The following is a 57052-nucleotide window of genomic DNA, read 5'->3' as shown; positions in this document are numbered from 1 at the left end:
CGGGTCGAGACAGGCTTCCTGGACTTCAACGTGCCGTCCGTGAACGGCGTGCTGGAGTCCCTCGACGCGGAGGGCGTGCGGGACGTGGTCGCCCTGCCGCTGCTGCTGACCCGGGCGTTCCACGCCAAGGCGGACATCCCCGCGGTGCTGGCCGAGGCCCCGCCGCGGCTGCGGATCCGCCAGGCCGAGGTGCTGGGACCGTCCCCGCTGCTGCTGGCGGCGCTGGAGCGGCGGCTGTACGAGGCGGGCCTGACGCCCGCCGACAAGTCCTCGACCGGGGTCGTGCTGGCCTCGGCGGGGTCCTCCGACCCGGAGGCGATCGCAGTGATCGCAGACGTCGCGCGGGAGTGGCGGCACACCGGTTGGTGCGCCGTGCGGCCTGCGTTCGCCTCCGCTTCCCTTCCGCGCACCGAGCAGGCGGTGCGGGAGCTGCGGGAGCTCGGCTGCGCCCGCGTCGCCGTGGCGCCGTACGTGCTGGCTCCCGGCCGGCTGCCGGACCGGATCGCCCGGGGCGCGGCCGGGGCGGACGTCCTCGCGGACGTGCTGGGCCCGGCACCGGAGGTGGCCCAGGTGCTCCTGGCGCGCTACGACGCGGCGCGCACGCCGGTGCTGACGGCGCTGGGGGCCTGAGCCGGCCGCTCAGGCCTCGGTCATCTCCACCAGCTTGACCACGGTGTTCCAGTTGCGGCTCGTGGCGACGACGCCCTTGTTGACGCGGGGCCTGGACAGGAACTCGGCGAGCTTGGAGCGGCCGAGTCCGTCGGGGACGTACAGGTAGAGGGCACGGTCGCCGAGGCGGAACTCCTCCGGAAGGTACGCCCCGCGGTCGATCTCCGCGAACCGCTCGTCGGTGACGGGCGCGGAGAAGTAGGTGACGTGGAGCTGCTTGGGCTGCAGGTCGGCGGCCGGGAAGGGGCACGCCTCGACGATGCCCTCGAGGTAGGTGTGGTCGCGCACGATCACGTCCACGTCGAAGCCGAAGTGCCGGGCCAGCGCTCCGGACATCCCGGCGGCCAGCGACTCCTCGTCGCCGTGGTCGGCCGTGAAGGCGGCCTGGCCGCTCTGCAGGTGGGTGCGTACGTCCTCGTGGCCGAGGCTCTCCAGGAGTCCGCGCAGTTCGGCCATCGGGACTTTTCTGCCGCCGCCCACGTTGATGCCGCGCAGCAGTGCCGCGTATCTCTTCGCCATGCCCCGACTGTAGAGCGGCCGTCGTGCCCCGTGGGGGTGGGCACGACGGCCGGGCCACGCGCGCGGCGGGCCCCGCAACTCTGTCCGACCGGGCGGGCCCGGAGCAACCTGAACACGCTGCTGTGACTTGTTCAACAAAGTTGCGGAAAGGCGCAGGGGACGCCCGGGTCGCGGTGCGGGCGGCCCCGGACCCTGATCCGCGGGCCCGACGTCCCGGACATGTGTAGGGGGCCACGGTCCTCCCCAGTGGGGAGGAGGGCCGAGCCGGGGGGATGAGGGCGGGCCCCGCGGCTTCACCGGACAGCACGACGAGACGCGCCGGCCCGGCCCATACCTTCGAAACGTCAGGTGGCGGCAGGGGGTCGCTGCCGCATACGAGGGAGCGAACCCGTCATGGGGAACGGAGACGCGCGGGTACGGGGCCTCGCCGCCCGGGCCGGCGGCTGGAGCGCCCGGCACCGCTGGGCGGCCGTCGGGATCTGGGTGCTGTTCGTGGTGCTGGCGATGGGGCTCGGGTCGGCGGCGGGCCGGGTCGACGTGAACGAGAGCGAGCAGCTCAAGGGGGAGACCGCCACCGCGGCCCGTATCGTCGAGGACGCCGGCATCGAGGAGCCGGCCGGGGAGAGCGTGCTCGTCCAGGCGAAGGGCGACGGACCGAAGGCCACCGACCCGGCGTTCCGGTCGGCGGTCGCCGCGGTCGTCACGGCCGTGGAGAAGACCGGCCAGGTCACGGACGTCACCTCGCCGTACGAGAGCGACACCATCTCGAAGGACGGGCGCAGCGCCCTGATCCAGTTCGACATGCGCGGGGACCCGCAGACGGCGGGTGAGCGGGTCGAGCCGGTGCTGGAGGCGGTGGCGGACGTCCAGAAGGAGAACGGGTCGCTGCGGATCGAGGAGATCGGCGGCGCCAGCATGATGAAGACGTTCGACGACGCGTTCGGCGACGACTTCAAGAAGGCGGAGTACTCCGCGGTGCCGGTGGCGCTGGGCATCCTGCTGATCGCGTTCGGCGCGCTGGTGGCGGCGCTGCTTCCGGTGGCGCTGGCGATCACCGCGATCGTGGCGACCATGGGTCTGATGGGACTGGTGAGCCACCTCCAGCCGATGAGCGACACCGCCAACTCGGTGATGCTTCTCGTGGGTCTGGCCGTGGGTGTCGACTACTGCCTGTTCTACCTGCGCCGTGAGCGGGAGGAGCGGGCGGCCGGCCGGGACGCGCAGACGGCGCTGCGGATCGCCGCCGCGACCAGCGGCCGGGCGATCGTCGTCTCGGGTGTCACGGTGTGCGTGGCCATGGCGGGCATGCTGTTCACCGGGATCGCCGAGTTCGAGGCGATGGGTCTGGCCTCGCTGATGGTGGTCGCGGTCGCCATGGTCGGCTCCGTCACCGTGCTGCCCGCGCTGCTGTCGCTCCTGGGCGAGCGGGTCGAGAAGGGCAGGCTGCCGTTCCTGCGCCGGCGTCGCAGCGGGGCCGGCAACGACAGCAGGTTCTGGTCGGCCGTGCTGAAGCGGGTGCTGGCCCGTCCGGTGCTGTCGGTGGTCGTGGCGGCCGGCGCGCTGCTCGCGGTGGCCGCGCCCGCGCTCGGCATGAAGACGGAGAACCTCACGCTGGACCAGGAGTTCGGCGACTCGCTGCCGATCGTGCAGACGTACAACCGGGTCAACGAGGCGTTCCCGGGCGGTTCCGAGCCGGCCGAGGTGGTCGTCAAGGCCGACGACATCAACGCGCCCGAGGTGAAGGCGGCGCTCGCCGACTTCCGTGCGCAGGCGGTCGCTTCGGGCGCCTCGCGCGGCCCGGTGGAGATCAAGCTGCACGACCAGCAGAACCTGGCCTTCGTGTACGTGCCGCTGGTCGGCGGCTCCGACCAGGACGCGGCGGGCGCGAGCCTGGAGAAGCTTCGCGACGAGGTGCGTCCGGCGACGCTGGGCAAGGTCGACGGGATCGAGGCGCCGATCACCGGTCAGGTGGCGGGCAACAAGGACTTCAACGACCAGCTGGTCGGCTCGGTGGTCCCGGTGTTCGCGTTCGTGGTGGTGTTCGCCTTCGTGCTGATGCTGCTGTCGTTCCGCTCGCTGACGGTCGCGGTCACCTCGATCGTGCTGAACCTGCTGTCGGTGGGCGCCGCGTACGGCATCCTTGTCGCGGTCTTCCAGCACGGCTGGGGCGCGTCCCTGGTGGGCGCGGAGGGCGTCGGCGCCATCATCACCTGGCTGCCGCTGTTCCTCTTCGTGATCCTGTTCGGCCTGTCGATGGACTACCACGTGTTCGTGGTCTCCCGGATCCGGGAGGCGCGGGCGCGGGGGCTGGAGACGCGGGACGCGATCCGGCACGGGGTGGTCACCACGGCCGGTGTGGTCACCAGCGCCGCCGTCATCATGGTCGCCGTGTTCGCGATCTTCGGCACCCTGTCCATGCAGTCCATGAAGCAGATGGGCGTGGGCCTGGCGGCGGCGGTGCTGATCGACGCGACGGTCATCCGGGGCGTGCTGCTCCCGGCGGTGATGTCGCTGCTCGGCGAGCGCAACTGGTACTTCCCGACGTGGCTGCGCCGGCTGCCCGACCTGACGCACGACGAGGCGCCGGAGGCGCTCGCGCCGACGCCGCGGGCGAAGGACGACGAGGGCGAGAAGGTGCCGGTCTGACCGGCACGGACAGGGGGAAGGGCCCGGCGGCTGCCACCGCCGGGCCCTTCGCCGTGTCGTTCGGAGCCGTTCGGTGCGTTCGGTGCCGTTCGCGTGGCCCGGCACCGCCGTCGCGCGGCGGCCCTCGCCCCGCGCCTCAGCTCCGTCCGGGCAGTTCCGCCTCGATCAGGTCGGCGGCCCTGCGGGTGCCGCCCTCCTGTGCCATCTCCGCCTGGACGCTCTTCAGGCGGCGGGCGACCTCCGGGTCGTCGACGAGGGCGAGGGCGGCGGTGCGCAGCGCCTCGGCGGTCGCCTCCTCGGTGGGCAGGTGCCGGGCCACTCCGAGCGCCTGGAGCATGTCGGCGTTGCCGAACTGGTCCACCGCCTGCGGTACGGCGATCATCGGGGTGGCCGTGGCCAGGCCCTCCTGGCTGCCGCCCGCCCCGGCGTGGGTGACGAACAGGTCGGCCTGCTTGAGGATCGCGAGCTGCGGCACCCAGGAGCGCACCTCGACGTTCGGCGGCAGGTCGCCGAGCTCGGCGGGGTCGACGTGCCTGCCGATCTGCAGCACCAGGTGCCAGCCGGGCAGTCCGCCGAACGCCTCGACGCACCGCCGGTAGAAGGCCGGCTGCTTGGTGAAGGACGACCCGAGCGACACCAGGACGACCCTCTCCGCCCCGGCGGGCCGCTGCCAGTCCCCCTCGGCGTCGCGATCGCCCTGGCAGGCGCCCACGAAGGAGTACACCGTCTCGTCGACGCGGTCGGCGTTCGGCTGGAGCGCCTTCGGGATGAGCACGATGGAGCGGTCCGGGCGGCCCCCGAAGTCCTCCGGGCTCAGGGTGATCCCGTTCTCCTCCAGCCACGCCCGGAAACGGGCCTGGTAGGCCTTGCCGCGTTCGGTCCTGTTCGGCTCCTCCCACATCGGCTCGGCGACCTCCTTCTCGTAGCCGTCCCAGGCGACGAGGTTCGGTGAGAGGGAGACGGCGGGCACGCTCCAGCGGTGGGCGAGCACGCGGGCCGGGTAGGAGGTGATGTCGTGCAGCACGAGGTCGGGGTGTCGCCCTCGTACGCCTCGATGAGCTGCGGGAGCGCCTGGATGGCGTCCGCGAGAAAGGGCTCGACGTTGTCGAGGAGGGTGGTGCCCCAGTCCTCGGGGTCGTCGTCGGGGCCGGGCAGGGTGGAGTTCCACAGCCTGGGTTCGGCGCCCGTCCCGGCGACCTTCTCCGCGAAGAGCGGCGGGATCGCGTAGGTCACCCGGTGGCCGCGCGCCACGAGCTCGCGGATCACCTCGAGGCTGGGGTTCACGTGCCCGTGGGCGGCGATGGAGAACATGGCGATGTGCGCGGGTGCGGTCATACGAGGACCGTAGGCGAGACGATACGTCTCGTGCAACTGGTTAACCGGTGGCGGGTGGGGGGAGCCGTCTCCCCTTGCGGGACCGGGCGGGTGCCCGCACGCCCGCGCCGAGCGCCAGCGCCGTCGGGGCGGCCGGGAGGCGGACCGCGTGCTCCGACGGTCGGCCGCGGAGCGCTCCGCGGCCGACCGTGCGCGCCGGAGCCCCGTTCCCCCGCGCCCGGCCGGGCTCCTCGGCCGGGCATCGCGGCCGGGCGGCCGTGCCCGCGTGCGCCGCCCGGTGACGGCGGCCCCGCCGAAGGGCTCACCTCTGGTAGCGGGCGAGTACCAGGTTGCCGTCGTCCTCCAGGCGGGCGCGCAGCTCGCCGAGGCCGATCGCGCCGCTGTAGTACTCCTGGAGCGCCGGGTGGCGACCTTGTCCTTCCACTCCGGGTAGCCCCGTACGGACTGGGCGGGGGCCGGGCGGAGGTGGGCGGCGAGGGCGGTGCCGGTGGCCCAGCCGTGCTCGGGGGTGCGCAGCGCGGGGTCGGCGAGGGCCTGGCGGCCGGTGGGCAGCATCCAGTCGCCGAGCGCGAGGCGGACCATGTTCCTCGGCTGGAGCAGGAAGTCAAGGAAGGCGACGGCCTCCTTCTTGTGCGGGCAGTCCTCGGCGACGGAGAGCGTCTGCGGGCTGACGCCCTGGGCGAGCCCGCCCGCCCCGGCAGGTGCGGGCAGCACCTGCCAGTCGAAGCCCTTGGGTGCCTGCTGGACGATCTGCTGGCGGTAGGAGAAGCCGAGCGGCACCATCGCGTACTTCCCCGCGAACAGGCCGGGCAGGGTGTCGGAGCCGCCGCTGCCGAGGGTGGTGGGTGAGGCGCTGCGGTCGCTGTTCACCTGTTCGTGGATCGTGCGCGGGACGACCTCGTCGCCGTCCTCGAACCGCACGGTGACCTTGCCGTCGGCGTCCCGGTGGAAGAGGCGGCCGCCCGCGGAGAGGGACAGGTTGAGCGTGGCGGACACCGGCTCCTTGAGCGGCCAGGCCACGCCGTATCTGCCGTCGCCCGACAGCTTCTCCGTCACCTGCTGGAACTCCGCCCAGCTCCACGGGTGTGCGGGTGTCGGGACGCGGACCCCGGACTCCCTCAGCCGGGCGGTGCCGGCGATGAGCACGCGCGGCTCCTGGAGGAAGGGGACGCCGTAGACGCCGTCGCCGAAGGTGACGGACCGCCAGGCGAGCGGCGGGATGTCGGACCTGAGCCGTTCGGGCAGCAGGTCCGTGAGGTCGGCCAGGTGGCCCCCGTAGGCGAAGTCGGCGAGGTCGTCGGAGGCGTCGTGGACGATGTCCGGGGCCGCACCGCCCTCGAAGGAGGTGAGGAGCTGGTCGTGGACGCTGTCCCAGCTGCCCTGGACGTACTCCACCCGGACGTCGGGGTGGGCGGCGTTCCACTCCGCGACCAGTTCCTTGGTGGCCTCGACCGACTCCTGCTGCCAGGCCAGGGACTGGAAGCGCAGGGTGATCCGGCCGTCGTCGCGGGTGCCGCCGGAGGAGCAGCCGGCCAGCAGCAGGGCGAGTGCGAGGGCCGCGACGAGCATCCTGGTGCGGGTGGTCATCAGCCCTTCACCGCCCCGGCGAGCACGCCGCCCGTGATGCGGCGCTGGATGAGGGCGAAGACGAGCAGGGACGGCAGCGTCGCGAGGAACGCGGCGGCCGCCAGCGGGCCCAGGTCGGCGACCCCCTCGGCCCCGATGAAGCGGGTGAGGAGCACCGGCAGGGTCTGCTGCTCCGGCGTCTTCAGCAGGACGAGGGCGAAGAAGAACTCGTTCCACGCGGTGACGAAGGCGAACAGCGCGGTCGCCGCGATCCCCGGCGCGAGCAGCGGCGCCGTCACCGACACCAGGACGCGCAGCCGCCCGGCGCCGTCGACGGCCGCGGCCTCCTCCAGCTCGGCCGGCACGGCGCGGACGTACCCGGTGAGCATCCACAGGGCGAAGGGCAGCGCCCAGACGACGTAGACCAGCACCAGGCCGGGCAGGGAGTCGATGAGCCGCAGGTTCTTCAGCACCAGGAACAGCGGGATGATCAGCAGCACGAACGGGAACGCCTGGCTGACCACCACCCAGCCGGTCGTCGCACGGCCCAGGGCGGTGCGGTGCCGGGCCGTCACGTACGCCATCGGGGTGGCCACGGTGACCGCGACGACCGCCGCCGCGGAGGCGGTGAGCAGGGAGTTGAGGGCGGCCCGCAGCAGCGGCTGCTCGTCGAAGGCCTGCCGGAAGTTGGCGAGGGTGGGGTCCTTCGGGACCCAGGTGGGGTGCAGCCCGGCCAGCTCGGCCGGGGGCTTGAACGCGGTGGACGCCAGCCAGACGAGCGGGAAGGCCAGGAAGACCAGGTAGGCGAGCAGCGCGGCGTACTGGCCGGCGCGGGCGGCGGTGCGGGTCCTCATGTCTCGTCGGCTCCCCTCAGCCGGCCGGCGAGGAAGACGGCCAGCATGACCGAGATCGCGGCGACCATGACGCAGCCCATGGCGGCCGAGTAGCCGAACTGCCCGTACCGGAAGGCCTCTTCGTAGGCGAACAGCATGGGCAGCCGGGTGCGTCCGCCGGGGCCGCCGTTGGTCAGCACGTAGACCAGTGCGAAGGAGTTGAAGTTCCAGATCAGGTTGAGCGCCGTGATGGCGAGGGCGACGGGCCGCAGGGCGGGCCAGGTGACCGTGCGGAAGCGGCGCCACGGTCCGGCGCCGTCCACGGCGGCGGCCTCGTGCAGCTCGCGCGGGGTGTTCTGGAGCCCGGCGAGCAGCGCCACCGTGGTCTGCGGCATGCCCGCCCACACACCGACGACGATCACCGCGGGCAGGGCGGTGGCGAGCCCGCTCAGCCAGTCCCGGTCGCCGCCGAACCCGAGGTCGCGCAGGGTTTCGTTGAGGATGCCGGCGTCCGGGTTGTAGGTGATCCGCCACATGATGCCGACGACCACCTCCGGCATCGCCCAAGGGACGATGGCGAGGGCGCGGGCCGCCCAGCGCAGCCTCAGGTCCTGGTTGAGCAGCAGGGCGAGGCCGAGCGCCAGCAAGAACTGCGGCACCGTCACGCCGACCGCCCACACCAGGCCGATGCGGAACGACTCCCAGAAAAGGGTGTCCTGGAGCAGGTCCTGGAAGTTCAGGGTGCCGATCCAGCGGGTCGGCTCGGTGCGGCCCGACTGGGCGTCGGTGAAGGCCAGCAGGATGCCGTAGAGCAGCGGGCCGACGCTGAGCACCAGGATCGGGATCAGCGCGGGCAGCACCAGGAACCACGGGCCGTGACCGGCGGCGCGCCGCACGGGGCTGCCCGGGTCGGGCGCGCGGGGCTCGGATCTCCTCGCCTCGGTCACCGACGTCACGGCATCAGCCCCTTTGAACGGTGAGGGTGGGCCCGGTCATGGTCGTGAACCTGCCATCCCCCGTCAAGGGCCCGCGCACACCACCCGACCTGTACGAATGCGAGACTGACCGGCGAAGGGCCGTCGCAGGGCGGCGGCCGACGGCGCGGCGGGCTCAGGGCGGACACGGAGGCGGGACGATGGACGAGGCACGGGCGCGGGAGGTTCTGGACGCCGCGGGTGTGCTTCCCGGGGGCGCCAGGGACGCGCGGCTGCTGGCGCTCGGGGAGAACGCCGTGTTCGCGGCCGGCGACCTGGCCGTCAAGGTGGGCCGGGACGCCGAGCTGCTGGAGCGGGCCCGCCGGGAGCTGGCCGTCGCGGGGTGGCTGGCCGAGCAGGGCGTGCCCGCGGTGCGGCCGGCCGTGCCGGAGGCGCTGCTGGTCGAGGGGCACCCGGTGACCGTGTGGCACCGGCTGGCGGAGCCGGTGCGGCCGGCGGGTCCCGCGGATCTGGCCGCGCTGCTGCGGCAGGTCCACGCGCTGCCCGCTCCCCCGTTCGCCCTGCCGCCCCGCTCGCTGCTGGACGGCGTCGAGCGCTGGCTGCGGCTCGCGGGCGACGCCGTCGACCCGGCGGACGCGGCCTATCTGCGTGAACGCCGCGACGGGTTCGCGGAGGCCGCCGACGCGCTGACGCCCCGGCTGCCGCGCGGGCCCGTCCACGGCGACGCGCTGACCCGCAATGTGCACGTCGGCCCGGACGGGCCGGTCCTGATCGACCTGGAGACCTTCTCCTCGGACCTGCGCGAGCACGACCTGGTGGTGATGGCCCTCTCGCACGACCGCTACGGGCTGCCGGACGAGGCGTACGCGTCGTTCACCGAGACCTACGGCTGGGACGTGCGGGAGTGGGACGGCTGCTCGGTGCTGCGCGGGGCGCGTGAGACGGCCAGCTGCGCCTGGGTCGCCCAGCACGCTCCGGGGAACCCCAAGGCGCTGGCCGAGTTCCGCCGCCGGGTGGCGTCCCTGCGGGACGGCGACGAGACGGTGCGCTGGTATCCGTTCTGAGCGGACCGGGTCAGGAGGCGGTGGGCCGCAGGGGCTCGCCCGCCGGCTCGCGCAGCGGCCAGGTGCTGTCGACGACGGCGGCCGGGTCGCCCTTGCGGCGCAGGAAGTCCTGGAAGTCCGCCGCCCAGGCCGCGTACCACTCGATCTGACGGCGGTGCAGCTCCGCCGGGCCGAGGGCCGCGACCTTCGGGTGGCGGACGGCTATCGCGCAGGCCAGCCGGGCGGCGGCGAGGGCGTCGGCCGTCGCGTCGTGCGCCGCGTCGAGGACGACGCCGTACTCGGCGCAGACCGCTTCGAGGGTGCGCTTGCCGCGGCGGTAGCGGTCGACCGCGCGGTCGATGGTGTAGGGGTCGATGACCGGGGCCGGGTCGGCGCCGCCCAGACGGTCGCGCAGGGACGGCAGTCCGTGGCGCCGCAGTTCGGCGGAGAGCAGGCTCAGGTCGAAGGAGGCGTTGTAGGCGACGACCGGGACGCCGGTCTGCCAGTAGGCGGCGAGGACACCGGCGATGGCGTCGGCGACCTGGTCGGCGGGGCGGCCCTCGGCGGCCGCCCGCTCGTTGCTGATGCCGTGGACCGCGACCGCGTCCTCCGGGATCGGCACGCCCGGGTCGGCCAGCCACTCCCGGCGACCCAGCGGCTCGCCCGCCCGGAGCTCGATCACGGCTCCTGTGACGATCCGCGCCTCGCGCGGGTCCGTCCCCGTGGTCTCCAGGTCGAAGCCGATCAGCAGCTCCCGGTGCCAGCCCATGGGCTGCCCCCCTTCTGTGTGGTGCGTTCCCCCAGTGGCTTTCACCCTGACACGCGCCACTGACAATCAGAGGATCGCATTCCGCTTGCCGGGAGGGACGCGCCGGCCCGGCCCCGCGCCGTACGGCCCGCACGAAGCCCGGACAGTCACCCGCTTTCAGGACACCGGCCGCGAATCCGCCCACATCAGCTCGAACTCCTCGCGGTAGGTGGGGAAGAGGCCCCCCTCCTCGATCTCGCCCGGCTTGACCACCTTGGTCCCGTTGCGCAGGACCAGCACCGGCGCCTCCATGCCCCGGACGCGCCGCAGGTGGTTCTGCACCACGGCGATGCCGTCCGAGCCGTCGCCGTCCACCAGGTAGGCCGTGCAGCGCGGCGTCTCGTCGTACACCTGGATCTCGAAGGCGCCCGGGTCCCGCAGCCGCGACCGCACGCGGCGCATGTGCAGGATGTTCATCTCGACGGAACGGCCCAGCTCGCCGCGCTTGATGCCCAGTTCACGCTCGCGGCGCTTGACCGCGCTGGAGGCCGGGTTGAGGAACAGCAGCCGCACCCGGCAGCCGGACTCGGCCAGCCGCACCAGCCGGCGCCCGGAGAAGTTCTGCACGAGCAGGTTCAGGCCGATGCCGATCGCGTCGAGCCGGCGGGCCCCGCCGAATATGTCCTCGGCGGGGAACTGGCGCAACAGCCGCACCCGGTCCGGGTGGACGGCGACCACGTCCGCGTACCGGTCGCCGACCAGGTCCTCGACCGCGTCCACCGGCAGCCGGCGCGCCGAGGGCACGTCGCCGCCCGCGCCCAGCATCTCCAGCAGCCGCGCGGAGGCCCGCTCGGCCTGGTTCAGCACCGCCTCGGACAGCGCCCGGTTGCGGGAGACCACGTTGCGGGTGACCTCCAGCTCGTCCAGAGCCAGCTCGACGTCCCGGCGGTCGTCGAAGTACGGCTCGAAGCACGGCCAGTGCTGCACCATCAGCTCACGCAGCTGCGGCAGGGTGAGGAAGGACAGCACGTTGTCGTCGGCCGGATCGAGCAGGTAGCCCTTGCGGCGGCTGACCTCGCGCACGGCGACCGCGCGCTGCACCCACTCCTGCCCGGCGGGTCCGGCGGCGGCCACCACCCAGTCGTCGCCGTGCACGGGCTCGTAGATCGGCCGCAGGACGGCGGCCACGACCGCGCGCAGCCGCTGCTCGACCAGGTTCAGCCAGATGTAGGCCCGGCCGGCCCGCTGCGCGCGGGTGCGCACCTCGCGCCAGGCGTCCGCGCCCCAGTCCAGCTCCGGCCCGATCGAACCCGCGTCCATCGGCCGTGCCAGGGACACCGCACCGGGCGGGACGTCCGTGGAGCCGCTCCCCTCGTGACCCTCGTCACCAGGGGGCAGTTCCAGCCCTCCCGACCCCACCCGCGCACCGCCTTCCGCTCCCCCGAGCACTCCCCGTCCTGACGATCAAGGAGAGTACTCCGCCTGCGGTGCGCGGTGCAGCCCGATGGACAGGGTCGTTTCCCAACTTCCCCCGTTCAAACGACCGTTCCGCCCCGCGCGAGACGGCGAGTGAGCGGTTTCATAGCGGATTCGCGGGATGTGCGGTCGTCGGCGGCGAGGGCGTGGGTAGAAGGTTCTTCCCGCCCTTTCGGGGAGACACGGGGACACTCGGACCCAAGGCGTCCCCACCGGCGCCGTACACCTGAAAGAGTCGTGTCCATGCAGGTCTGGCCTGGCGAGGCATATCCGCTCGGTGCCACGTACGACGGCGCCGGAACGAATTTCGCGGTCTTCACGGAGGCCGCGGACCGAGTAGAGCTGTGTCTGCTGCACGACGACGGCTCCGAGACCGCGGTCGAACTGCGGGAGAGCGACGCGTTCGTGCGGCACGCGTACCTGCCCGGGGTCATGCCCGGGCAGCGGTACGGCTTCCGTGCGCACGGCCCGTACGCCCCCGAGAGAGGAATGCGCTGCAACTCCGCGAAACTGCTGCTCGATCCGTACGCGCGTGCGATCAGTGGCTCGGTCCAGTGGGGCGAGGAGGTCTACGGCTACCACTTCGACGACCCCGAACGGCGCAACGACCTGGACTCGGCGCCGCACACGATGACGTCGGTCGTGGTCAACCCGTACTTCGACTGGGGGGACGACCGGCGCCCCCGGACGGAGTACCACCACACGGTCATCTACGAGGCGCACGTCAAGGGCCTCACCATGCGCCACCCGGGGCTCCCCGAGGAGCTGCGCGGCACCTACGCGGGTCTGGCGCACCCCGCGATCATCGAGCACCTGACCGAGCTCGGCGTGACCGCGCTCGAGCTGATGCCGGTGCACCAGTTCGTGAACGACCACCGGCTGGTCGACATGGGCCTGAACAACTACTGGGGCTACAACACCATCGGCTTCTTCGCGCCGCACAACGCCTACGCGTCCTGGGGCGACCGGGGCCAGCAGGTGCTGGAGTTCAAGTCGGCGGTGAAGGCGCTGCACGAGGCCGGGATCGAGGTGATCCTCGACGTGGTCTACAACCACACCGCCGAGGGCAACCACCTGGGTCCGACGCTGTCCCTCAAGGGCCTCGACAATCCCTCCTACTACCGGCTGACCGAAGACCCCCGGTACTACATGGACACCACGGGCACCGGGAACTCGCTGCTGATGCGGTCCCCGCACGTGCTCCAGATGATCATGGACTCGCTGCGTTACTGGGTCACCGAGATGCATGTCGACGGGTTCCGCTTCGACCTCGCGGCGACCCTGGCGCGGCAGTTCCACGAGGTGGACCGGCTGTCGTCGTTCTTCGACCTGGTGCAGCAGGACCCGGTGGTCTCCCAGGTGAAGCTGATCGCGGAGCCCTGGGACGTGGGTGAGGGCGGCTACCAGGTGGGCAACTTCCCGCCGCTGTGGACCGAGTGGAACGGAAAGTACCGCGACACCGTGCGGGACCTGTGGCGGGGCGAGCCGCGCACGCTCGCGGAGTTCGCCTCCCGGCTGACCGGCTCCTCCGACCTCTACCAGGACGACGGGCGGCGCCCGCTGGCCTCGATCAACTTCGTCACCTGTCACGACGGCTTCACCCTGCACGACCTGGTGGCCTACAACGACAAGCACAACGAGGCCAACGGCGAGGACAACCGCGACGGCGAGAGCCACAACAGGTCCTGGAACTGCGGCGCCGAGGGCGACACCGACGACCCCGGCGTGCTGGCGCTGCGGGCCCGGCAGATGCGCAACTTCATCGCCACCCTGATGCTGTCCCAGGGCGTGCCGATGATCAGCCACGGCGACGAGCTGGCCCGCACCCAGCGCGGCAACAACAACGCCTACTGCCAGGACAACGAGCTGGCCTGGCTGGACTGGCCGGACGAGGAGGAGGGTGAAGAAGGGGACGCGGGGGGCGCGGGGGACGTCCGCAGGCAGCTGCTGGAGTTCACCCGGGCGATGGTGTGGCTGCGCAAGGACCACCCGGTCTTCCGCCGGCGCCGCTTCTTCCACGGCCGGCCGGTGGAGGGCACCCACGACGACCTCTCCGACATCTCCTGGTTCACCCCCGAGGGCGCGGAGATGACCCAGCGGGACTGGGACTCCGCGCGGGCGTCGGCGCTGACGGTGTTCCTCAACGGCAACGCCATCTCCGAGCCCGGGCAGCGCGGGGAGCGGATCGCCGACGACTCGTTCCTGCTGATGTTCAACGCCTCCCCCAAGCCGCTGGACTTCGTGGTGCCGGTGGACCACGGCGCCCAGTGGCAGGTGGTGGTCGACACCGCGCGCGCGGACGGTGTGCCCCCGGGCACGGGTCCGAAGGTGTCGGCCGGCACCCGGCTGACGCTGGCCGACCGCAGCCTGACGGTGCTGCAACGGCCGGCGTGACCGCACACCCCGGGTTCACCCGTCCGGGCGACGGGTGACCCGGTGGGGCGAGCGGGCGCACGAAAGGCGGCCAGAGGGGTACGTAGGTTCCCATGACCCCTGAGCGACGTGACCCGGCGGTGCCCACGGCGACCTACCGGCTGCAGCTGCAGCCCGGCTTCCCGTTCGCGGCGGCGGCCGAGGCCGTGCCGTACCTGGCCTCGCTCGGCGTGTCCCATCTGCATCTGTCGCCCGTCCTGGAGGCGGTGCCCGGCTCCCAGCACGGCTACGACGTGGTGGACCACGCGCGCGTACGGGAGGAGCTGGGCGGTGAGGAGGGGCTGCGGGAGCTGTCCCGCACCGCGCGGCGGCACGGGCTGGGTCTCGTGGTGGACATCGTCCCGAACCACATGGCGATGTCCCCCCGCCACAACGCGGCGCTGTGGGACGTGCTGCGCGACGGCCCGTCCTCGCGCCGCGCCCGCTGGTTCGACATCGACTGGGAGGCCCAGGGCGGACAGGTGCTGCTGCCGGTACTCGGCGGCCCGCTCGGCGAGGAGGCGGACCGGCTGAAGGTCGACGGCGACGTGCTGCGTTACTACGACCACACCTTCCCGCTGCGCGAGGGGACGGCGGGGCTGCCGCTGCCGCAGCTGCTGGACGCGCAGTGGTACCGGCCGGTGTGGTGGCGGCTGGCCCGCACCGAGCTCAACTACCGCCGGTTCTTCAGCATCTCCGAGCTGATCGGCGTGCGGGTGGAGGACCCCGAGGTGTTCGAGGTGACGCACGGAAAGATCCTGGAACTGCTGCACGGGGGCGTGATCGACGGGCTGCGCGTGGATCACCCGGACGGGCTCGCCGACCCCGACGGCTATCTGCGGCGGCTGCACGAGGCGACGGGTGGCCGCTGGACGGTGGTGGAGAAGATCCTCGCCGACGGCGAGCCGCTGCCGCCCTCCTGGCCGGTCGCCGGCACCACCGGCTACGACGCCCTGCGCCATGTCGACGGGGTGTTCACCGACCCGGCCGGGTTCGGGGAGCTGCTGGGCCGCTACCGGGCCTTCGCGGCCCCGCAGACGGACCGGGGCGGCGACTGGGACGCCACGGTGCGGCGGGCCGCGTACAAGGTGCTGACGCACGAGCTGGCCACCGAGATGGACCGGCTGACCCGGACGGCGGTCCGGCTGTGCGCGACCGCGCCGGAGACCGCGCTGCGGGACCGCGCGCCCTGGGCACTGCGCACCGCGCTGCTGGAGCTGCTGGTACGCCTGGACGTGTACCGCCCGTACGCCTCCGTGGACGCGGCCTCGGTGGTGACCGAGGAGGCCGCGGACGGGGCCCGGCGCGCGTTCGCCGTCCCGGAGGAGGCCGGCGCGGTGGACGTCGTACGCGACCTGGTGCTCGGGCGGTACGGGGACGGACCCGCGCACGTGGAGTTCCGTACGCGGTTCGCGCAGACGGCGTCGGCGCTGCGGGCCAAGTCCGTGGAGGACACGGCGTTCTACCGCTATGTGCCGCTGCTGTCGGCGACGGAGGTGGGCGGTGAACCGGGCGACCCGGCGGTGGACCCGGACCGGTTCCACGCGTACTGCGCGCGCGTGCAGCGCGACTGGCCGGTCACGGGCACGGTGCTGTCGACGCACGACGCCAAGCGCAGCGCGGACGTGCGGGCGGCGCTGCACGTGCTCACCGAGTGCCCGGAGCGCTGGGCGGACCTCCTCGCCGGGGTGTCCCGCACCGGGGACGGGGTGCCCGACGCCCAGCTGGCGTGGGCGGCCTGGCAGACGGTGTTCGGGCTGGGGCCGGCCGAGGAGGAGCGGGTGCAGGCGGCGCTGCTGAAGCATGTCCGCGAGGCGGGCCTGTTCACCAGCTGGACCGAGCAGGAGCCGCCGTACGAGGAGGCGGTGGCGCGGTTCGTGTCGGCGGGCCCGTGCGGAGTGCCGGGCCGGAAGGTGGCCGAGTTCCGCGCGTCGCTGGAGCCGCACATCCGGGCGAACGTGCTGGGCGCGGCGCTGGTGCACCTGACGATGCCGGGCGTGCCCGACCTCTACCAGGGTACCGAGCACGAGTACCGGGCCCTGGTCGACCCGGACAACCGGCGGCCGGTGCGGTTCGGGGAGGACGGCGGCGACAAGGAGGCGGTCACGCGGGCGGCGCTGGCCCTGCGGGCACGGCGGCCGGAGCTCTTCGGCGAGACGGCCTCGTACGAGCCGCTGACGGCCGAGGGACCGGCGGCGGCGCACTGCCTGGCGTTCGCCCGCTCCGGCGAGGTGATCACCGCGGTGACCCGCCTGTCCCTCCGCCTCGCCGATTCGGGCGGCTGGCATGACACCCGCCTCCCGCTCCCACCGGGCCGGTGGGCCGATGTACACGACGCGGGACGGGAGTTCAGCGGCGAGGTGCCGGCGGCGGAACTGTTCGCGGCGTTGCCGGTGGCTTTGCTGGAGAGGGTGCCGGAGTGAGATCCGCGGAGGCCCTCGTGGGCGCGCGCACGCAGGGGTGATGCGGGCAGCGCGCGGGGCCGGTGCGGGGCTCGTGGATGTGCGGCGGGCCGGGGTGGCGGGTGTGCGGGCGCGAGGCCGGGGAGTGCCTCCGGGCGCCCCCTGGCGGCTCCCCCTCGGTGCCCTTGACACCACCTCGTGACCGTGGGGTACTGCGCAGTGCGGATGCCGGCGGTGACGGGGGGTGGGTCCGCTGCGGGAGTCGCGCTATCCGACGGTGGCCGAGCTGGTCTTCTCCGCCCGGGCGCTGGCCGTCCAGTGGCCGGGGCTGTGTGTGCTGCGACAGGTGGGCGTCTCCCGTGCGGGGCGGCCCCTGCACCTGCTGTCCGTCGGACGCGCCCGTAGCGCCGTCCTCGTGGTGGCGGGCGCGCACGCCAACGAACCCGCGGGCAACGGCACGCTGCTGGCGCTGGCCCGGCGGACCCTGCAGGACCGGGAGCTGCGGGACGGCATGTCGTGGCACTTCCTGCTGTGCGCCGACCCCGACGGGGCGAGCCTGCACGTCACACCGGCCCCGCGCAGCCTGTACGACTACCACCTCGGCTTCTTCCGTCCCGCCGGGCCGGAGCAGCCCGAGTGGGCCCCCTCGGTGCTGCCCGCCGACCGGCTGCCCCCGGAGACCCGGGCGCTGACCGGGGTGATCGACGAGCTGCGGCCCTTCCTCCAGGTCTCCCTGCACGGCACCGATCTGGGCGGCAGCTGGGTGCAGTTGACCAGGGACGTGCCGGGGCTGGCGGAACCGTTCGCCAAGTCCGCGGCCGAGCTGCACATCCCGGTGGAGACGGGCGCCTCGGACGCGGCGGGATGGCCCGCTTCGGGGCCCGGGGTGCACGTGATGCCCGCGCCGGAGGCCGCGCCGGCCTATCCCAGCCTGTCCGACGACGCCCGGCACAGCACCTGGTACCACGCGCACCGCTACGGCGGGCTGACCGCGGTGATAGAGGTGCCGATGTGGGCGAGCGACCTGGTGGACGACCCCGCCCCGCATCCGGCGCCGGACACCGCGATGCACGCGCTCGCGGAGCGGCTGCTGCGGGACACCGGGGAGGTGCGGCACGTGCTGGAGGGCGCGCGGCCGCTGCCCGGCGACACCGACGGTCCGCTGCTGCGGGCGGCCACCTGGGTGCTGGAGCTGGTCCCGGGTCTGGCCGCCGACCTCGCCCACACGCCGCCCGCCGACGGCACCCGCGCCTACGTCGGCAGCGTGGACGCCTTCGCCCGGCGGGTGCCGCTCCGGGCGGCGGCGATGCTGCGCCGCGCGCTGCGGCACACCGACGCGCAGGCGGCTGCTCGGCTCGACCAGTTGGTCGCCCAGTGGAGCGACGCCTTCGCCACCCGTTTCCGGGCCCGTTGGGTGCCGGTGCGGCACCAGGTCGAGCACCAGTCCCGCACGGTGATGGCGGCCGCACGGCAGGCGCGGGGCGGGCTGTGACCTTCGGGACCGGGCGACGACGGGCGTCGGGCGGGACGAGTGGTGCTCCGCCTGGCGGTCCACCGGTGTGCACCGGGCGGCGAGCGCGTCACGGAAGTCGGCGCAACGCGCGTCGATCCGCCGGTCCAGCCGGGGCAGCGAAGTCTCAACGACGGCTGGCAGGGCGTCAGTTGGCGGCGAGCCGGTAGCTGATCCGGCCGAAGCCGATCTGGTCGCCCTCACGTACGACGGCCGCGCCGACCACCCGACGGCCGTTCACCGTCGTGCCGTTGGTGGAGCCGAGGTCCCGGAGCACCCACAGGCCGCCCTGGTGGCGGAGTTCGGCGTGCACCCGGGAGACCGTCTCGTGCGTCAGCCGCAGCCCGTTGGCGGGGTCGCGCCCTATCCGCAGCGGATGGCCGTGCGCCGGGTGCGGCAGCAGCAGCTTCGGCAGCTTCTCGGCCTGCCAGGCCCGGCGCAGCCGGACGGTGAACCCGGACACGGCCTCGACCGAGCCGAACACCGCGCGCGCGAGGCGGTTCTCGCGCGGGAGGTCGGCGGTGAGCGCGGCGAGTTCGTCGGCGCGCCGCGCGGTGAGCGCCAGTTCCATGCGCCGGATGAACGTGTCGTGGGACAGACGGCCCTTGGCGACGCCGTCCCGCAGCACGCTCAGCGCCTTGTCCCGCTCCGCGTCGGACAACCGCGCGGGGTACGTGGAGAACTCGAAGGACGACGTCACGCTGTCGATTGTCGGTCAGTCACGGCCGGGCTGTCCAGGAACCGCGGAAACGGACGCCCTCCGCACCCACACCTCGAACGACACCCGCCGCAAAACGGCGGATCCCCCGGCGAATTGATCTCTCATGCCGCACGATGGAGGCGCTACATCACGGTGAGCAGACGAAGGGGAACCGTCCGTGCAGTTCGAGGTGTGGGCACCACAGGCCGGCCGAGTGACGCTCCGGTGCGACGGCGTCACGCGCGCGTTGGAGCGCGATCCGGAGCGGGAGGGGTGGTGGCGGGGGGAGGCCGAGGCGCACGACGGCTCCCGGTACGGCTTCGCGCTGGACGACGGACCGGTGCTGCCGGACCCGCGCTCGCGCCGCCAGCCCGACGGACCGGACGGACTCAGCGCCGTCGTCGACCACGACGGCTTCACCTGGCGGACCGGGTGGACCGGGCGTCCGCTGCCCGGCGCGGTGCTGTACGAACTGCACGTCGGCACCTACACCCGTGAGGGCACCTTCGACGCCGCCGCCGAGCGGCTCGGCCACCTCGCCGACCTCGGCGTGACGCACGTCGAGTTGATGCCGGTGTGCCCGTTCCCGGGACGGCACGGCTGGGGGTACGAGGGCGTCTCGCTGTGGGCGGTGCACGAGCCGTACGGCGGGCCCGAGGGGCTGAAACGGTTCGTCGAGCGGGCGCACGCGCTGGGGCTCGGCGTGGTCCTGGACGTGGTGCACAACCACCTGGGACCGTCCGGGAATTACCTGCCCCAGTTCGGGCCGTACTTCACCGACACGCACCACACGCCGTGGGGCGCGGCGGTCAACCTGGACGCGCCCGGCTCGGACGAGGTGCGCGCGTATCTCGTGGACAGCGCGCTGGCCTGGTTGCGGGACTACCGGATCGACGGGCTGCGCCTGGACGCGGTGCACGCGCTGGTGGACACCCGCGCGCGCCACTTCCTGGAGGAGCTGTCGCAGGCCGTGGACACCCTGGCCGGGGACACCGGCCGGCCGCTGTTCCTGATCGCCGAGTCGGACCTCAACGACCCGCGGGTGATCACCCCGCGCGAGAACGGCGGCTTCGGGCTGCACGCGCAGTGGAACGACGACTTCCATCACGCCCTGCACACCGCGCTGACGGGTGAGGCGCAGGGCTACTACGCGGACTTCGCGCGGGCCCCGCTCGCGGCCGTGGCCAAGACGCTCACCGGAGGCTTCTTCCACGACGGCACGTACTCCAGCTTCCGGGGCCGGCACCACGGGCGGCCGCTGGACCGCACCCGGGTGGCCGCGCACCGGCTGCTGGGCTACAGCCAGACGCACGACCAGATCGGCAACCGTGCCCAGGGCGACCGTCTCGCCGCGCTGGTCTCCCCCGGGCTGCTGGCCTGCGCGGCGGCGCTGACGCTGACCGCGCCGTTCACGCCGATGCTGTTCATGGGCGAGGAGTGGGCGGCGGGCACGCCGTGGCAGTTCTTCACCGACCACACCGACCCGGCGCTGGCGAAGGCGGTGAGCGAGGGCCGGCGCCGGGAGTTCGCGGCGCACGGGTGGGCGGAGCAGGACGTGCCCGACCCGCAGGACCCCGCCACCCGGGACCGCTCCTGCCTGGACTGGTCGGAACCGGAACGTGAGCCGCACGCACGGGTGCTGGACTGGTACCGGCGGCTGCTGGAGCTGCGCCGCGAGCAGCCGGACCTCACCGACCCCGACCTGGCCGACACCAAGGTGGCGTACGACGAGGAGCAGCGCTGGCTCGCCTTCCGGCGCGGTGACGTCCGGGTCGCCGTGAACCTCGGCGACCGGCCGGCCGACATCCCGCTGGGCATCCGCGGCGCCCGCGTCCTGGCCGCCTGGGAGCCGGTCGGCCCCCCGGGTCCGAACGGCGTCCTGCGCCTCCCGTCGGAGTCGGCGGTGGTACTCCTCCAGGAGTGAGGCGGGCACCCCGGAGTACGGGGCCGCCCCCAGGGTCTCCGGGCCGGTGCGGCCCGGCACGCCGTTAGGGGACTCACGCGTGTCCCGGGACCCGTGGACCAGCTCGTGGTCCGGAGCCTCGGCCGCGGGGCCCGAGCACGCCGTACGCGGCGCCACCGGCCTTGCGGCTGACCGCAGGCGCCCGAGCACGCCGTACGCGGCGCCACCGGCCTTGCGGCTGACCGCAGGGAGTGCCGCGCCGCGTGACGACCCCTGCCCCCGGGTGGCCGTCACCGGTCCCGGGTTCGAGTCGAGGTGACCGGCCACGAGCAGGCGCTCGGGCCCCGCCGGCGGAGACCGGATTCGCGCCGCGTGGCCCGACGGCCCCCGAGTCCGAAGGCGGGTCACGGCGCTCGGCCCCGGACAGAGCGGTCGGCCGCGGGACGGGTAGGGTGGTTCGGACTCGGTGGTCGGGCACGGTCACATCGCGCGACACCGACGCCTGGTCTGAAGGCCGGTCACCGGGCGCGGGTGCGGGGGGCCGCGTCGGGCCGGGCGGGGCCGGTTACGGGGCCGCGTCGCTGTCTCTCAGGTCCGTGACGCGTTCCAGCATGATGGGTTCCCAGGCGCGGCGCAGGCGGGTGCGAAGCAGGGGCAGGGACGCCTTGGCGTCGTGGGACAGTGCCTCCGCGAGCTGGACGACGCAGTCGCAGCGGGCCAGCCACAGGCCGCGCAGGCAGGGCCGGGCGCCGTATCCCGCGAGGGTGGCGGCGCGGACGGCGGCCGGGGCCCCGAGCGCGCGGGCCAGTCCCGCGATGTCCTCGGCCGGGTCGCCGATCACCGCCGCGTCCCAGCCGAGAACGCCGCGCACCCGGCCGTCCGCGCCGACCACGAGGTTCCCGCCGGTGAGGGCGTGGTGGACGAGGACCGCCGAGCTGGGCTGGGCGGCGAGCTGGACCGTCGCGGCCGGGGTGAACTGGCGCAGTCGCCCGGCGTCGAACTCGTCGGCCTCGGCGAGCCGTTCGGCGGCCTCCGCGGCGGCCCGGCGCAGCTCCTCCAGGGACCGCGGCGGCACCCGGGGCACGCCCAGCGCCTCGGCCTGCCGGGCCGGCACCTGGTGCAGCCCGGTGAGCAGTCCCGCCAGGTCGGTCTCACCGACGGCGGACACCGTGTTCTCCTCCGCCGTCCCGCCGGGCAGCCGGGTGTCCAGGGTGCACAGCAGACCGGGGGCCCACTCGGTCTGCGCCACCCCGACGGGCAACGCCACCGGGACGTGCGGGCGGACCAGTTCACGCAGCCGCAGCTCGCGGCGGCGGCGGGTACTCGTCGCACGGTCCGGGGCGAGGCGCAGCACGTGCCGGGTGCCGACCCACCACGTGGTGGGCCCGGCCTCCTCGGCGACGGGCCGGAGGTCCGGCTCGGCGGAGGTCGCGTCGCCGGTCTGCCCGGCGTCCTTGAGCAGGGTTCGGGCCAGTCTGCGGACGGTGTCCGCGGTGGGTGTCGGTGCCTGGGTCATGGTCGCGCCATTGCCGTTCGGAGAGGCAGGGTGGGACGGGAGGGGCCGCTCAGTCCACTATGACCATCTCCCGCGTGGTGTCGTTCAGCCGCCGCCCGCCGTCCTCGGTGACCGTCACGATGTCCTCGATGCGCACTCCGAACCGGCCCGGCAGGTAGACGCCGGGTTCGACGGAGAAGCACATGCCGGGGACGAGCGGCTGCTCCTCGCCCTCGATCATGTACGGGGGTTCGTGGGTGGTGACGCCGATGCCGTGCCCGGTGCGGTGGATGAAGTACTCGCCGTACCCGGCGTCGGCGATGACCGCGCGGGCCGCCCGGTCGACGTCCTGGCAGGCCGCCCCGGGCCGCACCGCGCGGAAGCCCGCCTCCTGCGCCGCGCGCACCACGTCGTGCACCCGGCGCTCCTCCTCGGTGGGTTCGCCGACGTGCACCGTGCGGGAGGTGTCGGAGCCGTAGCCGTCCTTCAGCCCGCCGAAGTCGAGGACGACCATGTCGCCGCGCCCGATGCGGCGGTTACCGGCCTCGTGGTGCGGGTTGGCGCCGTTCGGTCCGGAGGCGACGATGGTGAAGTCGACCTGGGAGTGGCCGAAGCGGCGCAGCAGAGCGGCGAGGTCGGCGGCCACCTCGGACTCGAGGCGGCCGGCGAAGGCGACGTTCCTGATCTCCTCGAACGTGGCGTCGGCGGCGGCACCGGCCGCGGCGAGCCGGTCCAGTTCCGCCGGGTCCTTCACGGCGCGGAGCATCGGCAGCGCCTCGGTGAGGGAGACGTACGCGGTGCGGGGCAGCACCTGCTGAAGCCCCAGCAGGTGCAGGGCCCAGGCGTTGTCGCTGACGCCGAACCGTCCCTCGGCGTCCAGCAGCGCGGCGGTGGCGGCGTAGGGGTCCTTGCCGTCGGTCCAGTCGCGCAGGGCGAGGGCGGAGGCGCCGGCGGCGCGTTCGGCGTCGGGTGCCTCCAACGTCGGCACGACGAGCACGGGTTCCCGCCCGGCGGCCAGGACCAGCAGGGTGAGCCGTTCGGTGACGGCGGGGGGCGTGTACCCGGTGAGCCACACCATGTCCGGGCCCGGCGCGACCAGCAGTCCGGCGAGTCCCGCGTCGGCGGCCTGCCGCGCCGCCCGTTCCATGCGGGCCTTGTAGTCGTCAGCGGTGAAGGACGCGGGCGCGGTGCCGGTCATCCGGGGTGCCTCCCAGGGCGGACGTCGGGGCTACGGGCAGCATCCTGCCCGCCGGACGGGTGCGGCGGGCAGCCGGTTCGCGGTGTTCGCCCCGTCGATCCACGCCCGGTCGACGGCACCCCGTTGCCTCACCCCTCGGTCTAATGCTTGGATCATGACCAACCATTAACGGTTCGGCCGAGGAGGCGTACGACCGTGCTCGTACTCGCACACATCAGCGACCTGCACCTGGACGGCAGCGCACGGGCGACGGAGCGGGCCCGCAGGGTGCGCGACAACCTGTGGGGGCTGCCGGTCCCGCCGGACGCGCTGCTGGTGACCGGCGACATCGCGGACCACGGCACCGAGCCCGAGTACGAGGAGGCCGCCGCCCTGCTCGGCCTGCGCGACGGGGACGCACCGTTCCCCGTGCTGACCTGTCCGGGCAACCACGACAGCCGGGGGCCGTACCGCGAGGCGCTGCTGGGCCTGCCGTCGGCCGACGGGCCGGTCAACGAGGTGCGGGTGCTGGACGGCGCCGCCGTGCTGATGTGCGACTCGAGCATTCCGGGCGAGGACGAGGGCGCCCTGGACGAGGCGACCCTCACCTGGATCGAGACCACCCTGGACGGGCTCGACGCGGGGCTTGGTGCGCTGCTCGCCTTCCACCACCCGCCGGTGCCGCTGCACCACCCTCTGCCGGACGCGTATCCGCTGCGCGAACCGGAGCGGCTGGCCGGGCTGCTGGCGCGCCACCCCGAGGTCGTGGCGCTGATCACCGGTCACGCCCACACCCCGGCCGCCACCACGTTCGCCGGCCGGCCGGTGCTGGTGGGGCCGGGCGTCACCTGGACGCTGCGGCTGCCCTGGGAGGGCGAGCAGCCGGCCGACCGGGACGCCCCGGTCGGGCTCGCCTTCCATGTGCTGGACGACGAGGGGCGGCTGACCAGCCACTTCCGGGTGGTCACGTGAGGAGGCCGGGGACGGCCGTCAGCTGCCGGTAGCCGCCGCCCGGGTGGCGCACGGTCAGTGTCACCTCGTCGCCGGGGCGGGCCCGGGCCACGGCACGGGCCAGGTCGGCGGCCGAGTCGACCCGGGTGGACCCGAAGGCCAGCAGCAGGTCGCCCTGTTCCAGACCGGCGGCGGAGCCGGGCCCGGGGACGTGCACGCCGACCACCAGGGCGCCCGGCCCGCTGCCGTCGGCCACCTCCACGCCGAGCCGGGCGGCGACGGGCGCGGCAGGTGCCTGCCGTGGTGCCGGTGCGGAGGGAGCGGGCGCCCCGGCGGCCGGGGACAGGCCCGCCTGCCGCGTCAGCCCGGCGAGTCCGCCCCCGCCGGCCAGGGTGACCCCGAGCACGCCCAGGCCGACGCCGGACAACAGCAGCACCAGGCCCGCCGCCGTGCCCAGCAGCGCGGGCAGCAGCCGCCTCGGCCGCTTCGGGGTGTCGTCCCCGGGAAGGGCCCGCCCGGGAGGGTGCTGCGGCCCGACCCGGTCCCCCGGCATCGGCCGGGGCCGCAGTACAGGTTGTTCCATGGTGTCGCCTCCGCCGGACGTGCCGGCCGTCAGGGGGACCGCCCGAGGTCGGGGCCGGCCGTCAGACGAGAACGGGGGGTGCCGGTGAGCGGTGGGCCACGAACCCGTGCACCCGGCCGGAGAGGTACTCGTCCTTGTACCGGTCGACGTTGCGGTGCCAGTTGAGGATGCCCGCCATCCAGTTCTGGAGGTCGGTCACATAACCGCGCATGACCGTCCGCGCCTCCTCCGACAGCTGGAAGTCGTCGTAGACCACGGGCAGTTCATGCTCCACGACGTGCTCGAACTGGCGCATGCGCTGGTTCATCAGGTCCGCGACCACGGACAGCGCGGTCGGGTAGTCGATGCCGAAGAAGTTCTGCACGACGAGGACCGCGTTGTGCATCTCGCCCTCGAACTCGATCTCCTTCTGGTACGAGAAGACGTCGTTGAGCAGGCAGGCGTAGTCGATGGCCGCGTTCTCCAGGGAGCGGACCGGTCCGGTGCGGTAGACCTCGGGCGGGACCGCCGGTCCGTGTCCGGCGCGGCACAGCCCCAGAGTGAGGTCGGAGCCGAAGGTGGCGCGGCGCATCTCCAGGTAGTCGACCGGGTCCGGGACGCGGTTCTGGATCTGGTTGGACAGCTCCCACACCCATGACTCGGTCATCGTGTCGACGGCCGCCCTCAGGGGCCGCCGCTGCTCGGGGGTCATGCCGGCCGTGGTGCGGGCCCACAGGTCGGTCAGGGACCGCTCCATGGCGTTGGCGGGGGGCGGGACCTCCTCGCCGTCCAGCGGCATGCAGGCCGACAGGCGGGCGGTGGTCAGCCGGGCGGCGGCCAGGTCCCGGCGGTGGCCGTAGACCAGCGGGTAGTAGTCGTCGCCGTAGGTGCCGAAGGCCAGCCAGCCGGAGGCGAGGTCGAGCTGCTCCTGGGTGGCGTCCGGGTCCAGGCCCGCCGCGCACAGGGGCAGGTCGCAGCTGGCGAGCTTGTCCTCGTCCCAGACGCCCTCGCCGAGGATGCCCATGCGGTGCGACCACTCCAGCAGGTGCCGCCGTGATCCGTCGAGGGCGGGGCTGAGGGTCAGCGGGAACGGCATCCGGATGTCCGGGATGACCGACGGCCCGACCTTCTGGTACGGCACGTGCCGGTACGGGCGCAGCCGCTCGGCGCCGGCCCTGGCCAGCAGCGCGCCGACGTCGGCGGCGGACGTGCCGGGGCCGGTGAGGGACTGCCAGGAGGCGCCGTGCCGGGCGTTCTCGTTCATGTAGCGGCTGGAGCGCTTGTGCCATTCGTGGCCGCCGGACTGCCAGTCCTGCAGGCCCTTCGCGTACGCGGCGACGGCCGCGGTCTCGGGCGGGGTGAGCCCGTTCTCCAGGGCGACGGCGGGGACCTCGGTGAAGGCCGTGTGCTCGAACTGGTGCAGCCGCGAGGTGAGGACGTCGTTGACCAGGTCGGCGGCCTCCTGGGTGGTGCAGCCGAAGAAGGTCTCCAGGACGAGGACGCCGTTGCTCAGCTCGCCCTCGTCCTCGACCTCCCGCTGGTAGGAGAACAGGTCGTTGCGCAGGTGCACGGCGTCGGAGAACGTCTCCATGAGCACCCGCAGCGGGCGGGTACCGGCGACGGCGGCCGGTACCTCGGCGGTGGCGTACTCCACGAGTCCGGCCGACCAGGGGGCGCCGCCCACCTTGCGGCGCATCTCGATGTACTCGACGGGGTTGGCGATCCGCCCCTCGTTGATGTTGGACAGCTCCCACAGGGACTCGTTGAGGAGGTGCTCGGTGGCGACGGCGAAACGGCGGCGCCAGTCCGCGGACATGGCCGGCACGGTGCGCGCCCACAGGTCGGCCAGGCCCGCCTCGACGGGGTTCTCCGGCGCCGGGACGGGAGTCCCGGGCTCCAGGGGCATGAACAGCGGCAGCCGGTCCAGATGGGCCTTGCCGCCGACGCGGTCCTGGGTGCGCTTGTACTTCTCCAGGAAGTGGTCGTCGAAGAAGAACACCCACACGTACCAGTCGGTGATCAGGGACAGCGCGGGGCCGTCGCAGTCGGGGTGCGTGTAGGCGCAGAGCAGGCCGTAGTCGTGCGCGTCGAGATCGGCCTGCTCCCAGACCCCGCTGCCTTCCAGCATGCCCATCTCGCGCGCCCAGGCCGTGGAGTGGGCCCGGGCCTGGTCCACGTGCGGATTGAGGCGCGCGGGGTGCGGCATGTAGAAGTGCGGGAGTTCGAAGGGCTGCGTCATGGCCGGGGGCTACCCGCGCCGCTCCGGCCGCATCCGCCGGCCGTCTCGTGATCACACCTTCGCGTGAACCGTGCCCGGAAACGGGAGTTGAGGGCTCAGGTCCGTACCTGGACCAGCGCGTGGGTGCCACCGGTGCGCCAGCGCTGCCCCTCCTCCGCGACCAGCGCCGCCTCCGTCCCGGGTTCCAGTCCGGTGATCACGTCGGACTTCAGGGTGCGCAGAGCGGCGACCGGTCCCGGGAAGTAGGCGGTGACGCCGGCGAACGAGGTGGTCGGGGGCCAGTACCGGTCGCCCACCAGGCGGCGGTAGTTGAGGTCGCCCTTGAGGACGGTGACGGTCGCGGCGGCGAAGTCGGCGCGCAGGTCGTCCGGCATGTCGGAGTACGGCAGGGGAGCGCAGGAGAAGGGGTGGGCGCGCAGGACGAGCCGGCCGTCGGTGAGGGCGGCGCGCAGGCCCTGTCCGTACACCCTGGCGGCCCCCTTGGCGCCGGTGAGCCGGTGCACGGCGTCGAGGACGTCGGCCGTGGTGGCGTCGGAGACGTAGTACGGGTGCGGCTTGACGTGCAGCACCGCGCGGGCGACGCGGCCGTGGGCCAGCAGGTGGGCGATCAGCAGCAGGTCCGGGACGAGTTCGCGGCCCGCGTTGTCGGCGACCAGGCACAGGGTGCCGGCGGGGGAGCCGTCGAGCAGCGCCCACAGGAGCTCGCTGTCGTCGGCCACCAACGCGGGGACGGCGGTGGTCTCCTCGGCGCCCTCGGCGGACAGGCGGAAGCCGAGGTCGGCGCGGTTGCCCCAGAGGGAGCCGTGCAGCAGGGCGCGGGCCCGCTCGTCCTCGGGGCGGCCCTCCAGGTCGTCGAGCGCGGCCAGTTCCTCGTCCGTGGCGGGCGCGTCGAGCTCGGCGAGCTTGGCGGGGCGGAAGGGGTCGATGCCCTGCCAGGGGCCGGGCGCGAAGTAGCCCACCGCGTGCAGCAGCTGACGGTAGAACCAGCTCTCTGACCACAGCCAGGGCACGTCGTACCAGGAGCGGCCGGCGTGGGCGTCCATGCCCCAGGCGGCCCAGCGGTCGCGGTCGTGGGCGTCGGCGGGCAGGGGGGTGATGGTGCCCTCGGTGCAGTTCGCCAGCAGGGCGTCGAGCGCGCGTCGCTGACCGGGCCCGTACGGGAGGGCCTCGGCGATCTGCCGGAGGATCGCGGGATGCCGCTCGGCCAGCACGCCGTGCGGGAAGGTGCCGGGCTCGTCGGCGACGATCACGGGGGCGGCGGGGATCTCGGACATGGGGCTCACCGTAACCCGGGGGCGCACGGCGCGCCGGGCGTCACAGGGGTGCGATCTCCCGTTCCAGCCGTGCGGCCAGGGAGAGGTAACGGGCGCGGCGGGTCACGGGGACCAGGGCGCGGACCAGGAGTTGCCACATCTCGGCCGTGCGGCGGGGCTGGCGGGTGACGTCCTCCCGGGTCCGGCCGACCACCCGGGTGCCGACGAAGAAGCAGACGAGGGAGTGGGCGACGACGTCGATGTCGACGTCCGGCTGGACGTCGGACTCCTCGACGGCACCCTCCAGCCGGGCCGTGACGATGTCGAGCCATTCGGTGAAGGGATGGCTGAGCGGCGGGCGTGGCCGGGTGCCGCCGGTGGCCAGGCGCAGTCCGGCCCGCAGCACGGGGTCCTCGGCGGACATCCTGGCCACGCAGAAGGTCAGGCGCATCAGCGCCTCCAGGGAGGTACGGCCGCGGGTCGCGGTGTCCCGGGCCAGCCGGCGGCAGGTCGCGGACTGGAGCTCGAGGACGGCGTGGGCGAGGTCCTCCTTGGCGGCGAAGTGGAAGTACAACGCCCCTTTGGTGACCCGGGCGTGCTCGACGACGTCGCTGAGACTGGTCGACTCGTAGCCCTGCCGGTCGAACAGGTCGGCGGCGGCCGTGATGATCGTCGCGCGCGTCTTCTCGGCGCGTACCTGCCTTGCCATCGACTGCGCTCCTGTGGCCGGAAAGCAACGGTCCATGCCGTTTGTTTTAACGCCCTGTACACGATAACTCACTGTGCGCGGGCAATCATCACCCCGTCTGACGGGAGCAGTTGAACAAGAGGAGCAAAAGCGGCGTACGTCGCGGAGTGAAACAGCGCGCCGGGTCCGCGCACGCCGTGCCGGGCCTTTCGGACCGGAGCCCCGCCGACCCGCACCGCCGCTGCTCACGGTTCATCACAATGCGGCAGCGGCGCCTCACTTCGCGTGGCTGTTCACTTGACGACCAGTGGTTCCACGCGGTTGGCTCCGGCCAGCGAGAGTCACCCGGTCGGCCGCACCCCGCGGTGGTCCGGATCCGTCCGTGCTCTCCCCTGCACTTGCTCTGCCGCACAGCGAGGTCCGCGCTCCTCATGAACACTCGTCCCCCCTCCCGCCGCATCCCGAGACGCCGTACGGCGGTCGTGGCGGTCACCATCGGCCTGCTGACGGCCGGCTGTTCCGCCTCCGGGGCGGACGAGGGGCCCTCGGAGGCGGCGGGCGGCACCGGGGGGATGCGGGTCGCCCTGGTCACCCACGGCAGCGAGGGTGACGTCTTCTGGGACCGGGTACGCAAGGGCGCCGAGGCGGCGGCCGCCCGGGACGGCATCGAGCTGACCTACCTCAGCGACCCGGACGGGGCGGGCCAGGCGGACCTGGTGCGCCAGGCGGTCCGGGACGGCGTCGACGGCATCGCGCTGACCCTGGCCAAGCCGCAGGCGATGAAGGGCCCGGTCAACGAGGCGCGGGCCGCCGACATCCCCGTGGTCGGACTCAACTCGGGCCTCGACTCGTGGGAGAAGGCCGGACTGCTGGCCTTCTTCGGCCAGGACGAGAGCCTGGCGGGCCGGGCCGTCGGCGAGAAGCTGAACGACCTGAAGGCCAAGCACACCCTGTGCGTCGTCCACGAGCGCGGCAACGTCGGCCTGGAGGCCCGCTGCGCCGGGGTGAAGAAGACGTTCCGCGGCACGACCGAGAACCTCTACGTGGACGGCACGGACGAGCGGGCCGTCTCCGGCATCGTCACGGCCCGGCTGCGCCAGGACCCGACCATCGACCAGGTCGTCACCAACGGGGCCGACTTCGCGCTCACCGCGGTCGAGGCGGCGGCGGAGGCGGAGAGCGACGCCGCCGTCGCCACGTTCGACCTCAACGAGGACCTGGTGGACGCCGTGCGCGGCGGCACCGTGCGGTTCGCCGTCGACCAGCAGCCCTACCTGCAGGGCTACCTCGCCGTGGACGCGCTGCACCTGTACCGGACCAACGGCAACGTCAGCGGCGGCGGGGTCGCGCCCGTCCTGACCGGGCCGGCGTTCGTCACCAAGACGGAGGCGGACTCGGTCGCCCGGTTCGCCGCCGCCGGAACCCGCTGACGGGCCTCCCGTGCGTACCGTCCCCACCACCCGACCGCTCTAGGACCACGATGTCTCCTCGGACAGGTGCCCGGCGCCGTCTCGGCTCCATACGCCTCTCGTTGATCCTGCTCGCCCTGGTGCCCTGCGTCACCCTCGCGGCCCTGTGGGGCCTGACGACGATCCGCATGTTCTCCGAGGGTCTGGAGTTGCGCTCGCAGACCCGGTTGAGCCGCGACACCGGCGCGATGGGCACCCACGCCACGCTCGCCCTGCAGCGGGAACGGCGCCTGACCGCGGCCTGGCTGGCCGGGCCGGGAGGGTCGCGGTCCGCGCTGGACGCCCAGCGCCGGACCACCGACGGGTCGGTGGCGCGGCTGATGGGGCAGGCCGACGCGATCGCCGAGGCCCCGGCGCGCGTCTCGGACCGGCTGTACTCGGTGCTCGGCTCGGTGGGCAGCCTGGAGTACTACCGGGACCAGATCGACGGCCCCCGCGACATCACCGCGGAGGAGGCGCTGGAGCAGTACACCTCGATCATCGACGACCAGATCCACGCCTTCCAGGAGCTGTCCCAGGTCGACGACGGCGACCTGACCTCCCAGGCGCAGCCGCTGGTGGCGCTGGAGCACGCGGCGGAGCTGGTCTCCCGGGAGGACGCGCTGCTCACGCTGGCGTGGCCGTCGGGCCGTCTCGACGCCGAGCGCCGGCAGGAGTTCGCCGCGCTGGTGCACACCCGGCGCTGGCTGGTCGGGGACCAGATCGTGCCGTCGCTCAGCGGCGGCCTCAAGACGCAGGCCGAGGAGATCCTGCAGAGCCCCGCGTGGCGGGCGCTGGAGGCGGTGGAGGACCAGGTGCTGGCCACCCCGGCCGAGGGGGAGGCGGGCGAGACCGAGCTGCCGGACCTGAAGGACCGCTGGGACGAGGCCATGGACACGGTCACCCCGCGCTACAGCACCATGATCCGGCAGCAGACCGACGCGCTGCTCAGCCGCAGCGCGGACGAGGCCCGCAGCCTGCTGGTGACGGCCGCGTCGCTGAGCGCCGCCGGGCTGCTCGCGCTGCTGCTGTGCGTGGGGCTGTCCTGGCGCATCACCCGCTCGCTGTCCCGCCGGCTGCGCGGGCTGCGGCTCGCGACCCTGGGCCTGGCGCAGGAGCGGCTGCCCGACGTGGTGGCGCGGCTGGAGCGGGGCGAGAAGGTCGACGCCGAGTCGGCGACCACCCCCCTGGACTACGGTCACGACGAACTCGGGCAGGTGGCGCAGGCGTTCAACACCGCGCAGCGCACCGCCGTGCACACCGCCGTCGAACTCGCCGACACCCGGCGCGGCTTCCAGAAGATCATCCTGGGAATCGCGCGGCAGAGCCAGAATCTGGTCAACCTCCAGCTCAGCAAGCTCGACGCGCTGGAACGCCGGCACACCGACCCCGAGGTTCTCAAGGGCCTGTACGAACTGGACTCCGCGGCCAGCCAGTTGCGCCGGTACGAGGAGAACCTGGTCATCGTCAGCGGTGAGCGTCCCGGACGCACCTGGAGCGAACCGGTCGCGCTGATCGACATCCTGCGCAGTGCCGTCGGCGAAGTGGCCGAGTACCAGCGGGTGGAGGTGTTCACCGACGAGGAGGTGGCACTCGCGCCGCCGGCGGTCGCCGACGTGATCCACCTGCTGGCCGAACTGATCGACAACGCCACCGTGTACTCGCCGGCGCCCGGCCCCGTCACGGTGCGCGCGGCGATGGTGGCCAAGGGCCTCGCCGTGGAGGTCGAGGACCGGGGCCTCGGCATGTCGGAGGAGGACTACGACTCCCTCAACGGCCAGTTGGCCCGGCCCCCGCAGTTCGACGTGGTGGCGCTCGCCGACGACCTGCGCCTCGGCATGTTCGTGATCTCCCAGCTCGCGCACCGGCACGGCATCACCGTCACCCTGCGCCCGTCGCCGTACGGCGGGACGACCGCGATCGTGCTGGTCCCGCACGACGTCGTGGTCCGCGACGCCGGGGCCGCCGACGGCACGGCGGGCGCCGGGAAGCCCGACGACGCGGACGGTGCGCCCGAGACGCGCGCCGCCCGCCGGGCGGCGGACGCCGTCGCCCCGGCCGCCGCGCCCCGGATCCCCGCCCCGCAGCGGCCCGTTCCCGCGCGGGAGAACGACGCGGCCGTCCCGGGCTCCGGCGGGCTCGCCCCGCTCCCCCGCCGGGTGCCGCAGACCAGCCTGGCCGCCGAACTGCTCGAGGAGCCGGCGCCCGGGCAGGAGCCCGAGGACGCGTCCGACGAGGAGTTCACCGCGGAACGCGCCGCCTCCTCCCTCGGGGGCTTCCAGCGCGGCACGTCCAAGGCCCGGGGAGCCGTCGACGGCGCTCCCGAGGGCGACGACCGCGCCGCACCGGACGAGAAGCCGGACCACGAGGACACCCCACAGGACCCGACGCGCGTGCCCGCCTCCTCCTCCGGGCACCCGACCCCGACCGCTGACGCCGACCGCTGAACGCCGACGAAGGAACACCGCCATGACACGCCCCCTGCCCGCCACCCACACCCAGCTGGACCAGCTGCTGACCGGACTCGTGGAACGGGTCGCCGACGTGAACCAGGCCGTGGTCCTCTCCGAGGACGGCCTGGTGGTCAGCAAGTCCACCGGCTTCCTGCGCGACGACGCCGAGCGCCTGGCCGCCACCGCGTCCGGTCTGATGAGCCTCAGCAAGGGCGTCAGCATGGACTTCCGCGGCGGCCCGGTGCGCCAGGCGCTCATCGAGATGGCGCAGAGCTACCTGATCCTCACCTCGGCGGGACCCGGCGCCCACCTGGTGGTGCTGACGGGTCCGAAGGCGGACGTCGGCGTGGTGGCGTACCAGATGAACATGCTGGTGAAGAAGATCGGCGAGCACCTCAGCGCGGCCCCGCGGGACGCCGGCGGTCCCGCCGTCGACCCAGGCGTGTGACGTGGGCGGCAGCGACTCGGCGGGCCGGCTGGTACGGCCGTTCACCCTGACCGGGGGCCGCACCCGGCCGAGCCGCGCCGACTTCACGCTCATCACGACGGTGACGGCGGCGGACCCGCAGCCGGAGACGGCCGCCCGGCCGCAGCCGGAGCACACGCGGATCCTGCGGCTGTGCGCGGAGCCGGTGGCGGTCGCCGAGCTCGCCGCGCGGCTCGACCTGCCGGTGAGCGTGGTCGTCATCATGCTCTCCGACCTGCTGGAGGCGGGCCGGATCACCGTCCGCGCGCCGCGTTCCGTCACCACCCCGGATCCGGACCTGCTGCAGAAAGTGAGGGAGGGCCTTGGCCGGCTCTGACACCACCGCCCGGGCGTCCGCGGACCGCGGGGCGCCCGACACGGTCAAGATCCTGATCGCCGGCGGCTTCGGCGTGGGCAAGACGACCATGGTCGGCTCGGTCAGCGAGATCAGGCCGCTGCGCACCGAGGAGTCGCTCACCATGGCGGGCCTGGACGTCGACGACCTGGACGGCGTCGAGGAGAAACGTGTCACCACGGTCGCGATGGACTTCGGGCGGATCACCGTCTCCGACGACCTAGTGCTGTACCTGTTCGGCACGCCGGGACAACAGCGGTTCTGGTTCATGTGGAACGACCTGGCCCTCGGCGCGCTGGGCGCGGTGGTCCTGGTCGACGTGCGCAGGCCCAAGTCGAGTTTCGCCGCGATCGACTTCTTCGAGCGGCGGGGCATCCCGTTCGTGGTCGCCGTCAACGGCTTCCACGGCGAGCACCCGTACCCGGTGGAGGACATCCGGGAGGCGCTGACGCTGCCCGCGGCGGTGCCCGTGCTGCTGTGCGACGCACGGGAGCGGGAGTCCTCCCGGGACGTGCTGATCGCGCTCATCGACCTGCTGATCGCGCAGGCGGCCGCGGTGGGCTGAGCGCGGCCGTGGGGTGCGGCCGGGTGAGCGCGGCCGTGGGGTGCGGCGGACCGCCGCACCCCAGGGTGCGCCTCAGGCGAGACCGGCGGACTTCAGCCAGGCCTTGGCCACGTCCAGCGGGTCCTTCTTCTCCAGCTGCACCTGGGCGTCCAGGTCGAGGAGCGTCTTGGTGTCCAGCTTCGCGGAGACCGCGTTCAGGGCCTCGACGCCCTCCTTCGACAGCCCGTCCTTGCGGACCAGCGGGGTGACGTTGGCGAACCCGAAGAGGTTCTCCGGGTCCTTCAGGACGACGAACTTCTCCTTCACGATCGTCGGGTCGGTCGTGAAGACGTCGGCCGCCTGCACCTCGTTCTGCGCGAGGGCCGCCTGGGTCAGCGGGCCGCCCGCGTCCAGCGCCTTGAAGGTTTTGAACTTCAGCCCGTAGACGGCCTCCAGGCCCTTGAGGCCCTGCTGCCGGGTCTGGAACTCGGGCGAGCCGCCGATCGCCAGCTCGGGCGCGATGTCCTTGAGGTCGGCGAGCGTGGACTCGGCGGTCAGTCCGTACTTCTTCGCCGTCGCCGCGTTGACGCTGACCGAGTCCTTGTCCTCGGCCGGCGAGGACTCCAGCAGGGTCAGCTGCTTGTCCAGCTTGGCCTTCGCCGCCTCGTTGACCGCGTCGGCGGAGGTCTGCTCCGCGTCGGCGTCGAGGTAGGCGAGGAGGGAGCCGTTGTACTCCGGAAGGACCGTCACCGAGCCGTTCCTCATCAGCCCGTACGTGGTCTCACGGCTGCCGATGTTGTGCTTGTAGGTGACCTTCAGGCCCTTGGCGCGCAGCGCCTCGCCGTAGATGTCGGCGAGCAGGGTGGACTCGGCGAAGTTGTTCGAGCCGACGACGACGGTGCCGGCGTCGGCCTTCTCGCCGTCGAGCGGGTTCTCGGAGGTGTCACCGGAGGAACAGCCCGCGAGCAGCGCCGCCGCGGCGGCGAGCGCGACGGCCGCCGCCCCGGTGTGCCTCTTGGTGGGTCTGCAGCTCTTCGCCGTGGAAATCATTCACCGATCCAATCCAGCCGTTTCACGGTCAGTCAAGACCGTTGGGGTTACGTTTTTCGCACAGCTGATCGAATGTCAGCGGCGGCGCACTCCGGGTGACACCGCGAGGCGCCCCGCGGCCCAGAACAGCGCGAGGGTGACCAGCGCCAGGACCGCCACCAGCGTCGCGCCGCCGACGACCTTCTCGTAGTCGCGCTGGTAGAGCCCGTCGATGATGTACCGGCCCAGCCCGCCGAGGCTGACGTACGCGGCGATGGTGGCCGTGGACACGATCTGGATGGCGGCGGACCGCAGCCCGCCGAGGATCAGCGGCAGGGCCACCGGCACCTCCACCCGGAACAGGATCCGCGACTCGTGCATGCCCATGCCGCGGGCCGCGTCCACCGGCGCGGGGTCGACGGTGCGGACCGCCTCGTACGTGGTCACCAGGATCGGCGGCACGGCCAGCACGACCAGCGGGATCATGACGGGCAGCAGCCCGAAGCCGATCAGCAGGACGGCCAGCACCAGCAGTCCGAAACTGGGCAGCGCGCGGGCCGCGTTCGCGACGAAGGCGATCACGTTCCCGCCGCGTCCGGTGTGGCCGGTCAGCAGCCCGACGGGCAGGCCGATCGCGGCGGCGATCGCGAGGGCCAGCAGCGAGTACTGGACGTGCTCCACGAAGCGCGTGGGGATGCCGTCGTAGCCGTGCCAGTGGGCGTTGTCGCTGAAGAACGCCTGGACGAAGTTGAGGACGTTCACCGGGCGGCACCCTTCGCGAGGAGTTCCTCACGCGGCGACGCGGCCTGTTTCCGGCCGGGCATCCAGGGCGTCAGCACCCGGCGCAGGGCGACCAGCGCGACGTCGCACAGGATCGCCAGGGCCGCGGTGGTGAGCACGGCGTTCATAGCGAGTTCGGGCCGGTCGTACTTCTGCGCGGCGGCCAGCAGGTTGCCGAGGGCGCCCTGGTTGCCGATGAGGGCGCCGACGCTCACCAGGGAGATGCTGGACGCGGTGGCGACCCGCAGCCCGGCGATGATCGCGGGCGCGGCGATGGGCAACTGCACCTGGGCGTAGCGCCGTACCGGGCCGAAGCCCATGGCGGTGGCCGCGGCGAGGGTCTCGTCGGGCACCGAGCGCACGCCGTCGACGATCGCCGGGACCAGCACCACCAGGCTGTACAGGGCCAGCGGGATCATCACGGTCAGCTCGGTCTGGCCGGTGTAGTCGATGAGCACCACGAAGAACGCCAGGGACGGCACCGCGTACAGCACGGTCGTCACACCGAGCACCGGCGGGTACAGCCAGCGGAACCGGCCGCACAGCAGCGCCAGCGGCAGCGCGAGGAGCAGCCCGGCGGCCACCGGCAGCAGGGCCTCGCGCAGGTGCAGCCCGACCAGGCCGGCCCAGCTGTGCTGGAGGTCGCTGGGGATGTCGAAGAAGCCGCTCATCCGGCGACCTTCTCGTCCTCGCCGCGCGCCGACGCGGGGGCGTCCGCGGAGGCCCCGGCGGGCGCGGTGCCGGCCGCCGTGTGGGCGGCGCGGATCGCCTCGCCGATGGTCTGCTGGGAGACCACCCCGGTCGCCCGGCCGTCACCGTCCACGGCGACCGCCCAGCCGGTGGGCGAGAGGACCGCGCAGTCGAGCGCGACCCGCAGCGAGTCCGTACCGGGCCGGAACGGGCGCCCGTACGGCAGGAGCTGACCGGAGTCGCCGGTGCTCCCGCGCTCCCGCCAGCCGAGCGGGCGTCCGTCGGCGTCGGTCACCAGCACGTACGGGGTCCGGGCGGCGGTGAGGCGTGCGGCGGGCGCGTCGGCCGGGACCACGGCGTCGGTGGTCAGCTCCAGCGCCTCGGAGGTGAAGAAGGACAGCCGGCGGATGCCCCGGTCGGCGCCGAGGAAGTCCTCGACGAAGCCGTCCGCGGGGTTCGACAGCAGCTCGGCGGGCGGGGCGTACTGGGCGAGCCGGCCGCCCTCGCGCAGCACGGCGACCATGGTGCCGAGCTTGATCGCCTCGTCGATGTCGTGGGTGACGAAGACGATGGTCTTGCCCAGTTCGTCCTGGATGCGCAGCAGTTCGTCCTGCAGCCCCTTGCGGACCACCGGGTCGACGGCCGAGAACGGCTCGTCCATCAGCAGCACCGGCGGGTCCGCGGCGAGCGCCCGCGCCACCCCGACGCGCTGCTGCTGGCCGCCGGAGAGCTGGTACGGGTACCGCTTCGCGAGCGAGGTGTCCAGGCCCACCCGCTCCATCAGCTCGGCCGCCCGCTCCCGGGCACGCTGCTTGCCCCAGCCGAGCATGCGGGGGACGGTCGCGATGTTGTCGACGATCGTGCGGTGCTGGAAGAGGCCCGCGTTCTGGATGACGTACCCCATGGAGCGGCGCAGGGTGGTGACCGGCTGCCGCTGCACGTCCTCGCCGTCGAGGAGGATCGTCCCCTCGGTGGGCTCGACCATCCGGTTGATCATGCGGAGGGTGGTCGTCTTGCCGCAGCCCGAGGGTCCGACGAGGACGGTGATCGAGCGGTCCGGGATCTCCAGCGACAGCCGGTCGACCGCCACCGTGCCGTCCGGGTACCGCTTCGTGACTGAGTCGATCCGTATCAAGACGCCGCTTGCCCTTCGGGTGGCTGAGGATGGTCGGCCGGGGTCGACCGCGCCGCGTGCCGGTCGAGTGTAGACGGCGGCACCGACGACACCCCCGGGGTCACGGGACCCCGGCGGCGGGGGCGGCCGAGGGCCAGGGCCGCACCTGCCCGGAACCCGGCGGGCCAAACCACCTGCTCCGCACGGGCCGCCGCCCGCACCCTGTCGGCCGGCTGTCGGTTCGCTGTCGATCAGGCTCCGGTCGTGCGGGGGCCTCGGGCGCGGGCGGTGCCGTGCCGCAGTATGGGCCCGTGGACAGAGTGCGCGTACTCGTGGTGGACGACGACCCTCCGATAGCCGACCTGGTGGCGACGGTCGCCCGGTACGAGGGCTGGGAGGCGGTCACCGCCCACTCGGGCGAGGAGGCGCTGCGCCGCGCCGCCGCGTTCCGCCCGGACATCGTGGTGCTGGACCTGATGCTGCCGGACGTCGACGGCTTCGGGGTGCTGGACGGGCTGCGCAGCTCGGGGCGGATGGTGCCGGTGGTGTTCCTCACCGCCCGGGACGGGGTCGCCGACCGGGTGGCCGGGCTGACCCGGGGCGGCGACGACTACCTGGTCAAGCCGTTCGCCGTGGAGGAGCTGATGGCGCGGCTGCGTACGGTGCTGCGGCGCAGCGCGGGCCCGGACTTCCGGCGGTCGGTGCTGCGGGTGGGGGACCTGTCGCTGGACGAGGACACCCGGGAGGTGCGGCGGGGCGAGCACCTGCTGGCGCTCACCCCGACCGAGTACGAGGTGCTGCGCTATCTGATGCGCCGCTCGCCGACCGTGCTGACGAAGGCGCAGATCCTCGACCACGTGTGGGAGTACGGCTTCGGCGGCCGGGCGAACGTGGTGGAGCTGGTGGTCAGCCGGCTGCGGCGCAAGCTGGACGCCACCGGCGCGCCGCTGATCCGGACCGTGCGGGGCTTCGGGTACGTGATCCGGCAGGCGGCGGAGTGAGGGCGGCGGCCCGGCGGCTGCGGGACGCCCACCGGCGGATGCGGCTGGGCACCCGGCTGGCGCTGGGCCTCGGGGTGCTGTCCCTCGCGGTGTTCGCGGTCGTCGGCACGGCGCTCACCGCCTACATGCGGGACTACCTCGAGCGGCAGCTCGGCGACCAGCTGAAGCTGATCCAGACCGTGCAGGCCAAGGACGCGGCGGCGCACGGCACGGTGCGGCGCAAGCCGTACTACGGCTGGTACACGGCGGTGTACGACGTCACCGGCGACGCGGTCCGTCTGCGCCGGCCCGCCGACGTACCCGCGGACACCGGGCCGCTCGCCGACCTCGCGCGGGCCATGGCGCACTCCGACACGGAACTGATGCGCACCGCGCGGATCGACGGGGAGGGCACGTACCGGCTGCGTGGCTGCGAGGTGGAGCCGGGAGTGGTGCTGGTGAGCGCCGCTCCCGTGGAGGACGTCGAGAAGACCGTCGAACGGCTGGTCACCGTGCAGGTCGTGGTGTTCGCGCTCGCGCTGGCGGCGCTGGTGGTGTTCGGACGGCGGATGCTGCGGCGCGGGCTGAAACCGCTGAGCGACATGGCGCACACCGCGCACGGCATCGCCTCGCACGACCTGACCGAGTCGGCGGCCCGGCTGCCGCTGCGCGCGGACGGACGCGACGGCGGGCGTGAGGTGGCGGAACTGCGCACGGCGTTCAACACGATGCTGGAGCACATCGACGACTCGCTCGCGGTCCGCGCGGAGGCCGAGCAGCGGCTGCGCCGCTTCGTCGCGGACGCCTCGCACGAACTGCGCACCCCGCTGATGTCGGTGCGCGGCTACGCGGACCTGTTCCAGTACGCCGCCGCGAACGAGCCAGCCGAACGGGAGCGGCACCTGGCCCGGCTGCGGGCCGAGGCCGCGCGGATGGGTGTCCTGCTGGACGACCTGCTGCTGCTCGCCCGGCTGGACGCGGCGGAGGCGGAGGCGCCGCTGCGTACGGCCGACACGGATCTGACGGAGCTGGTGCAGCAGGCCGCGGACGCGTTCCGGGCGGCGCGCCCGACGCATCCGCTCACGGTCACGGCCCGGGCCCCCGGCCCGCCGGTGCTGCGGCTCGATCCGCAGCGGGTGCGGCAGGTGCTGGACAACCTGCTGGCCAACGCGGCCGTGCACACCCCGGCCGGCACCCCGGTGTCCGTGGAGGTCTCGGTCTCCGGTGACACGGCCCTGGTACGGGTCACCGACGCGGGCCCCGGCATCCCGGCGGAGGACCGGGAGCGGGTCTTCGACCGCTTCCACCGCGTCGACAAGGCCCGCAGCCGGGACCGTGGCGGCAGCGGCCTGGGTCTGTCGGTCGCCCGCTCCCTGGTCCGCGCCCACGGCGGCGACATCACGCTGACCGCCGGGCCGGGGGCGACGGTCTTCACCGTACGGCTGCCGCTGCGAGGGGTGTGCTGAGGTCCCGGGCGCCCACCCGGCCGGCGGCCCACGGGTCTTACGGACCCGTGACGTGCCGGGCGTGGAGCCGGTTCGGGGTCGGGCGCGGGCTTAGCGTGAGGGCATGCGTGTACTGGTCACCGGCGGTGCCGGGTTCATCGGGTCCACCGTCGTGACGGCGCTGCGGGAGCGCGGGCACGAACCCGTGGTGTTCGACGTCCGTACCGATCCGGGGGCGGACGTCCGCTCACCGGGCGCGGTGCGCGCGGCGCTCGACGGGGTGGACGCCGTCTGCCACCAGGCGGCGATGGTCGGCCTCGGCACGGGCTTCGGCGACGCGCCGGAGTACGTCTCCCGCAACGACCTGGGGACGGCCGTCCTGCTGGCCGCGACGGCCGACGCGGGCGTACGGCGGCTGGTGCTGGCCGGCTCGATGGTGGTGTACGGCGAGGGCCGTTACGTCTGTGCCGGGCACGGCGTGGTGCGGCCGGGGCCGCGTGCCGAGGAGGACCTGGCGGCCGGACGGTTCGAGCCCCGGTGCCCGGTGTGCGGTGCCGCCCTGGAGCCGGGCCTGGTCGGCGAGGACGCCCCGGTAGACCCGCGCAACGTGTACGCCACCACCAAGCTGGCGCAGGAGCACCTGGCCGCCGCGTGGGCCCGCGCGACGGGCGGCTCGGCGGTGTCGCTGCGCTACCACAACGTGTACGGCCCGGGGATGCCCCGGGACACCCCGTACGCCGGGGTCGCGTCCTTCTTCCGCTCGGCCCTGGCCCGCGGCGAGGCCCCGCGGGTCTTCGAGGACGGCGGCCAGCGCCGGGACTTCGTCCACGTCCGGGACGTCGCCTCGGCCAACGTGACGGCGCTGGAGGCGGACGCGGCCGCCGGGGCCCTCACGGCGTACAACACGGGCAGCGGTACGCCCCACACGGTGGGCGAGATGGCCCGCGCCCTGGCCGACGCCTGCGGCGGCCCGGAGCCCGTCGTCACCGGTGAGTACCGCCTCGGCGACGTCCGCCACATCACCGCGGACTCCACCCGCCTACGCACCGACCTCGGCTGGACCCCGCACATCACCTTCGAGCACGGCATGAGGGAGTTCGCCCAGGCCCCCTTGCAAGAAACCTGACTCCAAGGCGCCCCCGAAGGGGCGCGGGGAACTGCGCGCCAAGCCAGCCCCACCCGCTCGCGGGCGAACAAGCCCAACGGGCACACGCCCTCCAGGGGCGCGGGGAACTGCGCACCCGCCTCAGACCTCCGCGGGCAACGTCACCTCGAACCGGCACCCTCCCCTGACATTACGGACGGACGCCGTACCCCGGTGCGCCTCGACAATCCCCCGCACGATCGCAAGCCCGAGTCCCGCCCCCGCCGGAGGCGTCCGCGCATGCGTCCCCCGCCACCCCGTGTCGAACACCCGCGGCAGGTCCTCCTCCGGAATGCCCCCGCACCCGTCCGTCACGGACACCACCACCGCCCCCTCGGACGACCGCCGCGCGGCCACCGCCACCGTGCCGTCCGCCGGAGTCCGGCGAATCGCGTTGACCAGGAGATTGCCCAGCACCCGGCTCATCTCCCGCCCGTCCACCTCCACCGGCACCGGTTCGACCCCGTGGCCCACCAGCCGTACGCCGTGCTCGCGGGCGAGCGGATCCGCGCCGGCGAGGGCGTCGCCGACCAGGTCGTAGAGGCTGATCCGGGCGGGGGACAGCTTCAGCGTCCCCGCGTGGATGCGGGACAGCTCGAACAGGTCGCCGACCATGTCGTTGAGGCGCTCCACCTCGGTGCGGATCTGCCGCAGGTAGCGGTCGGGTTCCGCGGCGACGCCGTCCTCCAGCGCCTCGGCCATGGCGCGCAGCCCGGCGAGCGGGGTGCGCAGGTCGTGGGAGATCCAGGCGACGAGTTCGCGCCGGGAGGACTCGAGCGCCCGCTCCCGGTCCCGTGACTGGGCGAGCCGCACGCTGGTGGCCTCCAGCTCCCGGCTCAGCGCCGCGAGTTCGGCGGTGGCCGGCCCGTCCGGCGCGGCGAACTCTCCGCCGTCCCCGAAGGACCGGGCGGCGAGCGCGAGTTCCCGGCTGCGGGCGACGACCCACCGCCCCAGCAGCAGCGCGGTGACCAGGGAGACCACGGCGGCCATGGCGACGACCGTGGTCACCACGCTGAGGTCGTGCGACGAGAGGAACATCGCCCGCGCGACGGCCAGCGTGCCGGCGAGCATCGCGGCGACCGCGACCGCGGCGACGACCGCGAGGTGCGCCGTCAGCGACCGGCGCCGGATCAGCAGCAGCACGCCCGCGCCGAGCACGCCGGCCGAGGTGGCGCCGAGGAACGCGAACAGGGCGATGAGCAGGGTGTCCCGCATCGTCACGCCTCCCCGGTCGCGGGGTCGAAGCGGTAGCCGACGCCCCACACGGTCTGGATCAGCCGGGGCCGCGCCGGGTCGTCCTCGACCTTGCCGCGCAGCCGCCGTACATGGACGGTCACGGTGGACAGGTCGCCGAAGTCCCAGCCCCACACCTCCCGCATCAGCTCCTCCCTCGCGAACGCCCGCCCCGGATGGGCCAGGAGGAACGCGAGGAGGTCGAACTCGCGGATCGTGAGGGCGAGTTCGGCGCCGCGCTTGGTGGCCCGGCGGGCGGCGGGGTCGACGGTGAGGCCGACGGCGCCCAGCAGCCCGGCCGCGGCCGGCCCGGGACGGGTGCGGCGCAGCACGGACTCGACGCGCAGGACCAGCTCGCGCGGGCTGAACGGCTTGGTGACGTAGTCGTCGGCGCCGACCTCCAGGCCGAGGATGCGGTCGTCCTCGTCACCGCGCGCGGTGAGCATGATGACCGGCACCGGCCCCTGTCCGCGCATCCTGCGGCACACCTCCAGCCCGTCCATGCCGGGCAGCATGAGGTCGAGGACGACCAGGTCGGGCCAGTGGGCGGCGGCGCGGGCGAGCGCGTCGGGGCCGTCGCCGGCCCGGTCGACGACGTAGCCGGCGCGGTCCAGGTAGCCCGTGACGATCTCGGCGACGGTGGGGTCGTCGTCGACGACGAGGACCCGGGCTCCGGCCTCGCCGCTCGGTGGTGGCTGATCCATGCCGTCCAGCCTCGCACCCGGCGCGCGCGAACCGGCCGGGCGGGCGCCGACGTCCGTGTTTCGTAAGGAGGCGTTGCCCGGAATGCCCGTTTGGCGTTCGTAGGGTGAGAGCCGTGACCTCCTCCCCCTCCTCCCCGGAACCACCGGGCCCGGCGTCCGTGGACGTCGTCCTTCCCTGTCTCGACGAGGCCGCGGCGCTGCCGTGGGTACTGCGGCGGATCCCGCCCGGCTGGCGCGCGCTCGTCGTCGACAACGGCTCCACGGACGGCTCCGACCGCGTCGCCCGTGAGCTCGGCGCCACCGTCGTGCACGAGGCGCGGCGCGGTTTCGGCGCCGCGTGCCACACCGGCCTGAGCGCCGCCACGGCCGACATCGTCTGCTTCTGCGACTGCGACGCCTCGCTGGACCCGGCGGACCTGGTGCCGTTCGTCCACGAGGTCGCTTCCGGCACGGCCGACCTGGTCCTGGGCCGGCGCCGGCCGCGAGGGCGGGGCGCCTGGCCGCTGCATGCCCGGGCCGGCAACGTCGCCCTGGCCCGGCTGCTGCGCCGCCGCACCGGACTGCGGCTGCGTGACCTCGGCCCGCTGCGGGCGGCCCGGCGCGAGGAACTGCTCGCCCTGGACCTGACCGACCGGCGCAGCGGCTACCCGCTGCAGATGGTGGTGCGGGCCGCCGACGCCGGGTGGCGGGTCATCGAGCACGACGTGCCGTACACGCCGCGCACCGGCGCCTCCAAGGTGACCGGCACCTGGCGCGGCACCTTCCAGGCGGTGCGGGACATGAGCCGGGTGCTCCAGGAGCCCGCCGCGCGCGAGGGGGTGGCCTCGTGAGGTCGTCCGCGGTCACGCTGCTCGTCATCGCCAAGGAGCCCCGGCCGGGCCGGGTGAAGACCCGGCTGACCCCGCCGTTCACGCCCGAGGAGGCGGCGGCGCTCGCCGAGGCCGCGCTCGCGGACACCCTGGACGTGGTCGCCCGCACGCCCGCGGGACGCCGGGTGCTGGTGCTGGACGGGGCGCCGGGGCCGTGGCTGCCGGCCGGCGTCGAGGTCGTTCCGCAGGGCCGGGGCGGGCTCGACGAGCGGCTGGCCGCCGCGTTCGCCGGGTGCGACGGGCCCGCGCTGCTCATCGGCATGGACACCCCGCAGGTGACGCCGGAACTGCTCACCGTGGACTTCGCGGAGTGCGACGCCTGGTTCGGCCCGGCCGCGGACGGCGGCTTCTGGGCGCTGGGCCTGGCCGCACCCGACCCCGCGCTGCTGCGCGGGGTGCCCATGTCACGGCCGGACACCGGGGCCGCGCAGCGGCGGCGGCTGGACGGCCTACGGGTACGGGACCTGCCGTTGCTGCGGGACGTCGACACGGCCCGGGACGCGGCGGCCGTCGCCGGTGCGGCGCCGGGCGGCCGGTTCGCCACGGTGCTGGCCGAGCTGACGGCGGCCCGCCGGTGAGCGGGGCACGGGTGGCGACGACGCCCCGCCTCGGACCGCGGCGCACGACCGGCCGGGCGGTCCCGGCCGCGGACCGCGCCTGGTCGGCGGACCCCTACGCCGACGCCCTGCGCGCCGGGCGGGGCCCGCTGTTCCTGCGCCGTTCCGACGGGCGGCTGCTGCCGCTGGACGTGGAGCGCTGGTGCGCGGAGCCGGACGCGGCCGACCTGGAGGTGCTGGAACGCTGCGAGGGCGCGGTGCTGGACGTGGGCTGCGGCCCCGGACGGCTGGTGGCCGCGCTCGGCGCGCGGGGACGCCGGGTTCTCGGCATCGACGTCAGCGAGGCCGCGGTCGCGCACACCGTCCGGCGCGGCGGGCAGGCGGTGCCTGCCTCGGTCTTCGGCCCGCTGCCCGGCACCGGGTGCTGGGACACGGCCCTGCTGATGGACGGCAACATCGGCATCGGCGGTGACCCGGCCGCGCTGCTGGACCGGCTGGCCCGGGTCCTCACGGCGGGGGGTCTGCTGATCGCCGAGACGGTGCCGGACCCGGAGGTGGACGAACGGATCTTGGTCCAGGTCACCGACGCCCACGGCAGCCCCGGCGAGCTCTTCCCCTGGGCCCGCCTCGGCACCCCGGCGCTGCTGCGCCACGCACGGGCGCGCGGCTGGCACCCGGAGGACCAGTGGTCCACGCCCACCCGCACCTTCGCGGCCCTCCGGCCCCCGGCCCCGGCGCCCGCCGACACGACGAGGGGCGGCCCCCGCCGGACGGCCTAGGAGCGGGTCGCGGTCACGCAGCCGTCGGCCCCGGTCGCCGTGCCGACGGGCTCGCTGCGGTCGTACGGGTCGAGCAGGGCCTCGTCGGCGGGCTGCTCGTCGGCCCTGCCGAAGGGGGGATCGAAGTAGCCGGTCGGGCCGGAGCACCCGCCGTTGGTCAGGTCCAGCGAGTACGACACGAGCGACATCGTGTCCGGTTCGGTGATGACCTTGGACGGGTCGTCCCAGCTCATCACCACCTCGCGCCGGACGATCGTACGGACCACTTCCGCGTCCGCCCCGCCGTCACCGGCCGCCGGGGTGACCGGGTAGACGAAGGTGACGTCCGCCGTGACCTCGACGGCGCCCCGCTCACCCTCGCGGTAGGTGAGCCGGCCGCGCGTCTTGACGACGTCGCCGACCAGTTCGGCCTGGTCCGGGCGGAAGCGGCTGAACAGCAGCAGCGGGTCCGTCTCCTCGGTGGGCGTCGCCGACGACAGCGCGGCGCGCAGATACTCCCGCACGTCCCGCTGATGCGGATTCAGCAGCGCGGTCGCCCGCTCAGGACGCTTCCCGCGCAGCACACCGGAGTCGAGGCCGGCGGCCACCATGAACTCCTTGCTCCGCCGCAGCGCCCGCTCGACCTGGGCTGCGTCCATCCAGCCGGTGGCCCTGGCCGCCGGCACCGTGATCCCGTCGGCTCCGTCGGCCCAGCGGGCGGCGGGCGAGCCGCGGAACGGCTCGTCGGGCGTGGGGCGCAGGGCCCGCTCAGGGCCGGGGGCCGCGGTGGGCCGCTCCGACTCGGCGGCCACGGGCGCCCCGGCCGGGTCGCCGCCGTCGCCGCCGAACCATCCGACGATCTGCTGCGGGAACAACGCCACGAGGACCAGTGCGACGGCCGCGACCAGCCCGGTCACGTACCAGCCGGTCCGGCGCCCGCGCGTGGCCGGCGTGTAGGTACGCCACCCCTCCGGCCGCCCGCCGCCCTTCCGCAGCCGTGCCTGCACCTCGCGGGCGCGCGCGGACGGCTCCACGGGCGCGTCGCCCGCTCCGTCCACCGACTCGCGCAGGAACCGCTCCCACTCCTCGTCCGGCATGGACGACCCGCCCTGCCCCCCGGCCCCGCTCACTCGGCGGCCCCCTTCCCCCTCGGGCCGGCCCCCGGCCGGCCATGACGATCACCGCTCATCCTAGGACGCGTGGGGAGCACGCTCCGGCCGGTCCAGGGTCTGTCGGCGGATCACGTCGGAGGTGCCCGACGGCACTTCGGACCCCGCGTCTTCGGCATGATCCGTCGGACAGGTCCTACTGGTCCTCCGTCGCCGGCCGGCGACGGCCCGTGCGGACCGCGAACAGGACCGCCGAGCCGCCGAACAGCGCCGCCGTCACCAGCAGCCAGCGGGCCGCGAATCCGTCGGCGGACAGGGCGGTGACGGCCGCGTAGCGTTCCGACACCCGTCCGGTGATCAGCGGGAACCACACGAGGAGCAGCAGCCCGGACAGCGCGGCCGGCACCCGCACGTGGTTCACCCAGGCCGCGCGCCGGCCGGTCGCGGTGATCAGCGCCCGGTCGGCCGCCGCGTACAGCGGCAGCAGCACCAGGTCGTGGATCAGCGCGGCACCCACGAACCACACGGTGATCATCAGCCAGTCACCGTCGAGCAGCCGTACGCCCGCGTACGCGCACAGGGCGAACGAGCACAGCAGCACCAGCAGGTGGAACGGGCTGCCCAGCACCGGCCGGGGCACCCGGTTCAACGGGGAACGTCGCATGGCGGGCAACTCCTCACAGCTCACCGAAGGTCAGACGGTCGACCCACTTGGTGTTGAGCACTCCCGGGGCGGCGGGGACGATCACGCGGGCCGGGTGGCCGTGGTCCGGGGTGAGCTCCGCGCCGTTGACGAACAGGGCCAGCAGCGAGCGCCCGTCGGCGACCTGATCGGCGCTCAGCGCGGCGTGCCGCCAGGTGCCGCGCAGTTGCAGGGACTCCACGAACACGTCGACCGGGTCGTCGTGGCCGGCCAGCGCCGCGAGGTCCCGCAGCCGCACCCCGCGCCAGTCCTGGTCGGAGGTCGACCAGCCCTCGACACAGGCGATGGGCAGCGCGACGTCGTGCTGCGGCAGGGTGAGCAGTTCGGCCCTGCTGAGCCGTACGGTGCCGGTGCGCCCGGTGACGGTGAGCCGCCAGGCCTCCTCGGTCGTGTCGTCGGGGCGGATGCCCGCGTACTCGGCCGTCTTGTTGACCTGGAAGGCGCCCGGTCCGCTGCCCGGTTCGGGCCCGCCGTGCGGGGCGAGGACGGCCGTCTCGCGCAGCGGCCCGTCGAAGCTGCGCCCGGCGGAGGTGGCGACGAGCAGCAGCGAGCCACCGCCGACCAGGCCGAGCGCGCCGCGCCGGGACACGGTGGGCGGGTCGGGCCGGGGGGCGGCGAGATCCTCGACGGGCGCCTCGACCGGGTCCTCGTCCCCTGCCTCGCCGGCGCCCTGGCGCATCCGGCGCAGATTGCGGAAGGCCGCCGGCGCCTTCAGCACCGTGTGGGCGAGGAACGCCCCGAAGAACACCCAGGCGCCGTAGAAGTGCAGCGGGTAGAACGAGCCCGGGAAGATGTAGTCGAGCTGGACGTTGAGGATGCCGGTGGTGAACTCGAACAGCGCCCCGCCGACGAGGAGGAGCAGCGAGATCCGCTCCAGGGCGTGGGTGACCGAGCGGGCCGGCGGCAGGGTGAACAGCCTGGGCACGACCGACCACAGCTTGGCCAGCAGGACCGGCACCAGCGCGAGGCCGAGCGTGACGTGGACTCCCTGGGTCAGCCGGTACAGCCAGGGCGGATCGGTGGGCCAGGAGAAGAGGTAGAAGCCGAGGATTCCCTTGCCGGGTGTCCGGTCGTTGACCGGTGACAGATCCGGGTTGTACGCGGCGTACGACACCAGGCCCGTGACGAACATGACGGTGATGCCGGCGAGCAGGACCACGCCGAGCACCGACGTGAACCGGGGGCCGCGCAGGGGACTGCGCCAGAAGTCCGGTGCGAAGGGGCCGCGCGGGAGGCGGCCGAGGAGGGAAGACCGTGCCATGTGCCGACCGTAGGTCGGCCCCACCCCGGAAGAGGGCTCGCAACCGGTGACGAAACGCTGACGTCCCCGCTCGTCAGCCGCATGCCGCAGGGCCGGCGGCCTAGCGTGTGACGACGTGAAGCGCACCTCTCCCCGCACCGACCCCCGCGACCCGGTCCGCGGCTCCCGCGGCACGCTGCTCGACGGGTACGCCGTCGCCGCCGCCGCGGCGCTGGTCCTGGCCGCCGCCCTGGTCGGCACCCGCATCCAGGACCGTTACGGCACCCTCCGCGTGGGCTGGCCGCCCCTGGTGGGGAACTGGATGCCGCACGTCGGCCCGGGCACCCCGGCGGCGATCGCGGTCGCCGTCGCCGTCGTGGCGTACGGCCCGGCGCTGGCGGCCCGGCTGCCGTGGCGGCGGCTGCTGCTCACCGTGTGGGGCGGCGCGCTGGCCTGGACGTGGTCGCTGGCGCTGGCCGACGGCTGGTCCCGGGGCGTGGCCGGCCGGCTGACCACCCGGCACGAGTACCTCCAGGTCGTCGACCGGTGGCAGGACATCCCGGCGACGCTGCGGGACTTCCACGCGCACATCCTCATCGGCACCCCCGACAACTGGCCGGCGCACGTCGCGGGGCACCCACCGGGCGCCACCCTCACCTTCGTGCTGCTGGACCGGATCGGCCTCAGCGGCGGCGGCTGGGCCGGGGCGTTCGTCATCACGGCCGGCACCACGGCGGCGGTGGCCGTCCTGGTCACCGTGCGGCGGCTCGCCGACGAGGGTCTCGCCCGCCGGGCCGCCCCCTTCCTGGTTCTGGCCCCGGCGGCGGTGTGGGTGGGCACCTCCGCCGACGGATGGTTCGCGGCGGTCGCCGCGTGGGCGCTCGCCCTGCTGGCCCTCGCCGTCACGGGCTGCCGTCCGGCGTGGACGGGCCTCGGCTCCGGACTGCTGTTCGGGCTGACGCTGTACCTGTCGTACGGGCTGACGCTGGTCGCGGTGATCGCCGCGGCGGTGCTGCTGCTCGGCACCCGCCGGCTGCGGCCGCTGCCGTACGTGGCCGCCGGGTTCCTGGTCGTGCCGGCCGTGTTCACGGCGCTGGGCTTCGACTGGTGGGAGGCGTACCGGCTGCTGGTCACCCGCTACTACCAGGGCGCCGGCGGCGTGCGCCCGTACGGCTACTGGATCTGGGCGAACCTGGCGTGCGCGGTGCTGGTCGTCGGCCCGGCCACGGTGGCGGGGCTGCGCAGGGGCGGCGGCGTGCTGCTCGGGACCGCCCGGGCGGCCCTCCTGCGGGGTCCCGCGCCCCGGCTGGCGCTGCTGGTGGGCTCCGCGCTGCTGGCCCTGCTGATCGCGGACCTGTCCGGGATGAGCAAGGCGGAGACGGAACGGATCTGGCTGCCGTTCACCCTGTGGCTGCTGCCGGCGGGCTCCTTCCTGCCCGGTCCGCGTGGCTGGCTCGCCGGGCAGGCGGCGTCGGCCCTGCTCCTCAACCACCTGGTGCTGACCGGGTGGTGAGGAGCGGGCGTCGGATCAGGAATCGGCGGGCTGCAGGCTCAGCGAGATGCTGTTGATGCAGTACCGCTGGTCGGTGGGCGTCGGATAGCCCTCACCCTCGAACACGTGCCCGAGGTGTGAGCCGCAGCGGGCACAGCGCACCTCGGTGCGCACCATGCCGTGCGAGCGGTCCTGCACCAGTTCCACGGCGTCGGTGTCCTTCGGGTCGAAGAACGACGGCCAGCCGCAGTGCGACTCGAACTTGGTGTCCGAGGTGAACAGCTCGGCGCCACAGGCGCGACAGGAGTACACGCCCTCGGTCTTGGTGTCGGTGTACTCACCGGTGAAGGCGGGTTCCGTCGCCGCCTGGCGCAGAACGGCGTACTCGGACGGCGACAGCTCCGCGCGCCACTGCTCGTCCGGCTTCTCCACGTCGTACGGCATGAGGTTCCAGCCCCTTAGTTCGACAGACGGTCCAGGATGCGCGGGCCGAGGTCGGTGACGTCGCCCGCTCCCATGGTGAGAACCAGATCGCCGGGCTTCGCCATTCCCGCCACCGCCCCGGGGATCTCCGCCGCGTCGTGGACGGCCGTCACGTCCGCGCCGGCCGCCCGGGCCGCCTCGATGATCAGCTCGCTGGTGACCCCGGGGATCGGGTCCTCACGGGCCGGATAGACGTCCAGCACCAGCGAGGCGTCGGCCAGGGCGAGGGCGATGCCCATCTCCTTGCCCAGCTCGCGGGTGCGGGAGAACAGGTGGGGCTGGAAGACGACGAGGATGCGGGCGTCCCCGGCGGCGGCGCGCATCGCCTCCAGGTCCGCGGTCATCTCGGTCGGGTGGTGCGCGTAGGAGTCGATCACCTGGACGCCGGCCGCCTCGCCCTTGAGCTGGAGGCGGCGCTTGACGCCGGTGTACGCGGCCAGCGCCGGGGCCAGCTCGGCGGCCGGGATGCCGAGCGCCACGCCCGCGGCGAGCGCGGCCACCGCGTTGTGGGCGTAGTGCCTGCCGGGCACCGACACGGTGAAGGTGAGCGGGGCGCCGTCCAGCTCGACGGTCACCTCGCTCTTCAACCCCTGCGGGACGACCGAGAGCACCTTCACGTCGGCGTCCGCGGACTCGCCGTACGTCACGGTCCGCACCGAGCCGTCCAGCCGCCGGGTCAGCTCGCGGGCGCCCTCGTGGTCCGCGGAGATCACCAGGGTGCCGCCCGGCACGATCCGGCCGACGAACGTCTCGAAGGACTCGTGGATCTCCTCCATCGACGCGTAGTTGGCGTGGTGGTCCAGCTCCACGTTGAGGATGATCGCGACCTCGGGCGCGTACTTGTGGAAGCTGCGGTCGGACTCGTCGGCCTCGGCGACGAAGATGTCGCCCGCGCCGTGCAGCGCGTTGGAGCCGGGGGCGTCGAGGTCGCCCCCGATGGCGTACGACGGCTCACGGCCCAGCTCGGTGAGGGAGACCGCCAGCATGGAGGTGGTGGTGGTCTTGCCGTGGGTGCCGGCCACCGCGATCGGGCGCAGGCCGTCCATCAGGGCGGCGAGGGCGTCCGAGCGGTGCACCACGGGGATGCCCAGCTCGGCTGCGCGCAGCAGCTCGGGGTTGTCCTCGCGGATCGCGGAGGAGACCACCACGCAGCTGGCGTCGTCGGCGAGGTGCCCGGCGGCGTGGCCGATGTGCACGGTGGCGCCCAGTCCGCGCAGCGCCTCGGCGGTGGCCGAGTCCTTGGCGTCGCTCCCGGCCACCGCGGCGCCCCGCTGGGCGAGGATCTTGGCGATGCCCGACATCCCGGCGCCGCCGATGCCGATGAAGTGCGGTCGGTCCATGGCGGTAGGAAGGCCGGGTGCCATGCGTGTTCTCCCAGTGGTGCGACGAGCGGGACGACGGTCTTCGCGCCCTCGCGGGAGAGCCGGGAGAGCGCCGGCCCCAGCCTATGCCTTGCTGTGCGAGAAGAGTTTCAGCACCGGCACCCCGACCTTGTGGCGGGCCCGGGAGGCCCAGTCCCGGTGGAAGAACTCCTCCACGTAGTGCGGGTCGGTCAGGACGATCACCTCGTCGGCGCCGACCTCCTGGACCAACTTGCGCAGAGCGTCCAGCGGGTGGTTCTCGACCAGGTGGCCCTCGGCGGTGTCGCCGGTCGTGCGCAGCGCCTGGAGGGACACCGCCAGCGCCCGCTCCCCCATGGACCGGGCCTCCTCACCCTCGGGCGTCTCGCCCTCGCGCACGGCCTCGTCGAGCTCGCCGAGCGCGACGTCGTCGATGGCTCTCAGCAGCCGGTCGGCCTGTTCGCCGCGCGGCTGGAGCAGGACGTGGAAGGAGACCGGCTCGTCGCCGTGCAGGGTGGTGACGAACTCCACGTCGGCGGACGTCAGGGCCTTCTCGATCATCAGTACGCTTGTGAACACCAGGCGCCCCTTACTCCTCGGAGGACCCTCGGGCCCTCGCTGCTCCGTGGGCCGAGCCAGGCCCCCCGGAGATCATCCTTCCCCGTGCGGGCGCGAGTACGGCCGGGAATCAGTCTCGCCCGTCACCGCGCGGGACGGGCGGGTCGTTCCGCCGATCGCCGGACCGGCGGAAACCGGGTTCTCCTCCTTCCGGCGGGCGCGCCCCGGCCGAACCGGTCAGGTCCGGCGGTAGCGCGTGAACAGGAAACCGTCCTCTTCCAACATCGACGACAGCGCGAAACGCCGCGGCAGTGTCACTGTCGGTCCGCCGGCGATCCGCTGGGCGTCACCTGCGGTGAGCATCGGCGAGACCGTCAGGCACAGCTCGTCCAGCACCCCGGCGGCGACCATCTGGCCCAGCAGCCGGGGACCGCCCTCGGTCAGCAGCCGGGTGTGGCCCAGCTCGGCGAGCGCCCGTACGGCCCGCTCCGGGTCGACCGCGGCGCCCTCCCCGGCGACGACCACCCGGGCACCGGCCTTCTCCGCGGCGGCGACGCGCACCGGGTCGGCACCGGCGCCGGTGAGGACCAGCGTCGGTACCAGCGGGGAGGTGAACAGGGGCAGCGAGAAGTCGAGGTCCAGGCTCGCCGTGACCACCGCGATCACCGGCGCCGGCGTCTGTCCGGCGGCCTCCCGGGCGGCCGCGAACTCGGCGCGGGCGCGGGCCGGGCGGTAGCCCTCCTGCCGTACCGTCTCCGCGCCGACCACGACCACGTCCGCCAGTGCCCGCAGCACGCCGAAGATCCGCATGTCGGCCGGGCAGGAGATGGGCTGCGAACGGCCCGCGTGCTGGGCGGCGCCGTCGAGGGTGGACACCATGTTGCCGCGCAGCCACGGCACGCGGCCCTCCGGGCCGGGCTCGGGGTAGGCGTACGCGGCGGCCAGTTCGGCCGGACTCCACTCCCGGCCGGCCGGCCCGCCGGTCGCTGCCGTCTCGCCGGTGGCTGCCGTCTCGTCGGTCACGTCGGTCACGGGGAACAGGCGTCGCATGTCAGGCAGTCTTCCACGCCCCGTACGATGGGGGACCGTGTCGTCCTCCGCAGCCTCCCGTCCCGGTCCCCTGGCCGACGTGACCCCGCTCTCGCTGTCCGCCCGCGAGCCGCACGTCCCCGCGGACCGGCTCGTCGCCGAGATGGTGCCGCCGCCGCGGTTCGACGCCGTCCGCTTCGACACCTACATACCCGACCCGAACCAGCCGAGCCAGACCGAGGCCGTGCGCGTCCTCGAGGGCTTCGCGGCGGGGCTCGGCGGAACGCCGGGCGGGGACTCGGGCCGGCGCCGGCTGTTCGGCTTCGGCAAGACGGCGAAGAAGGCACCGTCCGGGCCGCGCGGGGTCTACCTCGACGGCGGCTACGGCGTCGGCAAGACCCACCTGCTGGCCTCCCTGTGGCACGCCACCCCGGCCGAGCCGGCGCTCAAGGCGTTCGGCACGTTCGTGGAGCTGACCAACCTGGTGGGCGCGCTCGGCTTCCAGCAGACCGTGAAGACCCTCTCCGGGCACCGGCTGCTGTGCATCGACGAGTTCGAGCTGGACGACCCGGGCGACACCGTGCTGGTGTCCACCCTGCTGGGCAAGCTGGTCGAGGCGGGCGTCGCGCTCGCCGCCACCTCCAACACCCTGCCGGGCAAGCTGGGCGAGGGCCGGTTCGCGGCGGCGGACTTCCTCCGTGAGATCCAGGGCCTGTCGGCGCACTTCCGCGCGCTGCGGATCGACGGCGAGGACTACCGGCACCGGGGACTGCCGGACGCGCCGCCGCCGTACTCCGACGACGTGGTGACGCGGGTCGCGCACGCCACCGAGGGCGCGTCGCTGGACGCCTTCCCCGAGCTCCTCGACCACCTCGCGCGGGTCCACCCCAGCCGCTACGGCGCCCTCACCGACGGCATCGGCGCGGTGTGCCTCACCGGGGTGCGGCCGGTGCCGGACCAGTCGACGGCGCTGCGGCTCGTGGTCCTCGCGGACCGGCTGTACGACCGTGAGGTGCCGGTGCTGGCGTCGGGGCTGCCGTTCGACCAGCTGTTCAGCGAGGAGATGCTGAAGGGCGGCTACCGCAAGAAGTACTTCCGTGCCATCTCACGGCTCACCGCGCTGGCCAGGGACGCCAAGCGGCTCGCCGACACCGTCTGACCCACGCGCCGACCGCTCGCTGCACGCACGTTCGGCGCTCGGCCGGGTCATCGGTGATCACGGCCGCGTTCACGCCATCCCACCCGCCCTTTTCGGGCTCTTCCCGGCGTGGCTCACCGATGTGACCCTGCAAACGGCCACGCAGGGTTACGGTGTTTCTTGACCAACCGTTGACCAAGCGTGTGCCTGCGGTGCGGGGTGTGAACCACCTTGACCGGTACGCGTGTTGCGAGGTCGGGCGACCGGCTGCCACACCCCCGGCCCTTGCCGTCGCTTTACCTCCGCCGCCGGAGCCGGGGCCCTTGCGGCCTTTGCATCCGTGCATACGGTCCGTCAAGCACGGGCCATGGATCAGCGGACCGGTCCTCGTCATGCCCGTCCGACGCGTCCCCACACGCGCCAGGAGGAAACAGATGCACCGCCCTTTCGCCGACCGCCCCCGTACCTCCGGCCGACGCCCTGACCCGACGGCCCGCCGCACCGCGGACCGGTTCCCCGGCGCCGTACCCCCCTCCGCGCGGTCCTCCGCACTCTCCTCCGCTCGCCCTTCCGCCTTCCGCTCCGCCGACGTCGAGCGCGCCGCCGCCACCGGCCCGCGCCGGACCCGGTGAGGGCGCGCGTGTTCCGCTTACCCCACCTGCGGCAGGACCTCGCCGCCTCGCTCGTGGTCTTCCTCGTCGCCGTCCCGCTGTGTGTGGGCGTCGCCGTCGCCTCCGGGGTCCCCGCCGAACTCGGCCTGGTCACCGGCATCGTGGGCGGCCTGGTCACCGGGGTGCTGCCGGGCAGCAGTCTCCAGGTGTCCGGCCCGGCCGCCGGACTCACCGTGCTGGTGTACGAGGCGGTGGACACCTACGGACTGCCCGCGCTCGGCGTGATCGTGCTGGCCGCGGGCCTGCTGCAACTGGTCATGGGCGCCCTGCGGCTCGGGCGCTGGTTCCGGGCCATGTCGTTGTCGGTGATCGAGGGCATGATGGCCGGCATCGGCCTGGTGCTGATCGCCGGACAGCTCTACGCGGCCGCCGGACTGGAGGCGCCCGCCGGCGGTGTCGACAAGATCCTCGGACTGCCCGGGGCCGCCGCGGACGTGCTCGCCGGCCGGGAGGCGCTCGCCTCGGCGGCCGTCGCCGCGGGCACGGTCGTGGTGATGGTGCTGTGGCGGCGGCTGCCGGGACCGGCCGGGGCCGTGCCGGGGCCGCTCGCCGCGGTGCTGCTGGCGACGGCGGTCACGGCGGCGTTCGGCGTGCCGGCCGCCACGGTCGAGGTGCACGGGCTGATCGACGCCGTCCAGCCGCCCGGCGGGAGCGCCTTCGGGGCGCTCGCGGACGTGGGGATGCTCGGCACGGTCGTGGCCTTCACCCTCATCGCCTCCGCCGAGAGCCTGTTCAGCGCGGCAGCTGTCGACCGGCTGCACAGCGGTCCGCGCACCCGGTACAACACGGAGCTGATGGCGCAGGGCGCGGGCAACACGGTGTGCGGGCTGCTCGGCGCGCTGCCGATGACGGCGGTCATCGTGCGCAGCTCGGCCAACGTCCAGGCGGGCGCGAGGACCAAGGCCGCCCGGGTGCTGCACGGGGTGTGGCTGCTGCTGTTCGCCGCGCTGCTGCCGTCGGCCCTCGCGCTGATCCCGCTGCCCGCGCTGGCCGGCATCCTGATCCACGCGGGCTGGAAGCTGATCCCGTTCCGGGGGCTGGTCACGCTGTGGCGGGGGCAGCGGGGCGAGGCACTGATCCTGGTGGTCACGGCCGTGTCGATCGTGGTGGTGAACATGTTCGAGGGCGTGCTGATCGGCCTGGCGCTGTCGGTGGTGAAGACCGCGTGGGAGTCCTCGAAGGTCAAGCTGGAGGTCATGGACAAGGGCGCGGGCCCGGTCCAGGTCCACCTCTCGGGCAACGCCACGTTCCTGCGGCTGCCGAAGATCCTCGACACCCTGGAGTCGCTCCCCCAGGACCGCCCGGTCGAACTCGACCTCACCGGGCTGCACCACCTGGACCACGCCTGCAGCACGGCGCTGCACCACTGGGCCGACCGCCACAGCGCCCCCGACACCCCGCCGGTACGGCTCACCACGTGACAACCGCCGCCGGCGGCGGCCGTTCGAGGGGTGCCGGGGCCGGGACACGAGTGGTTCGCGTGGTTCCCGGGACCGGCACCAGGTGATAGACACGGCTGGGTCACAGTTCCTGTCCGCCAGCAGGAAGGTTTCCCCATGTCAGAAAACGGGTCCCCCCACGGCTCCACGGCAACCCGACGCCAGATGCTCGCCCGTTCCGGTGCCCTGGGTGTCGGAATCGTCTTCACCGGCGCCCTC

Annotated in this window: 48 protein-coding genes and 2 pseudogenes (2 of these 50 only partly in view); 23 read left to right on the top strand and 27 right to left on the bottom strand. The window is 73.8% G+C overall.

Annotated features, from left to right (window positions below; all coding sequences use genetic code 11):
• Nucleotides 1-630, top strand: the 3' portion of a protein-coding gene (locus tag F3L20_RS12705) for a sirohydrochlorin chelatase (RefSeq protein WP_167534517.1). It extends 108 nt beyond the left edge of the window; only the last 630 of its 738 coding nucleotides appear in the window; its start codon lies off the left edge, out of view; the stop codon is at nucleotides 628-630.
• 9 nt (nucleotides 631-639) lie between these two features.
• On the opposite strand, the gene F3L20_RS12700 is transcribed toward F3L20_RS12705, so the two are convergent.
• Entirely contained in the window at nucleotides 640-1188 is a 549-nt protein-coding gene (locus F3L20_RS12700) for a DUF1697 domain-containing protein (RefSeq protein ID WP_150154463.1), read from the bottom strand.
• A gap of 393 nt (nucleotides 1189-1581) precedes the next feature.
• Here F3L20_RS12700 and F3L20_RS12695 point away from each other — a divergent pair, with 393 nt between their 5' ends.
• On the top strand, nucleotides 1582-3834 hold the full coding sequence (locus F3L20_RS12695; protein WP_150154461.1) for an MMPL family transporter: 2253 nt from the start codon (nucleotides 1582-1584) through the stop codon (nucleotides 3832-3834).
• Nucleotides 3835-3970: 136 nt separating this feature from the next.
• Here F3L20_RS12695 and mgt read toward each other — a convergent pair.
• The 4 genes and pseudogenes from mgt to F3L20_RS12675 all read right to left on the bottom strand — a co-directional run bounded on the left by mgt (nucleotide 3971) and on the right by F3L20_RS12675 (nucleotide 8524).
• A pseudogene (gene mgt / locus F3L20_RS12690) lies at nucleotides 3971-5169 on the bottom strand (macrolide-inactivating glycosyltransferase).
• 301 nt (nucleotides 5170-5470) lie between these two features.
• A pseudogene (locus F3L20_RS12685) lies at nucleotides 5471-6756 on the bottom strand (ABC transporter substrate-binding protein).
• A complete protein-coding gene (locus F3L20_RS12680; protein WP_150154460.1) occupies nucleotides 6756-7589 on the bottom strand; it encodes a carbohydrate ABC transporter permease in 834 nt (277 codons plus the stop codon). The pseudogene F3L20_RS12685 and the gene F3L20_RS12680 overlap by 1 nt, the downstream one beginning before the upstream one ends.
• The gene (locus tag F3L20_RS12675) at nucleotides 7586-8524 is read right to left on the bottom strand and encodes a carbohydrate ABC transporter permease (RefSeq protein WP_150154458.1); all 939 of its coding nucleotides are present in this window, start codon (nucleotides 8522-8524) and stop codon (nucleotides 7586-7588) included. Before F3L20_RS12675 ends, F3L20_RS12680 begins: the two co-directional genes overlap by 4 nt.
• A gap of 179 nt (nucleotides 8525-8703) precedes the next feature.
• Between F3L20_RS12675 and F3L20_RS12670 the strand changes: the two genes are divergently transcribed.
• On the top strand, nucleotides 8704-9567 hold the full coding sequence (locus F3L20_RS12670) for a phosphotransferase enzyme family protein (RefSeq protein ID WP_150154456.1): 864 nt from the start codon (nucleotides 8704-8706) through the stop codon (nucleotides 9565-9567).
• Nucleotides 9568-9577: 10 nt separating this feature from the next.
• Here the strand turns inward: F3L20_RS12670 and F3L20_RS12665 are convergent, their stop codons facing one another.
• Entirely contained in the window at nucleotides 9578-10315 is a 738-nt protein-coding gene (locus tag F3L20_RS12665; protein ID WP_150154455.1) for a 3'-5' exonuclease, read from the bottom strand.
• A gap of 156 nt (nucleotides 10316-10471) precedes the next feature.
• Nucleotides 10472-11713, bottom strand: a complete 1242-nt coding sequence (locus F3L20_RS12660; RefSeq protein WP_150154453.1) for an SAV2148 family HEPN domain-containing protein — start codon at nucleotides 11711-11713, stop codon at nucleotides 10472-10474.
• A gap of 300 nt (nucleotides 11714-12013) precedes the next feature.
• Here F3L20_RS12660 and glgX point away from each other — a divergent pair, with 300 nt between their 5' ends.
• The 3 genes from glgX to F3L20_RS12645 all read left to right on the top strand — a co-directional run bounded on the left by glgX (nucleotide 12014) and on the right by F3L20_RS12645 (nucleotide 18076).
• Nucleotides 12014-14164: a glycogen debranching protein GlgX gene (gene glgX / locus F3L20_RS12655; RefSeq protein WP_150154451.1), complete on the top strand. Its 2151-nt coding sequence runs from the start codon at nucleotides 12014-12016 to the stop codon at nucleotides 14162-14164.
• Nucleotides 14165-14256: 92 nt separating this feature from the next.
• Nucleotides 14257-16605: a malto-oligosyltrehalose synthase gene (treY, locus tag F3L20_RS12650; protein ID WP_150154448.1), complete on the top strand. Its 2349-nt coding sequence runs from the start codon at nucleotides 14257-14259 to the stop codon at nucleotides 16603-16605.
• Nucleotides 16606-16828: 223 nt separating this feature from the next.
• A complete protein-coding gene (locus F3L20_RS12645) occupies nucleotides 16829-18076 on the top strand; it encodes a M14 family zinc carboxypeptidase (RefSeq protein ID WP_150154446.1) in 1248 nt (415 codons plus the stop codon).
• A 166-nt stretch (nucleotides 18077-18242) separates the two neighbouring features.
• Here the strand turns inward: F3L20_RS12645 and F3L20_RS12640 are convergent, their stop codons facing one another.
• A complete protein-coding gene (locus tag F3L20_RS12640) occupies nucleotides 18243-18794 on the bottom strand; it encodes a DUF1707 and FHA domain-containing protein (RefSeq protein ID WP_150154445.1) in 552 nt (183 codons plus the stop codon).
• 178 nt (nucleotides 18795-18972) lie between these two features.
• Here F3L20_RS12640 and treZ point away from each other — a divergent pair, with 178 nt between their 5' ends.
• The gene (gene treZ / locus F3L20_RS12635; protein WP_150154442.1) at nucleotides 18973-20718 is read left to right on the top strand and encodes a malto-oligosyltrehalose trehalohydrolase; all 1746 of its coding nucleotides are present in this window, start codon (nucleotides 18973-18975) and stop codon (nucleotides 20716-20718) included.
• Nucleotides 20719-21262: 544 nt separating this feature from the next.
• Here treZ and F3L20_RS12630 read toward each other — a convergent pair.
• Nucleotides 21263-22213 (bottom strand): aminoglycoside phosphotransferase family protein, encoded by a 951-nt coding sequence (locus F3L20_RS12630; RefSeq protein ID WP_150154440.1) that lies wholly within the window; start codon nucleotides 22211-22213, stop codon nucleotides 21263-21265.
• A 49-nt stretch (nucleotides 22214-22262) separates the two neighbouring features.
• On the bottom strand, nucleotides 22263-23390 hold the full coding sequence (locus F3L20_RS12625) for a M24 family metallopeptidase (protein WP_150154438.1): 1128 nt from the start codon (nucleotides 23388-23390) through the stop codon (nucleotides 22263-22265).
• Between the two features lie 195 nt (nucleotides 23391-23585).
• On the opposite strand from F3L20_RS12625, the gene F3L20_RS12620 reads away from it, so the two are divergent.
• Nucleotides 23586-24341 (top strand): metallophosphoesterase, encoded by a 756-nt coding sequence (locus F3L20_RS12620; protein WP_167534516.1) that lies wholly within the window; start codon nucleotides 23586-23588, stop codon nucleotides 24339-24341.
• Here F3L20_RS12620 and F3L20_RS12615 read toward each other — a convergent pair.
• From F3L20_RS12615 to F3L20_RS12600, 4 genes are all read right to left on the bottom strand, one after another.
• On the bottom strand, nucleotides 24334-24903 hold the full coding sequence (locus F3L20_RS12615; protein WP_150154434.1) for a PDZ domain-containing protein: 570 nt from the start codon (nucleotides 24901-24903) through the stop codon (nucleotides 24334-24336). The genes F3L20_RS12620 and F3L20_RS12615 overlap by 8 nt on opposite strands.
• A gap of 61 nt (nucleotides 24904-24964) precedes the next feature.
• Nucleotides 24965-27121, bottom strand: a complete 2157-nt coding sequence (cyc2, locus tag F3L20_RS12610) for a germacradienol/geosmin synthase Cyc2 (protein WP_150154433.1) — start codon at nucleotides 27119-27121, stop codon at nucleotides 24965-24967.
• A gap of 95 nt (nucleotides 27122-27216) precedes the next feature.
• Complete coding sequence (locus F3L20_RS12605) at nucleotides 27217-28395, bottom strand: damage-control phosphatase ARMT1 family protein (RefSeq protein ID WP_150154431.1); 1179 nt, start codon at nucleotides 28393-28395, stop codon at nucleotides 27217-27219.
• 40 nt (nucleotides 28396-28435) lie between these two features.
• Entirely contained in the window at nucleotides 28436-29083 is a 648-nt protein-coding gene (locus F3L20_RS12600; RefSeq protein WP_150154429.1) for a ScbR family autoregulator-binding transcription factor, read from the bottom strand.
• 410 nt (nucleotides 29084-29493) lie between these two features.
• On the opposite strand from F3L20_RS12600, the gene F3L20_RS12595 reads away from it, so the two are divergent.
• Genes F3L20_RS12595 through F3L20_RS12575 form a run of 5 tightly spaced genes read left to right on the top strand, consistent with a single transcriptional unit; the run spans nucleotide 29494 to nucleotide 34349 of the window.
• Nucleotides 29494-30492 (top strand): substrate-binding domain-containing protein, encoded by a 999-nt coding sequence (locus F3L20_RS12595; protein WP_150154427.1) that lies wholly within the window; start codon nucleotides 29494-29496, stop codon nucleotides 30490-30492.
• Nucleotides 30493-30542: 50 nt separating this feature from the next.
• Nucleotides 30543-32957, top strand: a complete 2415-nt coding sequence (locus F3L20_RS12590; RefSeq protein WP_150154425.1) for a sensor histidine kinase — start codon at nucleotides 30543-30545, stop codon at nucleotides 32955-32957.
• 22 nt (nucleotides 32958-32979) lie between these two features.
• Nucleotides 32980-33411 carry a roadblock/LC7 domain-containing protein gene (locus F3L20_RS12585; RefSeq protein ID WP_150154423.1) on the top strand — a complete coding sequence of 144 codons (432 nt, stop codon included), beginning with the start codon at nucleotides 32980-32982 and terminating at the stop codon, nucleotides 33409-33411.
• Nucleotide 33412: 1 nt separating this feature from the next.
• The gene (locus F3L20_RS12580; protein ID WP_150154421.1) at nucleotides 33413-33766 is read left to right on the top strand and encodes a DUF742 domain-containing protein; all 354 of its coding nucleotides are present in this window, start codon (nucleotides 33413-33415) and stop codon (nucleotides 33764-33766) included.
• Nucleotides 33753-34349: a GTP-binding protein gene (locus tag F3L20_RS12575; protein WP_150154419.1), complete on the top strand. Its 597-nt coding sequence runs from the start codon at nucleotides 33753-33755 to the stop codon at nucleotides 34347-34349. The genes F3L20_RS12580 and F3L20_RS12575 overlap by 14 nt, the downstream gene beginning before the upstream one ends.
• Nucleotides 34350-34421: 72 nt before the next feature.
• Here the strand turns inward: F3L20_RS12575 and F3L20_RS12570 are convergent, their stop codons facing one another.
• From F3L20_RS12570 to F3L20_RS12555, 4 genes are all read right to left on the bottom strand, one after another.
• Complete coding sequence (locus F3L20_RS12570) at nucleotides 34422-35378, bottom strand: ABC transporter substrate-binding protein (protein ID WP_150154417.1); 957 nt, start codon at nucleotides 35376-35378, stop codon at nucleotides 34422-34424.
• A gap of 75 nt (nucleotides 35379-35453) precedes the next feature.
• Nucleotides 35454-36119 (bottom strand): ABC transporter permease, encoded by a 666-nt coding sequence (locus F3L20_RS12565; RefSeq protein WP_150154414.1) that lies wholly within the window; start codon nucleotides 36117-36119, stop codon nucleotides 35454-35456.
• Nucleotides 36116-36808 (bottom strand): ABC transporter permease, encoded by a 693-nt coding sequence (locus F3L20_RS12560; protein ID WP_150154412.1) that lies wholly within the window; start codon nucleotides 36806-36808, stop codon nucleotides 36116-36118. Before F3L20_RS12560 ends, F3L20_RS12565 begins: the two co-directional genes overlap by 4 nt.
• Nucleotides 36805-37962 (bottom strand): ABC transporter ATP-binding protein, encoded by a 1158-nt coding sequence (locus F3L20_RS12555; protein WP_150154410.1) that lies wholly within the window; start codon nucleotides 37960-37962, stop codon nucleotides 36805-36807. Before F3L20_RS12555 ends, F3L20_RS12560 begins: the two co-directional genes overlap by 4 nt.
• 290 nt (nucleotides 37963-38252) lie before the next feature.
• Here F3L20_RS12555 and F3L20_RS12550 point away from each other — a divergent pair, with 290 nt between their 5' ends.
• The 3 genes from F3L20_RS12550 (at nucleotide 38253) to F3L20_RS12540 (ending at nucleotide 41492) form a co-directional block, all read left to right on the top strand.
• Nucleotides 38253-38942, top strand: a complete 690-nt coding sequence (locus tag F3L20_RS12550; protein ID WP_145828753.1) for a response regulator transcription factor — start codon at nucleotides 38253-38255, stop codon at nucleotides 38940-38942.
• Between the two features lie 38 nt (nucleotides 38943-38980).
• On the top strand, nucleotides 38981-40387 hold the full coding sequence (locus F3L20_RS12545) for a sensor histidine kinase (RefSeq protein ID WP_150157312.1): 1407 nt from the start codon (nucleotides 38981-38983) through the stop codon (nucleotides 40385-40387).
• Between the two features lie 103 nt (nucleotides 40388-40490).
• A complete protein-coding gene (locus F3L20_RS12540) occupies nucleotides 40491-41492 on the top strand; it encodes an NAD-dependent epimerase/dehydratase family protein (RefSeq protein WP_150154408.1) in 1002 nt (333 codons plus the stop codon).
• A gap of 120 nt (nucleotides 41493-41612) precedes the next feature.
• Here F3L20_RS12540 and F3L20_RS12535 read toward each other — a convergent pair whose 3' ends face one another.
• Both F3L20_RS12535 and F3L20_RS12530 read right to left on the bottom strand, forming a co-directional pair.
• The gene (locus tag F3L20_RS12535) at nucleotides 41613-42725 is read right to left on the bottom strand and encodes a sensor histidine kinase (RefSeq protein ID WP_150154406.1); all 1113 of its coding nucleotides are present in this window, start codon (nucleotides 42723-42725) and stop codon (nucleotides 41613-41615) included.
• A gap of 2 nt (nucleotides 42726-42727) precedes the next feature.
• Complete coding sequence (locus F3L20_RS12530) at nucleotides 42728-43447, bottom strand: response regulator transcription factor (protein WP_150154404.1); 720 nt, start codon at nucleotides 43445-43447, stop codon at nucleotides 42728-42730.
• A 104-nt stretch (nucleotides 43448-43551) separates the two neighbouring features.
• Between F3L20_RS12530 and F3L20_RS12525 the strand changes: the two genes are divergently transcribed.
• Genes F3L20_RS12525 through F3L20_RS12515 form a run of 3 tightly spaced genes read left to right on the top strand, consistent with a single transcriptional unit; the run spans nucleotide 43552 to nucleotide 45652 of the window.
• On the top strand, nucleotides 43552-44277 hold the full coding sequence (locus F3L20_RS12525) for a glycosyltransferase family 2 protein (protein WP_150154402.1): 726 nt from the start codon (nucleotides 43552-43554) through the stop codon (nucleotides 44275-44277).
• Complete coding sequence (locus F3L20_RS34510; protein ID WP_150154400.1) at nucleotides 44274-44894, top strand: TIGR04282 family arsenosugar biosynthesis glycosyltransferase; 621 nt, start codon at nucleotides 44274-44276, stop codon at nucleotides 44892-44894. The genes F3L20_RS12525 and F3L20_RS34510 overlap by 4 nt, the downstream gene beginning before the upstream one ends.
• Before the next feature lie 11 nt (nucleotides 44895-44905).
• Nucleotides 44906-45652, top strand: coding sequence for a class I SAM-dependent methyltransferase (locus F3L20_RS12515; RefSeq protein WP_240810888.1), 747 nt, complete (start codon nucleotides 44906-44908; stop codon nucleotides 45650-45652).
• Here F3L20_RS12515 and F3L20_RS12510 read toward each other — a convergent pair.
• The 3 genes from F3L20_RS12510 to F3L20_RS12500 form a co-directional block, all read right to left on the bottom strand.
• Nucleotides 45649-46728: a hypothetical protein gene (locus F3L20_RS12510; RefSeq protein WP_150157311.1), complete on the bottom strand. Its 1080-nt coding sequence runs from the start codon at nucleotides 46726-46728 to the stop codon at nucleotides 45649-45651. The two genes, F3L20_RS12515 and F3L20_RS12510, sit on opposite strands and share 4 nt — an antisense overlap.
• A gap of 208 nt (nucleotides 46729-46936) precedes the next feature.
• Nucleotides 46937-47404 (bottom strand): hypothetical protein, encoded by a 468-nt coding sequence (locus tag F3L20_RS12505; RefSeq protein WP_150154396.1) that lies wholly within the window; start codon nucleotides 47402-47404, stop codon nucleotides 46937-46939.
• A gap of 13 nt (nucleotides 47405-47417) precedes the next feature.
• The gene (locus F3L20_RS12500; RefSeq protein ID WP_150154394.1) at nucleotides 47418-48704 is read right to left on the bottom strand and encodes a molybdopterin-dependent oxidoreductase; all 1287 of its coding nucleotides are present in this window, start codon (nucleotides 48702-48704) and stop codon (nucleotides 47418-47420) included.
• Nucleotides 48705-48819: 115 nt separating this feature from the next.
• Between F3L20_RS12500 and F3L20_RS12495 the strand changes: the two genes are divergently transcribed.
• Entirely contained in the window at nucleotides 48820-50196 is a 1377-nt protein-coding gene (locus tag F3L20_RS12495; RefSeq protein WP_150154391.1) for a hypothetical protein, read from the top strand.
• Nucleotides 50197-50211: 15 nt separating this feature from the next.
• Here the strand turns inward: F3L20_RS12495 and msrB are convergent, their stop codons facing one another.
• From msrB to F3L20_RS12475, 4 genes are all read right to left on the bottom strand, one after another.
• Nucleotides 50212-50619: a peptide-methionine (R)-S-oxide reductase MsrB gene (gene msrB / locus F3L20_RS12490; protein ID WP_145828742.1), complete on the bottom strand. Its 408-nt coding sequence runs from the start codon at nucleotides 50617-50619 to the stop codon at nucleotides 50212-50214.
• Nucleotides 50620-50633: 14 nt separating this feature from the next.
• On the bottom strand, nucleotides 50634-52022 hold the full coding sequence (gene murC / locus F3L20_RS12485) for a UDP-N-acetylmuramate--L-alanine ligase (protein WP_150154389.1): 1389 nt from the start codon (nucleotides 52020-52022) through the stop codon (nucleotides 50634-50636).
• Between the two features lie 81 nt (nucleotides 52023-52103).
• Entirely contained in the window at nucleotides 52104-52577 is a 474-nt protein-coding gene (locus tag F3L20_RS12480) for an indole-3-glycerol phosphate synthase (RefSeq protein WP_186568370.1), read from the bottom strand.
• 216 nt (nucleotides 52578-52793) lie between these two features.
• On the bottom strand, nucleotides 52794-53606 hold the full coding sequence (locus F3L20_RS12475) for a pyrimidine reductase family protein (protein ID WP_150154387.1): 813 nt from the start codon (nucleotides 53604-53606) through the stop codon (nucleotides 52794-52796).
• Here F3L20_RS12475 and zapE point away from each other — a divergent pair.
• The 3 genes from zapE to F3L20_RS12460 all read left to right on the top strand — a co-directional run.
• Complete coding sequence (zapE, locus tag F3L20_RS12470) at nucleotides 53605-54744, top strand: cell division protein ZapE (protein ID WP_150154385.1); 1140 nt, start codon at nucleotides 53605-53607, stop codon at nucleotides 54742-54744. The two genes, F3L20_RS12475 and zapE, sit on opposite strands and share 2 nt — an antisense overlap.
• Before the next feature lie 619 nt (nucleotides 54745-55363).
• Complete coding sequence (locus tag F3L20_RS12465; protein ID WP_150154383.1) at nucleotides 55364-56815, top strand: SulP family inorganic anion transporter; 1452 nt, start codon at nucleotides 55364-55366, stop codon at nucleotides 56813-56815.
• 135 nt (nucleotides 56816-56950) lie between these two features.
• Nucleotides 56951-57052 carry the start of a PhoX family protein gene (locus F3L20_RS12460; protein WP_150154381.1) on the top strand. It continues 1293 nt past the right edge of the window, so the window shows 102 of its 1395 coding nt (coding positions 1-102); it begins with the start codon at nucleotides 56951-56953; its stop codon lies beyond the right edge, outside the window.

Origin of the sequence: Streptomyces tendae (assembly GCF_008632955.1) — a bacterium.
GTDB lineage: Bacteria > Actinomycetota > Actinomycetes > Streptomycetales > Streptomycetaceae > Streptomyces.
The sequence above is the reverse complement of the archived record's forward strand: the minus strand, read 5'-3'. Positions and strand labels throughout refer to the sequence as shown.

Bases quoted from the DNA above. Each gene is read 5' to 3' on its own strand.
- F3L20_RS12700 (WP_150154463.1), bottom strand. From the start codon at position 1,188: ATGGCGAAGAGATACGCGGCACTGCTGCGCGGCATCAACGTGGGCGGC.
- F3L20_RS12695 (WP_150154461.1), top strand. From the start codon at position 1,582: ATGGGGAACGGAGACGCGCGGGTACGGGGCCTCGCCGCCCGGGCCGGC.
- F3L20_RS12680 (WP_150154460.1), bottom strand. From the start codon at position 7,589: ATGAGGACCCGCACCGCCGCCCGCGCCGGCCAGTACGCCGCGCTGCTC.
- F3L20_RS12670 (WP_150154456.1), top strand. From the start codon at position 8,704: ATGGACGAGGCACGGGCGCGGGAGGTTCTGGACGCCGCGGGTGTGCTT.
- F3L20_RS12665 (WP_150154455.1), bottom strand. From the start codon at position 10,315: ATGGGCTGGCACCGGGAGCTGCTGATCGGCTTCGACCTGGAGACCACG.
- glgX (WP_150154451.1), top strand. From the start codon at position 12,014: ATGCAGGTCTGGCCTGGCGAGGCATATCCGCTCGGTGCCACGTACGAC.
- treY (WP_150154448.1), top strand. From the start codon at position 14,257: ATGACCCCTGAGCGACGTGACCCGGCGGTGCCCACGGCGACCTACCGG.
- F3L20_RS12630 (WP_150154440.1), bottom strand. From the start codon at position 22,213: ATGACCCAGGCACCGACACCCACCGCGGACACCGTCCGCAGACTGGCC.
- F3L20_RS12625 (WP_150154438.1), bottom strand. From the start codon at position 23,390: ATGACCGGCACCGCGCCCGCGTCCTTCACCGCTGACGACTACAAGGCC.
- F3L20_RS12615 (WP_150154434.1), bottom strand. From the start codon at position 24,903: ATGGAACAACCTGTACTGCGGCCCCGGCCGATGCCGGGGGACCGGGTC.
- cyc2 (WP_150154433.1), bottom strand. From the start codon at position 27,121: ATGACGCAGCCCTTCGAACTCCCGCACTTCTACATGCCGCACCCCGCG.
- F3L20_RS12605 (WP_150154431.1), bottom strand. From the start codon at position 28,395: ATGTCCGAGATCCCCGCCGCCCCCGTGATCGTCGCCGACGAGCCCGGC.
- F3L20_RS12600 (WP_150154429.1), bottom strand. From the start codon at position 29,083: ATGGCAAGGCAGGTACGCGCCGAGAAGACGCGCGCGACGATCATCACG.
- F3L20_RS12595 (WP_150154427.1), top strand. From the start codon at position 29,494: ATGAACACTCGTCCCCCCTCCCGCCGCATCCCGAGACGCCGTACGGCG.
- F3L20_RS12590 (WP_150154425.1), top strand. From the start codon at position 30,543: ATGTCTCCTCGGACAGGTGCCCGGCGCCGTCTCGGCTCCATACGCCTC.
- F3L20_RS12585 (WP_150154423.1), top strand. From the start codon at position 32,980: ATGACACGCCCCCTGCCCGCCACCCACACCCAGCTGGACCAGCTGCTG.
- F3L20_RS12570 (WP_150154417.1), bottom strand. From the start codon at position 35,378: ATGATTTCCACGGCGAAGAGCTGCAGACCCACCAAGAGGCACACCGGG.
- F3L20_RS12560 (WP_150154412.1), bottom strand. From the start codon at position 36,808: ATGAGCGGCTTCTTCGACATCCCCAGCGACCTCCAGCACAGCTGGGCC.
- F3L20_RS12545 (WP_150157312.1), top strand. From the start codon at position 38,981: ATGCGGCTGGGCACCCGGCTGGCGCTGGGCCTCGGGGTGCTGTCCCTC.
- F3L20_RS12540 (WP_150154408.1), top strand. From the start codon at position 40,491: ATGCGTGTACTGGTCACCGGCGGTGCCGGGTTCATCGGGTCCACCGTC.
- F3L20_RS12535 (WP_150154406.1), bottom strand. From the start codon at position 42,725: ATGCGGGACACCCTGCTCATCGCCCTGTTCGCGTTCCTCGGCGCCACC.
- F3L20_RS12530 (WP_150154404.1), bottom strand. From the start codon at position 43,447: ATGGATCAGCCACCACCGAGCGGCGAGGCCGGAGCCCGGGTCCTCGTC.
- F3L20_RS12510 (WP_150157311.1), bottom strand. From the start codon at position 46,728: ATGCCGGACGAGGAGTGGGAGCGGTTCCTGCGCGAGTCGGTGGACGGA.
- F3L20_RS12505 (WP_150154396.1), bottom strand. From the start codon at position 47,404: ATGCGACGTTCCCCGTTGAACCGGGTGCCCCGGCCGGTGCTGGGCAGC.
- F3L20_RS12500 (WP_150154394.1), bottom strand. From the start codon at position 48,704: ATGGCACGGTCTTCCCTCCTCGGCCGCCTCCCGCGCGGCCCCTTCGCA.
- msrB (WP_145828742.1), bottom strand. From the start codon at position 50,619: ATGCCGTACGACGTGGAGAAGCCGGACGAGCAGTGGCGCGCGGAGCTG.
- murC (WP_150154389.1), bottom strand. From the start codon at position 52,022: ATGGCACCCGGCCTTCCTACCGCCATGGACCGACCGCACTTCATCGGC.
- zapE (WP_150154385.1), top strand. From the start codon at position 53,605: ATGTCAGGCAGTCTTCCACGCCCCGTACGATGGGGGACCGTGTCGTCC.
- F3L20_RS12475 (WP_150154387.1), bottom strand. From the start codon at position 53,606: ATGCGACGCCTGTTCCCCGTGACCGACGTGACCGACGAGACGGCAGCC.